The sequence below is a fragment of the Klebsiella sp. 2019SCSN059 genome (assembly GCF_021739525.1).
In the GTDB taxonomy this organism is placed as follows: domain Bacteria; phylum Pseudomonadota; class Gammaproteobacteria; order Enterobacterales; family Enterobacteriaceae; genus Klebsiella; species Klebsiella quasipneumoniae.
In genome coordinates this window covers 1-57,671 of record NZ_JAKKOM010000020.1, presented here as the reverse complement: position 1 = coordinate 57,671, position 57,671 = coordinate 1, and the positions used below count along the sequence as shown (strand labels likewise).

The 57,671-nt window shown below is 56.0% G+C and carries 53 protein-coding genes (1 of these 53 running past the window's edge); 20 read left to right on the top strand and 33 right to left on the bottom strand.

Annotated elements, in window-relative coordinates:
- From L2I46_RS19075 to dnaA, 6 genes are all read right to left on the bottom strand, one after another.
- Positions 1-627, bottom strand: the 5' portion of a protein-coding gene (locus L2I46_RS19075; protein WP_023291454.1) for a hypothetical protein. Its footprint begins 456 nt before the window's first position; the window shows 627 of its 1,083 coding nt (coding positions 1-627); it begins with the start codon at positions 625-627; its stop codon lies off the left edge, out of view.
- 150 nt (positions 628-777) lie between these two features.
- Positions 778-1,590 carry a sugar-phosphatase gene (yidA, locus tag L2I46_RS19070; RefSeq protein ID WP_023291455.1) on the bottom strand — a complete coding sequence of 271 codons (813 nt, stop codon included), beginning with the start codon at positions 1,588-1,590 and terminating at the stop codon, positions 778-780.
- Between the two features lie 200 nt (positions 1,591-1,790).
- On the bottom strand, positions 1,791-4,205 hold the full coding sequence (gyrB, locus tag L2I46_RS19065; RefSeq protein ID WP_004202281.1) for a DNA topoisomerase (ATP-hydrolyzing) subunit B: 2,415 nt from the start codon (positions 4,203-4,205) through the stop codon (positions 1,791-1,793).
- 28 nt (positions 4,206-4,233) lie between these two features.
- On the bottom strand, positions 4,234-5,307 hold the full coding sequence (gene recF / locus L2I46_RS19060) for a DNA replication/repair protein RecF (RefSeq protein WP_032454434.1): 1,074 nt from the start codon (positions 5,305-5,307) through the stop codon (positions 4,234-4,236).
- Between the two features lie 147 nt (positions 5,308-5,454).
- Positions 5,455-6,555, bottom strand: coding sequence for a DNA polymerase III subunit beta (gene dnaN / locus L2I46_RS19055; protein WP_085551800.1), 1,101 nt, complete (start codon positions 6,553-6,555; stop codon positions 5,455-5,457).
- Positions 6,556-6,559: 4 nt separating this feature from the next.
- Positions 6,560-7,963, bottom strand: coding sequence for a chromosomal replication initiator protein DnaA (dnaA, locus tag L2I46_RS19050; protein WP_017899658.1), 1,404 nt, complete (start codon positions 7,961-7,963; stop codon positions 6,560-6,562).
- Positions 7,964-8,584: 621 nt separating this feature from the next.
- On the opposite strand from dnaA, the gene rpmH reads away from it, so the two are divergent.
- The 10 genes from rpmH (at position 8,585) to L2I46_RS19000 (ending at position 16,695) form a co-directional block, all read left to right on the top strand.
- The gene (rpmH, locus tag L2I46_RS19045) at positions 8,585-8,725 is read left to right on the top strand and encodes a 50S ribosomal protein L34 (protein ID WP_000831330.1); all 141 of its coding nucleotides are present in this window, start codon (positions 8,585-8,587) and stop codon (positions 8,723-8,725) included.
- Between the two features lie 15 nt (positions 8,726-8,740).
- Positions 8,741-9,100: a ribonuclease P protein component gene (gene rnpA, locus L2I46_RS19040; RefSeq protein WP_004151535.1), complete on the top strand. Its 360-nt coding sequence runs from the start codon at positions 8,741-8,743 to the stop codon at positions 9,098-9,100.
- A complete protein-coding gene (gene yidD / locus L2I46_RS19035; protein ID WP_004151536.1) occupies positions 9,064-9,321 on the top strand; it encodes a membrane protein insertion efficiency factor YidD in 258 nt (85 codons plus the stop codon). The genes rnpA and yidD overlap by 37 nt, the downstream gene beginning before the upstream one ends.
- A 2-nt stretch (positions 9,322-9,323) precedes the next feature.
- Complete coding sequence (yidC, locus tag L2I46_RS19030; RefSeq protein WP_023291460.1) at positions 9,324-10,970, top strand: membrane protein insertase YidC; 1,647 nt, start codon at positions 9,324-9,326, stop codon at positions 10,968-10,970.
- 122 nt (positions 10,971-11,092) lie between these two features.
- Complete coding sequence (mnmE, locus tag L2I46_RS19025) at positions 11,093-12,457, top strand: tRNA uridine-5-carboxymethylaminomethyl(34) synthesis GTPase MnmE (protein ID WP_023291461.1); 1,365 nt, start codon at positions 11,093-11,095, stop codon at positions 12,455-12,457.
- Between the two features lie 118 nt (positions 12,458-12,575).
- Positions 12,576-12,995, top strand: a complete 420-nt coding sequence (locus L2I46_RS19020) for a GNAT family N-acetyltransferase (protein WP_023291462.1) — start codon at positions 12,576-12,578, stop codon at positions 12,993-12,995.
- Between the two features lie 99 nt (positions 12,996-13,094).
- Positions 13,095-14,279: an MFS transporter gene (locus L2I46_RS19015; RefSeq protein ID WP_065805541.1), complete on the top strand. Its 1,185-nt coding sequence runs from the start codon at positions 13,095-13,097 to the stop codon at positions 14,277-14,279.
- The gene (gene yidZ / locus L2I46_RS19010) at positions 14,248-15,207 is read left to right on the top strand and encodes an HTH-type transcriptional regulator YidZ (RefSeq protein WP_004202291.1); all 960 of its coding nucleotides are present in this window, start codon (positions 14,248-14,250) and stop codon (positions 15,205-15,207) included. Before L2I46_RS19015 ends, yidZ begins: the two co-directional genes overlap by 32 nt.
- Before the next feature lie 309 nt (positions 15,208-15,516).
- The gene (locus L2I46_RS19005; RefSeq protein ID WP_072096716.1) at positions 15,517-16,092 is read left to right on the top strand and encodes a 4'-phosphopantetheinyl transferase family protein; all 576 of its coding nucleotides are present in this window, start codon (positions 15,517-15,519) and stop codon (positions 16,090-16,092) included.
- Positions 16,093-16,128: 36 nt separating this feature from the next.
- On the top strand, positions 16,129-16,695 hold the full coding sequence (locus L2I46_RS19000) for an NADPH-dependent FMN reductase (protein WP_023291465.1): 567 nt from the start codon (positions 16,129-16,131) through the stop codon (positions 16,693-16,695).
- A 45-nt stretch (positions 16,696-16,740) separates the two neighbouring features.
- Here L2I46_RS19000 and L2I46_RS18995 read toward each other — a convergent pair whose 3' ends face one another.
- On the bottom strand, positions 16,741-18,078 hold the full coding sequence (locus tag L2I46_RS18995) for an NCS2 family permease (RefSeq protein ID WP_023291466.1): 1,338 nt from the start codon (positions 18,076-18,078) through the stop codon (positions 16,741-16,743).
- Between the two features lie 169 nt (positions 18,079-18,247).
- Here L2I46_RS18995 and yieH point away from each other — a divergent pair, with 169 nt between their 5' ends.
- Positions 18,248-18,913: a 6-phosphogluconate phosphatase gene (gene yieH, locus L2I46_RS18990; protein WP_236948144.1), complete on the top strand. Its 666-nt coding sequence runs from the start codon at positions 18,248-18,250 to the stop codon at positions 18,911-18,913.
- Positions 18,914-19,089: 176 nt separating this feature from the next.
- Here the strand turns inward: yieH and L2I46_RS18985 are convergent, their stop codons facing one another.
- The 9 genes from L2I46_RS18985 to glmU all read right to left on the bottom strand — a co-directional run bounded on the left by L2I46_RS18985 (position 19,090) and on the right by glmU (position 30,739).
- On the bottom strand, positions 19,090-20,256 hold the full coding sequence (locus tag L2I46_RS18985) for an esterase (protein ID WP_236948143.1): 1,167 nt from the start codon (positions 20,254-20,256) through the stop codon (positions 19,090-19,092).
- A 38-nt stretch (positions 20,257-20,294) separates the two neighbouring features.
- A complete protein-coding gene (locus L2I46_RS18980; RefSeq protein ID WP_236948142.1) occupies positions 20,295-21,926 on the bottom strand; it encodes a carbohydrate porin in 1,632 nt (543 codons plus the stop codon).
- A gap of 475 nt (positions 21,927-22,401) precedes the next feature.
- Entirely contained in the window at positions 22,402-23,127 is a 726-nt protein-coding gene (gene phoU / locus L2I46_RS18975; protein ID WP_004145007.1) for a phosphate signaling complex protein PhoU, read from the bottom strand.
- Between the two features lie 50 nt (positions 23,128-23,177).
- Positions 23,178-23,951, bottom strand: coding sequence for a phosphate ABC transporter ATP-binding protein PstB (gene pstB / locus L2I46_RS18970; protein ID WP_004145006.1), 774 nt, complete (start codon positions 23,949-23,951; stop codon positions 23,178-23,180).
- 46 nt (positions 23,952-23,997) lie between these two features.
- Positions 23,998-24,888 (bottom strand): phosphate ABC transporter permease PstA, encoded by an 891-nt coding sequence (gene pstA / locus L2I46_RS18965; protein ID WP_023291470.1) that lies wholly within the window; start codon positions 24,886-24,888, stop codon positions 23,998-24,000.
- Positions 24,888-25,847, bottom strand: coding sequence for a phosphate ABC transporter permease PstC (gene pstC, locus L2I46_RS18960; protein ID WP_004145004.1), 960 nt, complete (start codon positions 25,845-25,847; stop codon positions 24,888-24,890). Before pstC ends, pstA begins: the two co-directional genes overlap by 1 nt.
- Before the next feature lie 127 nt (positions 25,848-25,974).
- On the bottom strand, positions 25,975-27,015 hold the full coding sequence (gene pstS, locus L2I46_RS18955; RefSeq protein ID WP_023291471.1) for a phosphate ABC transporter substrate-binding protein PstS: 1,041 nt from the start codon (positions 27,013-27,015) through the stop codon (positions 25,975-25,977).
- A gap of 339 nt (positions 27,016-27,354) precedes the next feature.
- Positions 27,355-29,184 carry a glutamine--fructose-6-phosphate transaminase (isomerizing) gene (gene glmS, locus L2I46_RS18950; protein ID WP_023291472.1) on the bottom strand — a complete coding sequence of 610 codons (1,830 nt, stop codon included), beginning with the start codon at positions 29,182-29,184 and terminating at the stop codon, positions 27,355-27,357.
- A 184-nt stretch (positions 29,185-29,368) separates the two neighbouring features.
- Positions 29,369-30,739, bottom strand: a complete 1,371-nt coding sequence (gene glmU, locus L2I46_RS18945; RefSeq protein WP_023291473.1) for a bifunctional UDP-N-acetylglucosamine diphosphorylase/glucosamine-1-phosphate N-acetyltransferase GlmU — start codon at positions 30,737-30,739, stop codon at positions 29,369-29,371.
- 187 nt (positions 30,740-30,926) lie between these two features.
- On the opposite strand from glmU, the gene L2I46_RS18940 reads away from it, so the two are divergent.
- Positions 30,927-31,064: a hypothetical protein gene (locus L2I46_RS18940; RefSeq protein ID WP_236948141.1), complete on the top strand. Its 138-nt coding sequence runs from the start codon at positions 30,927-30,929 to the stop codon at positions 31,062-31,064.
- A gap of 370 nt (positions 31,065-31,434) precedes the next feature.
- Here L2I46_RS18940 and L2I46_RS18935 read toward each other — a convergent pair whose 3' ends face one another.
- From L2I46_RS18935 to asnC, 13 genes are all read right to left on the bottom strand, one after another.
- Entirely contained in the window at positions 31,435-31,854 is a 420-nt protein-coding gene (locus L2I46_RS18935; protein ID WP_004107274.1) for a F0F1 ATP synthase subunit epsilon, read from the bottom strand.
- Positions 31,855-31,874: 20 nt separating this feature from the next.
- The gene (gene atpD, locus L2I46_RS18930) at positions 31,875-33,257 is read right to left on the bottom strand and encodes a F0F1 ATP synthase subunit beta (protein WP_023291474.1); all 1,383 of its coding nucleotides are present in this window, start codon (positions 33,255-33,257) and stop codon (positions 31,875-31,877) included.
- A 26-nt stretch (positions 33,258-33,283) separates the two neighbouring features.
- A complete protein-coding gene (gene atpG / locus L2I46_RS18925; RefSeq protein WP_004144996.1) occupies positions 33,284-34,147 on the bottom strand; it encodes a F0F1 ATP synthase subunit gamma in 864 nt (287 codons plus the stop codon).
- A 50-nt stretch (positions 34,148-34,197) separates the two neighbouring features.
- Positions 34,198-35,739: a F0F1 ATP synthase subunit alpha gene (gene atpA / locus L2I46_RS18920; RefSeq protein WP_004144995.1), complete on the bottom strand. Its 1,542-nt coding sequence runs from the start codon at positions 35,737-35,739 to the stop codon at positions 34,198-34,200.
- A gap of 12 nt (positions 35,740-35,751) precedes the next feature.
- Positions 35,752-36,285, bottom strand: a complete 534-nt coding sequence (gene atpH / locus L2I46_RS18915; RefSeq protein ID WP_004202307.1) for a F0F1 ATP synthase subunit delta — start codon at positions 36,283-36,285, stop codon at positions 35,752-35,754.
- A 14-nt stretch (positions 36,286-36,299) separates the two neighbouring features.
- Complete coding sequence (atpF, locus tag L2I46_RS18910) at positions 36,300-36,770, bottom strand: F0F1 ATP synthase subunit B (protein WP_004107293.1); 471 nt, start codon at positions 36,768-36,770, stop codon at positions 36,300-36,302.
- A gap of 50 nt (positions 36,771-36,820) precedes the next feature.
- Positions 36,821-37,060, bottom strand: coding sequence for a F0F1 ATP synthase subunit C (gene atpE / locus L2I46_RS18905; protein WP_000429386.1), 240 nt, complete (start codon positions 37,058-37,060; stop codon positions 36,821-36,823).
- Positions 37,061-37,108: 48 nt separating this feature from the next.
- Positions 37,109-37,924, bottom strand: a complete 816-nt coding sequence (gene atpB, locus L2I46_RS18900; protein ID WP_023291475.1) for a F0F1 ATP synthase subunit A — start codon at positions 37,922-37,924, stop codon at positions 37,109-37,111.
- Positions 37,925-37,932: 8 nt separating this feature from the next.
- Complete coding sequence (atpI, locus tag L2I46_RS18895) at positions 37,933-38,313, bottom strand: F0F1 ATP synthase subunit I (protein WP_004202310.1); 381 nt, start codon at positions 38,311-38,313, stop codon at positions 37,933-37,935.
- Positions 38,314-38,929: 616 nt separating this feature from the next.
- On the bottom strand, positions 38,930-39,553 hold the full coding sequence (rsmG, locus tag L2I46_RS18890; RefSeq protein ID WP_032429030.1) for a 16S rRNA (guanine(527)-N(7))-methyltransferase RsmG: 624 nt from the start codon (positions 39,551-39,553) through the stop codon (positions 38,930-38,932).
- Between the two features lie 115 nt (positions 39,554-39,668).
- Positions 39,669-41,558, bottom strand: coding sequence for a tRNA uridine-5-carboxymethylaminomethyl(34) synthesis enzyme MnmG (gene mnmG, locus L2I46_RS18885; protein WP_023291477.1), 1,890 nt, complete (start codon positions 41,556-41,558; stop codon positions 39,669-39,671).
- Positions 41,559-41,939: 381 nt separating this feature from the next.
- Positions 41,940-42,380 carry an FMN-binding protein MioC gene (gene mioC / locus L2I46_RS18880; RefSeq protein ID WP_017899651.1) on the bottom strand — a complete coding sequence of 147 codons (441 nt, stop codon included), beginning with the start codon at positions 42,378-42,380 and terminating at the stop codon, positions 41,940-41,942.
- A gap of 99 nt (positions 42,381-42,479) precedes the next feature.
- Entirely contained in the window at positions 42,480-42,938 is a 459-nt protein-coding gene (gene asnC / locus L2I46_RS18875) for a transcriptional regulator AsnC (RefSeq protein WP_002882510.1), read from the bottom strand.
- Positions 42,939-43,089: 151 nt separating this feature from the next.
- Between asnC and asnA the strand changes: the two genes are divergently transcribed.
- Positions 43,090-44,082 carry an aspartate--ammonia ligase gene (gene asnA / locus L2I46_RS18870; RefSeq protein WP_236948140.1) on the top strand — a complete coding sequence of 331 codons (993 nt, stop codon included), beginning with the start codon at positions 43,090-43,092 and terminating at the stop codon, positions 44,080-44,082.
- A gap of 3 nt (positions 44,083-44,085) precedes the next feature.
- Here the strand turns inward: asnA and viaA are convergent, their stop codons facing one another.
- Together viaA and ravA are read right to left on the bottom strand one after the other, a co-directional pair.
- Positions 44,086-45,534 carry an ATPase RavA stimulator ViaA gene (gene viaA / locus L2I46_RS18865; RefSeq protein WP_032454444.1) on the bottom strand — a complete coding sequence of 483 codons (1,449 nt, stop codon included), beginning with the start codon at positions 45,532-45,534 and terminating at the stop codon, positions 44,086-44,088.
- Entirely contained in the window at positions 45,531-47,030 is a 1,500-nt protein-coding gene (ravA, locus tag L2I46_RS18860) for an ATPase RavA (RefSeq protein WP_072421439.1), read from the bottom strand. The genes viaA and ravA overlap by 4 nt, the downstream gene beginning before the upstream one ends.
- A gap of 217 nt (positions 47,031-47,247) precedes the next feature.
- Between ravA and kup the strand changes: the two genes are divergently transcribed.
- The 7 genes from kup (at position 47,248) to rbsR (ending at position 55,155) form a co-directional block, all read left to right on the top strand.
- Positions 47,248-49,116: a low affinity potassium transporter Kup gene (gene kup / locus L2I46_RS18855; protein WP_004202319.1), complete on the top strand. Its 1,869-nt coding sequence runs from the start codon at positions 47,248-47,250 to the stop codon at positions 49,114-49,116.
- 185 nt (positions 49,117-49,301) lie between these two features.
- A complete protein-coding gene (gene rbsD, locus L2I46_RS18850) occupies positions 49,302-49,721 on the top strand; it encodes a D-ribose pyranase (RefSeq protein WP_004202320.1) in 420 nt (139 codons plus the stop codon).
- Positions 49,722-49,731: 10 nt separating this feature from the next.
- Positions 49,732-51,237, top strand: coding sequence for a ribose ABC transporter ATP-binding protein RbsA (gene rbsA / locus L2I46_RS18845; protein WP_023291483.1), 1,506 nt, complete (start codon positions 49,732-49,734; stop codon positions 51,235-51,237).
- A 5-nt stretch (positions 51,238-51,242) separates the two neighbouring features.
- Positions 51,243-52,208: a ribose ABC transporter permease gene (gene rbsC, locus L2I46_RS18840; RefSeq protein WP_004202322.1), complete on the top strand. Its 966-nt coding sequence runs from the start codon at positions 51,243-51,245 to the stop codon at positions 52,206-52,208.
- A 27-nt stretch (positions 52,209-52,235) separates the two neighbouring features.
- The gene (gene rbsB / locus L2I46_RS18835; protein WP_004202323.1) at positions 52,236-53,126 is read left to right on the top strand and encodes a ribose ABC transporter substrate-binding protein RbsB; all 891 of its coding nucleotides are present in this window, start codon (positions 52,236-52,238) and stop codon (positions 53,124-53,126) included.
- A gap of 103 nt (positions 53,127-53,229) precedes the next feature.
- On the top strand, positions 53,230-54,159 hold the full coding sequence (gene rbsK, locus L2I46_RS18830; RefSeq protein ID WP_023291484.1) for a ribokinase: 930 nt from the start codon (positions 53,230-53,232) through the stop codon (positions 54,157-54,159).
- A 3-nt stretch (positions 54,160-54,162) separates the two neighbouring features.
- The gene (rbsR, locus tag L2I46_RS18825) at positions 54,163-55,155 is read left to right on the top strand and encodes a ribose operon transcriptional repressor RbsR (RefSeq protein WP_086076398.1); all 993 of its coding nucleotides are present in this window, start codon (positions 54,163-54,165) and stop codon (positions 55,153-55,155) included.
- Here rbsR and mdtD read toward each other — a convergent pair.
- Positions 55,152-56,549, bottom strand: a complete 1,398-nt coding sequence (gene mdtD / locus L2I46_RS18820) for a multidrug transporter subunit MdtD (RefSeq protein ID WP_023291486.1) — start codon at positions 56,547-56,549, stop codon at positions 55,152-55,154. The two genes, rbsR and mdtD, sit on opposite strands and share 4 nt — an antisense overlap.
- Before the next feature lie 12 nt (positions 56,550-56,561).
- A complete protein-coding gene (locus L2I46_RS18815; RefSeq protein ID WP_023291487.1) occupies positions 56,562-57,263 on the bottom strand; it encodes a FadR/GntR family transcriptional regulator in 702 nt (233 codons plus the stop codon).
- Positions 57,264-57,671 lie beyond the last annotated feature (408 nt).

The following is a 57,671-nucleotide window of genomic DNA, read 5'->3' as shown; positions in this document are numbered from 1 at the left end:
ATAGGTGGTGCCTTTAAAATCGAGGCGAAAGTCGAGGTCCTGCATCCCCGGCATCGGCACCACTTTGCCGTTCGGCCCCTTCAGCCCGACGGCAATCTGCGAAATGGAGTGCCCCTCGGTGTGTCCGACGAGACCATAAACATTCATAAACGGCAGCAGCCAGGCATCCAGCTTGAGCGTCTCGGTTTTGCTGCTTTCCCGCGTATTACCGACGCCAATCTGGAAGGCGTTGTCCAGCGAGACCGGCCCATTTCCGAAAATGTGCTTCACGGCGCGTTTGCAAACAGGATCCTTACCGCAATCGATATTGCGTCCGTCCAGCGACAGGCCGGTGAAGCTAATGCTGTCGACATTAATATTCTGCCGCATATCCATATAGTTAATGCTGACGCCAAACGGCAGCGGCAGGACGTAGCCACGCTTTCTGGCCTCGTCGCCTAGCAAAGGGAGTAGCGAAGACGATGCTGTCGCCGCAGGCTGGCGACTTTCTGGCGCCGGCAGATCCGCGGGCTCGGCGCCGTGATAGGCATACGCTGGTTCGAGCGGCGTCGTTGGTTCCGCGGCCGCGCAAATCTGAACAGAGGCGAATGGCAGCGTAACCAACATCAAATAATGGCGTTTATTCATGAAAAATCTGATGTTAGTTCTGAATTGCAAAAAAAGAGGGCGGGTAGCTTATAGAATCCCCTGTGCGGAATAAGGGATTTAAATGCGGATTAACATCTGTTCATGAAAAAAGAGAAGACAGGCCCGACGAACGCCGGACCTGAAGGAAGCTTACGCTAAAACGTATTTTTCAATAGCGAAGGCGACGCCATCATCGAGGTTCGATTTGGTAATGAAGTTCGCCGCTTCTTTGACCGCCGGAATGGCGTTATCCATCGCCACGCCGACGCCGGCAAATTCAATCATCGCGATATCATTTTCCTGATCGCCTATCGCCATAATCTCTTCCGGTTTGATACCCAGCGCATCGGCCAGCGACTTCACGCCGGTGCCTTTATTGACGCGTTTATCCAGTATTTCGAGGAAGTAAGGCGCGCTTTTCAGCACGGTGTACTTTTCTTTCACTTCCGCCGGGATACGGGCGATGGCCTTGTCGAGGATCGCCGGCTCATCGATCATCATTACCTTCAGCAGCTGGATCTCAGGGTCCATCTTTTCTGCTTCGCAGAACACCAGCGGGATGGTCGCCACATAGGATTCATGCACCGTGTAGTAGCTGATATCGCGATTCGCGGTATACAGCGTATTGCGATCGAGCGCGTGGAAGTGGGAGCCGACTTCGCGGGAGAGCTGTTCGAGGAAGCGATAGTCGTCATAGCTCAGCGCGGTTTGTGCGACGGTGCTGCCGTCCCCGGCTTTCTGCACCAGCGCGCCATTGTAGGTGATGCAGTAATCACCCGGCTGTTCCATATGCAGCTCTTTCAGATAGCTGTGGACACCCGCGTAAGGGCGGCCGGTGGTCAGCACCACGTTCACCCCTTTTTCACGGGCGGCGGCAATGGCGTTTTTAACGGCGGGAGAGATAGTGTGATCGGGCAGCAGCAGCGTGCCGTCCATATCAATTGCAATCAGTTTAATAGCCATAGGATCCCCGGGTAAGATGAGTCTTCCCTCATGCTAACGCGATTCCGCTCAAAAAACAGTAAAAGTGTCGGCCAGAAAGGGGGATGGAACCGCAGCAGAGGATTCCCCTTTTACTGGCAAAGAAAAGCCCGGTCGCGCTATGCGACCGGGCTCAGACATTCCGTTACCCCGGTCAAACTCGCGCCGGGGGAACACACGGCTTAGATATCGATATTCGCCGCTTTCAGGGCGTTCTCTTCGATAAACGCGCGACGCGGTTCAACGGCATCACCCATCAGGGTAGTGAACAGCTGGTCGGCGGCAATCGCGTCCTTGACGGTCACGCGCAGCATACGGCGGCTGTCCGGATCCATGGTGGTTTCCCACAGCTGATCCGGGTTCATCTCGCCCAGACCTTTATAGCGCTGGATAGAGAGGCCGCGACGGGACTCTTTCACCAGCCAGTCCAGAGCCTGCTCAAAGCTGGCTACCGGCTGACGGCGTTCGCCGCGCTCGATGTAAGCATCTTCTTCCATCAGGCCGCGCAGTTTCTCGCCCAGGGTACAGATACGGCGATATTCCGGCCCCATAATGAACTCATTATCCAGCGGATAGTCGGTATCCACGCCGTGGGTACGAACGCGAATAACCGGTTCAAAATGCTGCAGCTCTTTGTTCTCATGGAGATCAAATTTCCACTGGCTGCCGTGCTGCTCTTTCTCATTCAGCTCGGAGACCAGTGTGTTCACCCAGCGGGTCACCTTCTGTTCGTCCGCCAGATCGGCCTCGGTCAGGGTCGGCTGATAGATAAGCTCTTTCAGCAGCGCTTTCGGGAAGCGGCGCTCCATGCGGCCAATCATTTTCTGGGTGGCGTTAAACTCAGCAACCAGTTTTTCCAGCGGTTCGCCCGCCAGCGCTGGCGCATTGGCGTTGGTATGCAGGGTGGCGCCGTCGAGGGCGATGGCAATCTGATACTGATCCATCGCTTCGTCGTCTTTAATATACTGTTCCTGCTTGCCTTTCTTCACTTTGTACAGCGGCGGCTGAGCAATATAGACATGGCCGCGCTCGACGATCTCCGGCATCTGACGATAGAAGAAGGTCAACAGCAGGGTACGAATGTGCGAGCCGTCGACGTCCGCATCGGTCATGATGATGATGCTGTGATAGCGCAGTTTGTCCGGGTTGTACTCATCGCGGCCGATGCCGCAGCCCAGAGCGGTGATCAGCGTGGCCACTTCCTGGGAAGAGAGCATCTTGTCGAAGCGGGCTTTCTCAACGTTGAGGATTTTGCCCTTCAGCGGCAGGATCGCCTGATTCTTGCGGTTACGCCCCTGCTTCGCAGAGCCGCCCGCGGAGTCCCCTTCCACCAGGTACAGTTCGGAGAGCGCCGGGTCGCGTTCCTGGCAGTCCGCCAGTTTGCCCGGCAGGCCAGCCAGATCCAGCGCGCCTTTACGGCGGGTCATCTCACGGGCACGACGCGCGGCTTCGCGCGCGCGCGCGGCGTCAATAATTTTGCCGACCACGATTTTCGCATCGGACGGATTTTCCAGCAGGTATTCGCTCAGCAGTTCGTTCATCTGCTGCTCAACCGCCGATTTCACCTCGGAGGAGACCAGCTTGTCTTTGGTCTGCGAGGAGAACTTCGGATCCGGCACTTTCACCGATACCACGGCAATCAGGCCTTCACGGGCGTCGTCGCCGGTGGCGCTGACTTTCGCTTTTTTGCTGTAGCCCTCTTTGTCCATGTAGGCGTTGAGGGTACGGGTCATCGCCGCGCGGAAGCCGGCAAGGTGAGTCCCCCCGTCACGCTGCGGAATGTTGTTGGTAAAGCAGTAAATATTTTCCTGGAAGCCGTCGTTCCACTGCAGGGCCACTTCCACGCCGATACCGTCTTTTTCAGTAGAGAAATAGAAGATATTCGGGTGGATCGGCGTTTTGTTCTTGTTGAGATACTCAACGAACGCCTTGATGCCGCCTTCGTAGTGGAAATGATCTTCTTTGCCGTCGCGCTTATCGCGCAGGCGGATAGAGACTCCGGAGTTCAGGAACGACAGTTCGCGCAGGCGTTTCGCCAGGATATCGTATTCAAACTCGGTGACGTTGGTGAAGGTTTCCAGGCTCGGCCAGAAACGCACCATGGTGCCGGTTTTGTCGGTCTCGCCGGTCACGGCCAGCGGCGCCTGCGGCACACCGTGCTCATACATCTGCTTGTGCACTTTGTTATCGCGCTGGATAACCAGCTCCAGCTTCTGCGACAAGGCGTTAACCACCGAGACGCCTACGCCGTGCAGACCGCCGGAGACTTTATAGGAGTTATCATCGAATTTACCGCCAGCGTGCAGGACGGTCATGATAACTTCCGCTGCGGAGACGCCCTCTTCCGGGTGAATGCCGGTCGGGATGCCGCGGCCGTCATCCTGGACGGAGACGGAGTTATCGCTGTGGATGGTCACCACGATATCTTTGCAGTAACCCGCGAGCGCTTCGTCGATAGCGTTATCCACAACCTCGAATACCATGTGGTGCAGACCGGTGCCGTCATCCGTGTCGCCGATATACATACCCGGGCGCTTACGCACCGCATCCAGCCCTTTCAGGACTTTGATACTGGAGGAGTCATAAGAATTCGACATCAACGTTTCTCGCTCATTTAATCTTGGGTTAATCCGTTATTTTACCTTTTTCCACGCGGAACATCTTCGAATTTTTGTCCGACATGTCCATAACGTGCTCAGCGCTGATGGCGCTGACGAAAACCTGCGACTGCGTCGCTTTCAGGCGACTGGATAACAGACCGCGGCGGGCATCATCGAGTTCCGAGGCAAAATCATCTATCAGGTACAGGCAGCGCCGCCCGCTGACGCGGGTGAGGAACTCGCCCTGCGCCAGACGCAGGGCGCACATCAGCAGCTTAAGCTGCCCGCGCGACAAGGTATCTTCCACCGGCGCCCCGTCGGCGCGAATACGGAAATCCGCTTTATGCGGGCCGTGGGCGGTATAGGTTAACATTCTGTCACGCTCGAAATTCCGCTCCAGCACTTCAGCGTAGTCGGTCTCTTTTTCCCAGCCGCGCTGGAAGGAGAAAGAGAGCGAGAATTCCGGTAAAAATTGCTGACAGGTATCCGCCATGTCTTCGACGATAGCGGCGCTGTATTCGGCACGCCAGCGGCTGATCTGCTCCGCCAGCGGGATTAATTCCAGATCCCATGGCCGCAGCTGGGCATAACGGCTGACCTGACGCAGCGCGGCGTTGCGCTGCTTGACCAGGCGCTTCAGGTTGCTCCAGGCGGTGAAGAATCCGGCTTCGTTATGAAAGCATCCCCAGTCAAGGAATGCTCTTCTGTATTTGGGGCCGCCGTTGAGTAAAGTAAACCCCTCCGGCGTAATCAGCTGCATCGGCATCAGGTGCGCCAGCTCCGCCACTTTGTGGCCGTCGGTGCCGTCGATACGCACCTTGCTGTCGCCCTGTTTGTCTTTGGTCAGGCCGATGGCGGTTTCCCGCTCTTCGCCCTGCAGACGGCCATGCAGAACAAAGGCCTCCTGCTCGTGGCGGATCACCCGGCCAATTTGCAAACTGCGAAACGCCCGGCCATGGCCAAGCGTGTAGATGGCTTCCAGCACGCTGGTTTTGCCGCTGCCGTTCGCGCCAACCAGGAAGTTAAAGCCGGGAGATAAAGCGAGATCCGCATGTTCAATATTGCGGAAGTCTTTGATTAGCAGTCGGGATAGCGACATATCAGCTCATCATCATTCAAGGGGCGTGGGTGTCGCAGCCAGTTCGTCTACCGCCAGCGCGCAGAAAGCGGAGCGTACACGAAGTACGTGAGCATTTCGAGCACTGCCGGAAGACGAAATGGCAAGTAAACCAGCCCCTTTACGATTCTACAGCCGCATTGGCATAACAACGTAGGCTGCGGATTGAGAAGCCGCATCCTCAATCTGCACGCTCGACACCGAATCCGTCAGCAGAATGCGCACATTCTCGCACTTCAGCGCGTTCAGCACATCCAGCACGTAGCTAACGTTGAAGCCAATCTCCATTTCCGTGCCGGCGTAGGTCACGTCCAGAATCTCTTCCGCTTCTTCCTGCTCCGGGTTATTGGCGGTGATTTTCAGCTGATTTTCGCTAACGTACAGCCGCACGCCGCGGAATTTCTCATTGGAGAGAATCGCCGCGCGGGCAAAAGCCTGCTTCAGAATATCGCAGCCCGCTTCGAGGTGTTTATCCGGATTTTTCGGCAATACGCGGCGATAATCCGGGAAACGGCCATCAACCAGCTTCGAAGTGAAGATAAAATCGCCGACATGGGCGCGGATATTATTGCTGCCGATCTGCACGCGCAGCGGCGTATCACCGCCGTCGAGCATCCGCATCAGCTCAATCACCCCTTTACGCGGCACGATCACCGAATGGTTCGGCAGCGACGCTTCCAGCGGCATCGAACAGACCGCCAGACGGTGGCCGTCGGTAGCGACGGTGCGCAGTTCGCTGCCTTCGGTTTCGAACAGCATACCGTTTAAGTAGTAACGAACATCCTGGTGCGCCATCGAGAACTGGGTCGCTTCGATCAGACGCTTCATGGTCGCCTGCGGCAGGGTAAATTCCACCTCGCTCTGCCAGTCGTCAAGATTCGGGAAGTCGGCAGCGGGCAGGGTCGACAGCGAGAAGCGGCTGCGGCCGGAACGCACCAGCATGCGCTCGCCTTCCAGCTGCACCGCGATCTCCGCGCCTTCCGGCAGGCCGCGGCAGATATCAAAGAATTTACGCGCCGGAACGGTGGTGGCGCCCGCTTCGTGCGGCTGAACCAGCGCCACGCGCGCCACCATCTCCATTTCAAGATCGGTACCGGTCAGCGACAGCGCGCCGTCCGCGACCTGAAGCAGCAGGTTACCGAGAATGGGCAGCGTCGGACGACCACCTAACGGACCGCTCACCTGTTGCAGCGGTTTTAATAAATGTTCACGTTCTACGGTAAATTTCATAGCGTCACGAGGATAATGTTCTGATTAAATTGGAAAAATCTTCTTTAATGTCGTGGCTTTCTTCACGCAGCTGCTCAATCTTGCGGCAGGCGTGCAGCACGGTGGTATGGTCGCGGCCGCCAAACGCATCGCCGATTTCCGGCAGGCTGTGGTTGGTCAGCTCTTTGGCCAGCGCCATCGCCATCTGGCGAGGACGCGCCACCGAACGGGAGCGGCGTTTGGACAGCAGGTCCGCTACCTTAATCTTGTAGTACTCCGCCACCGTCTTTTGAATATTGTCGATGGTGACCAGTTTTTCCTGCAGCGCCAGCAGATCGCGCAGCGCTTCGCGCACGAAATCGATAGTGATCGCCCGGCCGGTGAAGTTGGCGTTGGCGATAACGCGGTTCAGCGCCCCCTCCAGTTCACGCACGTTTGAGCGCAGGCGCTTGGCAATAAAGAACGCCACTTCGCCCGGCAGGCGGATGTCGTTCTCATCGGCTTTTTTCATCAGGATCGCGACGCGGGTTTCCAGCTCCGGCGGCTCGATCGCCACCGTCAGCCCCCAGCCGAAGCGGGATTTCAGACGATCTTCAACGCCGTTGATCTCTTTGGGATAACGATCCGAAGTCAAAATGATCTGCTGATTACCTTCCAGCAAGGCATTGAAGGTGTGGAAAAACTCTTCCTGGGATCGCTCTTTATTAGCGAAGAACTGAATGTCATCGATCAGCAGGGCGTCAACGGATCGGTAGTAGCGCTTAAACTCTTCGATGGCGTTGTTCTGCAGCGCTTTAACCATGTCCTGAACGAAACGCTCCGAGTGCATATAGACCACTTTGGCGTTCGGTTTACGCGCCACGATACCGTTCCCCACCGCGTGCAGCAGGTGGGTTTTACCCAGACCCGTTCCGCCGTAGAGGAACAGGGGGTTATAGGCGCCGCCCGGGTTATCCGCCACCTGACGCGCCGCCGCGCGGGCCAGCTGGTTAGATTTACCTTCGACGAAGTTATCAAACGTGTGTTTCACGTTAACGTTAGAACGGTAGGTCGGCTCCGCCGGCGCCGGGACATTATCCCAGCCAGGGCGCACGATCGTCGGCGCCACGCGCGCGGTCTGCACCTGCGCCGCCGGGATAGTCGCTGCGGCCGGGCTTACCGCCCCTTTCTGCAGCGAGCTGGCGGGCTTAGCGCCCACCTCAAAACGCAGCTGCGGGGCGTCCGCACCGCAAAAATCATTGAGGAGTCCATTGATATTATTGAGGTATTTGTCCCTTACCCAGTCGAGCACAAAACGGTTTGGCGCATACAGTGCCAGCGTGTTATCGCTCAGTTCCGCCTGCAATGGGCGGATCCACATGCTGAATTCTGTGGCTGGTAACTCATCCTGCAATCGGGCAAGACACTGCTGCCAAAGCGAAAGTGACACGGCGGACTCCACTCGAACATAAAATCGATATCAAAGAAAAACTGAAACAATCGTGATTGTTGGCACACGTCGACAAGACCCTGCATTAGCCGAAAAGCCCCTGCACAAAAGGGGTGACGTGCGAACCGCTATCTGCGGTTATTTCCCGCTGCGGATCCGTGGATCGCGATCGGGACCGGGGATCATAGCCTAAACTGAGAAAGAGATCTTGTGTTTCTCAACAGATTCTTCCCGATTTATCCACAGGAAGGATCGAAACCGGGTAAGTGTAATCGATCCTGGGAAGAGTGAAGCACGATTTCCGCCGCATATTGGAAAAATTAATGAGCTATGCCGCTTTTGGGCGGAAACGATCTAACAAAGATCCTTCAGGATCCTTGCGCTTTACTGGCCAGGCCGTATAATCCCCCACCCGGCGCGTAATGCCCGTTTTCGTCACGCGTCTCAGCTTATTTTTTGTGCGACGAGGTGCGAGAAATAAGGAAAGAGAATTGACTCCGGAGTGTACAATTATTACAATCCGGCCTCTTTAATCACCCACGCTGAGGCGTAAGTCGTTCGAAGTTCGTTCGGGTCTACGCAAAAGTCAGTGAATTTATTCAAGTTTAGGTAGAAATCGCCATGAAACGCACTTTTCAACCGTCTGTACTGAAGCGCAACCGTTCTCACGGCTTCCGTGCTCGTATGGCTACTAAAAATGGTCGTCAGGTTCTGGCACGTCGTCGTGCTAAAGGCCGCGCTCGTCTGACCGTTTCCAAGTAATAAAGCTAACCCTGCGTGGTTAAGCTCGCATTTCCCAGGGAGTTACGCTTGTTAACTCCCAGTCATTTCACTTTCGTCTTCCAGCAGCCACAACGGGCTGGCACGCCGCAAATCACCATCCTCGGCCGCCTGAATTCGCTGGGGCATCCCCGCATCGGTCTCACCGTCGCCAAGAAAAACGTGAAACGCGCACATGAACGCAATCGGATTAAACGTCTGACGCGTGAAAGTTTTCGTTTGCGTCAACATGAACTCCCGCCAATGGATTTCGTGGTGGTGGCGAAAAGAGGGGTTGCCGACCTCGATAACCGTGCTCTCTCGGAAGCGTTGGAAAAATTATGGCGCCGCCATTGTCGCCTGGCTCGCGGGTCCTGATCGGCCTGATTCGAGTTTATCAGCGCCTGATTAGTCCGCTACTCGGGCCGCATTGCCGTTTCACCCCAACCTGTTCTCAATACGGAATTGAGGCCTTACGCAGGTTTGGAGTGATAAAAGGCAGTTGGTTGACGATGAAACGCGTATTAAAATGCCACCCTTTACACCCTGGTGGTGACGATCCCGTCCCGCCTGGACCATTTGATACCAGAGAACACTAACGATGGATTCGCAACGCAATCTTCTTATCATCGCTTTGTTGTTCGTGTCTTTCATGATCTGGCAAGCCTGGGAGCAGGACAAAAATCCGCAACCCCAGCAGCAGACCACGCAGACTACGACCACAGCAGCGGGTAGCGCCGCCGACCAGGGCGTACCGGCCAGTGGCCAGGGGAAACTGATTACGGTTAAAACTGATGTGCTTGATCTGACCATCAACACCCGCGGTGGTGATGTTGAGCAAGCGCTGCTTCCGGCTTACCCGAAAGCGCTGAAATCGACTGAACCGTTCCAGTTACTGGAAACTACGCCACAGTTTATCTACCAGGCGCAGAGCGGCTTAACCGGTCGTGACGGCCCGGATAACCCGGCTAACGGCCCGCGTCCGCTGTATAACGCTGATAAAGATGCGTATGTACTGGCTGATGGCCAGAACGAAATCGTTATTCCGCTGACCTATACCGACAAAGCCGGCAACGTCTTCACCAAGACCTTCACCCTGAAACGCGGTGATTATGCCGTGAACGTGGGTTATAGCGTGCAGAACGCCAGCGAGAAACCGCTGGAAGTCTCGACCTTCGGTCAGCTGAAGCAGACCGCCGCGCTGCCGTCCAGTCGCGATACGCAGACCGGCGGCCTGTCCACGATGCATACTTTCCGTGGCGCAGCGTTCTCCACCGCGGATTCGAAATACGAAAAATACAAATTCGATACCATCCTGGACAATGAAAACCTGAACGTCAGCACCAAAAACGGTTGGGTTGCCATGCTGCAGCAGTACTTCACCACCGCGTGGGTGCCGCAGAATAACGGGACGAATAACTTCTACACCGCCAACCTCGGCAACGGCATTGTCGCTATCGGCTATAAATCTCAGCCGGTACTGGTGCAGCCTGGTCAAACCGACAAACTGCAGAGCACGCTGTGGGTCGGCCCGGCGATTCAGGACAAAATGGCTGCCGTCGCGCCGCACCTGGATCTGACCGTCGACTACGGCTGGCTGTGGTTCATCTCCCAACCGCTGTTCAAGCTGCTGAAATTCATTCACGGCTTCCTCGGCAACTGGGGCTTCTCGATTATCGTCATCACCTTTATCGTTCGTGGCATCATGTACCCGCTGACCAAAGCGCAGTACACCTCCATGGCGAAGATGCGTATGCTGCAGCCGAAAATTCAGGCCATGCGCGAGCGTCTGGGCGACGATAAACAACGTCAAAGCCAGGAGATGATGGCGCTGTATAAAGCGGAAAAAGTGAACCCGCTGGGCGGCTGCTTCCCGCTGATTATCCAGATGCCAATCTTCCTTGCGCTGTACTACATGCTGAGCGCCTCGGTAGAACTGCGTCATGCGCCGTTTATCCTGTGGATCCACGATCTGTCTGCGCAAGACCCGTACTACATCCTGCCGATCATCATGGGCGCGACGATGTTCTTCATCCAGAAGATGTCGCCGACCACCGTGACCGACCCGATGCAGCAGAAGATCATGACCTTTATGCCGGTCATCTTCACGGTGTTCTTCCTGTGGTTCCCGTCTGGCCTGGTGGTGTACTACATCGTCAGCAACCTGGTGACCATTATCCAGCAGCAGCTGATTTACCGTGGTCTGGAGAAGCGTGGCCTGCATAGCCGCGAGAAGAAGAAATCCTGATACTCTTCATTCTTCAAGCCAACGCATCTGCGACCTGGATAATTTAGAGTAGTTACGGTAACGTTAATGCCAGAGAAGGCGGTCAATGGACCGCCTTTTTTACATCTACATAGAGAGTCACCATGAGCCATAACGACACTATCGTCGCCCAGGCAACCCCACCGGGACGCGGGGGTGTGGGCATCCTGCGTATCTCCGGCCTCAAAGCGCGCGACGTCGCGCAGGCGGTACTCGGCAAGCTGCCGAAGCCGCGCTATGCCGACTACCTGCCGTTCAACGACGTTGACGGTACGCCGCTGGATCAGGGGATTGCGCTGTGGTTCCCCGGGCCGAACTCCTTTACCGGGGAAGATGTGCTTGAGCTGCAGGGCCACGGCGGCCCGGTCATTCTTGACCTGCTGCTCAAACGTATTCTGACCCTGCCGGGCCTGCGCATCGCCAGACCGGGCGAATTCTCCGAGCGCGCGTTCCTTAACGACAAGCTCGACCTGGCGCAGGCAGAGGCCATCGCCGATCTTATCGACGCCAGCTCAGAACAGGCGGCGCGCTCGGCGCTGAACTCGCTGCAGGGGGCGTTCTCCGCGCGGGTGAACCACCTTGTGGAAGCGCTCACTCACCTGCGCATCTACGTGGAAGCGGCGATTGATTTTCCGGATGAAGAAATTGATTTCCTCTCCGACGGCAAAATTGAAGCCCAGCTGAACGAGGTGATGGTCGACCTCGACGCCGTCCGCGCCGAAGCCCGTCAGGGCAGTCTGCTGCGCGAAGGGATGAAAGTGGTGATCGCCGGGCGGCCAAATGCCGGTAAATCAAGCCTGCTGAACGCCCTGGCGGGCCGCGAAGCGGCGATCGTCACCGACATTGCGGGCACCACCCGCGATGTGCTGCGCGAGCATATCCATATCGACGGCATGCCCCTGCATATCATTGATACCGCGGGCCTGCGCGACGCCAATGACGAAGTGGAGCGTATCGGCATCGAGCGCGCCTGGCAGGAGATTGCGCAGGCTGACCGGGTGCTGTTTATGGTCGATGGCACCACCACCAGCGCCGTTGACCCGGCGGAGATCTGGCCAGATTTTATCGAGCGCCTGCCCGCTAAACTGCCGATTACCGTGGTGCGCAATAAAGCCGATGTTACCGGCGAAGCGCTGGGTATCAGCGAAGTAAATGGCCACTCACTGATCCGCCTGTCGGCACGCACCGGCGAAGGCGTCGAGGTGCTGCGTAATCACCTCAAGCAGAGCATGGGCTTCGATACCAATATGGAAGGCGGCTTCCTCGCCCGCCGTCGCCATCTGCAGGCGCTGGAAGAGGCGGCGAACCATCTGCAGCAGGGCAAAGCCCAGCTGCTGGGCGCCTGGGCCGGCGAGCTGCTGGCGGAAGAGCTGCGTCTCGCGCAGCAGGCGCTGAGCGAGATCACCGGGGAGTTCACCTCCGACGACCTGCTGGGCCGCATCTTCTCCAGCTTCTGTATCGGCAAATAACGTTTAGTCCGTAAACGTTCACTCACCCGCATTAGCGCCGCGTTAATGCGGGTTTTTTCTTGCCCTTTGCGGCGCAACGTTCTCTACTTTTATCTCCCCCTAACCACGAGACTAAAGCATGACCGTTGAATATACCGTGATCGAGAAGGTGCCCTCCGCCGAAGCGTTTTGCCACCTGCGGGTGGTAGCGGGCATGTCGCCGCGCCCCGTAGAAGGCGCCAGAGCCGGGCTGCCGCAAAGCTGTTATGGCGTACATATCCTCTGGCAGGAGACGCCGATCGCCATGGGGCGCATCGTCGGCGACGGCGCGATTAATTTCGACATTGTCGACGTCGCCGTCGATCCGGCTCACCAGGGGAAGGGCCTTGGCCGGCTGGTGATGGAGAAACTGGTCGCCTGGCTGGATGCGAACGCCTTTGACGGCGCCTACGTTACGCTGGTGGCGGATGTTCCGGAGCTGTACGCGAAGTTTGGCTTCGAAAGCGTTCGGCCGGAAAGCGAAGGGATGGCCCGCGTCTGGCGACGCCGGGGCCGCTAGTTCGCGTTTCCTGCCAGGAAAATAGCGTTGTCCAAATGGCAACTCGTCTTGCGGAGCGTATCTCACTATGCTGAACGCCATTCACATCGCGAGGATCTCATGACACGCTTTCTTCTCTGCAGCTTTGCCCTGGTTCTGCTCTATCCCTCCGGCATCGATATGTATCTCGTCGGCCTGCCGCGTATTGCTCAGGATCTGGGAGCCAGCGAGGCGCAATTACATATCGCCTTCTCGGTCTATCTGGCCGGAATGGCCTCCGCGATGCTGTTTGCTGGCCGTATCGCCGACCGCTCGGGGCGCAAGCCTGTCGCCATTGTGGGCGCGGCGATCTTTGTTATCGCCTCCCTGCTCTGCGCGCAGGCGCACACCAGCAGCCACTTCCTTACCGGACGCTTTATCCAGGGAATCGGCGCCGGCTGCTGCTACGTGGTGGCTTTCGCTATTCTGCGCGATACGCTGGACGACCGTCGGCGGGCCAAAGTGCTGTCGTTGCTCAACGGCATTACCTGCATCATCCCCGTTCTGGCGCCGGTGCTCGGCCACCTGATCATGCTGAAATTCCCGTGGCAGAGTCTGTTCTACACCATGATCGGCATGGGGGTAACGGTGGGTTTACTGGCGGTATTTATCCTGCGCGAGACGCGTCCGACGGAGCCTCCGCAGACGGCTATGCCGCAGCATGGCGCGGATGAATCGCTGTTGAATCGCTTTTTCCTCAGCCGCATTCTCATCACCACCCTCAGCGTAACGGCGATCCTCACCTACGTGAACGTCTCGCCGGTACTGATGATGGAGGAGATGGGGTTCGATCGCGGCACCTATTCCATGACGATGGCGCTGATGGCGATGGTCAGCATGGCGGTCTCCTTCTCGACGCCGTTCGCCCTGTCGCTGTTTAAACCGCGCACCCTGATGATAACCTCGCAGCTGCTGTTCCTGGCGGCAGGCGTGGCGCTGAGCCTCGCCACCCACCAGGCCGTCACCCTGGTCGGGCTGGGCATGATTTGCGCCGGCTTCTCCGTCGGCTTCGGCGTCGCGATGAGCCAGGCCCTGGGGCCATTCACGCTGCGCGCCGGTGTCGCCAGCTCGGCCCTCGGCATCGCGCAGGTGTGCGGTTCGTCGCTGTGGATATGGCTCGCCGCTATCATCGGACTCAGCGCAATGAATATGCTGATCGGGATACTCATTGCCTGTAGCATAGTGAGTCTTGTTCTGCTACTGGTCGCTACCCCACCGCGGGTTGCGCAACACGATGAAGAAGCCGCTTTCGAGTCTCGATCTTAATTTACTCCTCTGCCTGCAGCTCCTGACCCAGGAGCTCAGCGTTACCCGTACGGCGAAGCGGATGAACGTTTCGCCCTCGGCGGTGAGCAAGTCGCTGGCCAAACTGCGCGCCTGGTTTGACGATCCGCTGTTTGTCAAAACGCCGCTGGGCCTGGCGCCCACGCCGCTGGTCAGCAGCATGGAGCAGGATCTGGCGGACTGGATGCAGATGGGCAACCAGATCCTCGATAAACCGCACCACACCATGCCGAGCGGCCTCAAGTTCGAGCTGGCGGCGGAAACGCCGCTGCTGATGATCCTGTTTAACACCCTCTCCCAGCGCATCTATCAGCGCTATCCGCAGGCATTGATTCGTTTGCGCAACTGGGACTACGACTCCCTAGACGCCATCATTCGCGGCGAGGTGGATATCGGCTTCTGCGGGCGCGAAAGCCATCCGCAGTCGCGAGAGCTGCTAAGCCTGCTGCCGTGGTATATCGATTTTGATGTGCTGTTCACCGACCTGCCGCAGGTCTGGCTGCGCGCCGATCATCCGGCACTCAGGGAGGAGTGGGATCTGGCGGCATTCTTACGCTATCCGCATATCACCATCTGCTGGGAACAACGCGATACCTGGGCGCTGGACGACGTGCTGCAGGAGCTGGGGCATAAACGTAACGTGGCGCTGACCGTGCCGGGGTTTGAGCAATCCCTCTTTATGGCGGCCCAGCCGCAGCACACCATGCTGGCCACCGCGCCGCGCTACTGCCAGCACTATAATCAGCAGCACCAGCTACCGCTGGTCTCCCGACCGCTGCCGCTGGAGCCGCAGCATCTGGAAAAGCTTCGCGTCCCCTTCACCTTGCTATGGCATAAACGCAACAGCTACAACCCGAAGCTTGTCTGGCTTAGAGATACGCTGAAAGCGCTCTATTCCGGTACGCTGTAAGCCTTGTTTCGTGCCCATAGCACCTTATTTGCGCAAGAATTTGTAAAATTCAAACAAATTCCCTTTTCAAGGGGGGATTTCGGCATTAAAACCTGTTAATACCAGGCGATAATAGCGCCCGCCGTTTTATTCAGACCATTACTCACGGAGCGACGTATGGCAACGCATTTTGCACGAGGGATACTCAGTACCGGGGAGCCGCTATCGACACGTTTGTCAGCGGCCTGTCATCAATCCGCACGTCGGCTCCCTGAATACCGGCAAGCCCGCTTTCGCGCTTCGCGGTCGCTGCTCGCCGAACTGCTGTTTATGCTTTACGGCATCAGCGAGCTGCCTGAAATCGTTAACGAAGCCAATGGCAGACCGGTTTTTAGCGATCGTCACCTTCCCCGCTTCTCTATCTCTTATACTGGCAATATCGTTGGCGTGGCGCTGACCACCGAGGGGGATTGCGGCCTCGACATGGAGCTGCAGCGCGCCGTTCGCAGCCACGACGCCGACCGGCAAAATTTCAGTAACAATGAGAATCTGTGGATTAACATTCAGCATGACCCGGACGAAGCGCGCAGCCAGCTGGTGGCGCTGCGCCGCAGCGTGCTGAAGCTGACCGGTGAGACATCAACGCAGCTGCAGCTGCTGCCTGGCTCCGGCCGCCTGCGTACCGCCGGCAGCCTGCCGATCGAAGCCGTCTGTGACGCCGAATCGCTGCTGGTGTGGTCGATTGCCGCTACCCCGAATATCGGCCCGCTGAAGGTCTGGGAGTATGATGCTAAGGGAGGCGACTGGCACAGCCTGGCGGACGCTCAGCGCCGCGCACGCGAACCCTCAGCCCGCCTGATGCGCTTTACCAGTCTGCCCACGGAAAAAACCTTATCCCTCAATTGACCGGTCTTGCCGGCAACATGATCCAAAGGAGCAATCATGTCAGATACCTTGAAAGTGGTTACGCTACTCGGCAGCCTGCGTAAAGGGTCGTTTAATGGAATGGTCGCGCGTACCCTGCCCGGCATCGCGCCGGCGGGTATGCACATCTCCGCGCTGCCGTCGATCGGCGATATTCCGCTGTACGATGCTGATATTCAGGAGGAAGAGGGATTCCCGCAGAGCGTGCAGGAGATTGCGCAGCAGATCCGCGAGGCGGATGGCGTGGTGATTGTCACCCCCGAGTATAACTATTCCGTGCCTGGCGGCCTGAAAAACGCCATCGACTGGCTTTCACGCCTGCCCGAGCAGCCGCTGTCCGGCAAGCCGGTGCTGATTCAAACCAGCTCTATGGGTGCCATCGGCGGCGCGCGCTGCCAGTATCATCTGCGGCAGATTCTGGTGTTCCTCGATGCGATGGTGATGAATAAACCGGAATTTATGGGTGGCGTGATCCAGAACAAAGTGGATCCGCAGTCGGGTGAAGTGGTCGATCAGAGCACCCTCGACCATCTGCGCGGCCAGCTGACTGCCTTTGGCGACTATATTCAGCGGGTTAAAGCATAAAAAAAGCCCGGCAGCGATGCCGGGCTTTTTCATCATACGTGCGGATTAATGTGCATCGATAAAGACAATCTTCAGCACAAACAGCAGCGAGACGATAATGACGCAAGGGCTGAGGTCGCGCAGACGGCCGGTGCCAATTTTCATCACGCAGTAGGAGATAAAGCCCAGGGCAATGCCTTCGGTGATCGAGAAGCTAAACGGCATCATCACCGCGGTGATAAACGCCGGTACCGCTTCCGTCAGGTCATCCCACTTCACGCGCGCCAGGCTTGAGGTCATCAGCACACCGACGTAAATCAGCGCGCCAGCTGCCGCATAGGCCGGAACCATCCCCGCCAGCGGAGAGAGGAAGATAACCAGCAGGAACAGGATACCGACGACCACGGCGGTCAGGCCTGTGCGCCCGCCCACGGAAACGCCGGAGGAGGATTCGATATACGCTGTTACCGACGAGGTGCCGATGAAGGAGCCTGCCACCGACGAGACGCTATCGACAAACAGCGCCTGCTTCATGCGCGGGAATTTACCGTTGGCGTCCGCCAGACCCGCTTTATCCGTCACGCCGATCAGCGTCCCGGAGGAGTCAAACAGGTTGACCAGCATAAAGGAGAAGATCACCCCGGCCAGGCCCAGATTCAGGGAGCCCGCCAGATCGACATGACCGATCACCGAAGTCACGCTCGGCGGCGCCGAGACGATTCCGGTGTAGTGTACATCACCCAGCATCCAGCCCAGCAGGGTGGTCACCACGATAGAGACCAGAACCGCGGCATGAATGTTGCGCGACGCCAGAATCGCGATGATAAAGAAGCCCAGCACGCCCAGCAGCACGCTGTGGGAGGTCAGATGACCAATGCTGACCAGCGTTTCCGGGTTTGCGACGATAACCCCGGCGTTCTTCAGGCCCATCATACCGATAAACAGACCGATACCGCTGGTGATGCCCACGCGCAGGCTCAGCGGAATATTGGCGATCATCCAGTAGCGTACGCGGAAGATCGTCAGCAGCAGCAGGCCGACGGCGCCCCAGAAAATCGCGCCCATCCCGACCTGCCACGGCAGGCCCATCGCCTGCACCACCACAAAGGCGAAAAAGGCGTTCAGGCCCATCGCCGGCGCCAGGGCGACCGGCAGGTTCGCGAACAGCCCCATCAGGATACTGCCGAAAGCGGCAATCAGACAGGTGGTCACAAACACGGCGCTGGTATCCATGCCCGCTACGCCAAGAATTTGTGGGTTAACAAAAACGATATACACCATCGTCAGGAACGTGGTGAAACCGGCGATGGCTTCCGTGCGCACCGTGGTGCCGTGCTCGCGCAGTTTAAATACGCGCTCCAGCAGACCCTGGCCAGAAGACTGGCTGGTTTGTTGTTGACTCATTATCGGTTTCCGAACGTAAGGAGGGAAAATTCGACGCTATCCTATACCAAATTACAGCACCAGGCGCGGTTGTATGGTAATTTTTTTCATTTATTTTGCTTATACGGCAACGATTGCGTCGCGGCATTGGACATGACGAAAACGTTAAACTTGTTAATATGGAATGGCTATGACTCAACCAGAAGCAGTATTTTTTGACTGTGACGGCACGCTGGTCGACAGCGAGGTGATTTGCTCCCGCGCCTACGTGCACATGTTCCAGGAATTTGGCATTACGCTGGAGCTGGCAGAGATTTTTAAGCGCTTCAAAGGCGTAAAACTGTACGAAATAATCGACACCATCAACGCCGAGCATGGCGTTAACCTGCAAAAGGCCACTCTGGAGCCGATTTACCGTGCGGAAGTCGCCCGCCTGTTTGATAGCGAACTGGAGGTGATTGCCGGAGCCCAGGCGCTGCTGGATGCGGTAAGCGTCCCGATGTGCGTGGTTTCCAATGGCCCGGTCAGTAAGATGCAACACTCTCTCGGCCGCACCGGCCTGCTGCGCCATTTCGCTGACCGGTTGTACAGCGGCTACGATATTCAGCGCTGGAAACCCGATCCGGCGCTGATGTTCCATGCCGCAAAGGCGATGAGCGTTAACGTTGAGAACTGCATTCTGGTTGATGATTCCAGGGCAGGTGCACAATCGGGAATAGCCGCCGGCATGGAGGTGTTCTACTTCTGCGCCGATCCGCACAACCCGCCCATCGCTCATCCCAACGTGACGACCTTTACCGATCTGGCTGCGCTGCCGGCATTGTGGAAAGCGCGCGGTTGGGATATCACTCGCTAGCCCCCGGCGTCGCCCAGCCGGGCGACGGTTGGCAGCAAAGGTAGCCCGGTAGCGCTATGATCTAGCCCAGAACAGGACGGCTGGCGACCGGCTATCTCTCCATCATCTTGGGACACAATCACTTTCATCTTGTCTTTCTTCACTCGCGGAAAGCGGGGGCTAAACGCCCCCACCGGCTATTTAAACAGTTTTTGCACAAACTCCGCGTAGGCCGGGCGCCAGACGTCCATTTCATGGTTCAGGCCGGGATAGGCGTGATAGTCAAAGTTGATCTTCTGTTTTTCCAGTTCGCTTTTCAGACCCGCGATGTCTTTGCCGGTTACGGAATCTTTTTCCCCGACGACCACGGTAAAGTTACGCAGCTGTTTATTGATCGCCTCAGGATGTTTCAGTTGCGCTTCCACACCGGCATTCGGCACCGTGGTGGTCGTGACGCCGCTAAACGTGGCGAGCCAGCCAAAGCTCTCCAGATGATTCATCCCGGAAACCAGCGCCTGATACCCGCCCTGAGAGAGGCCAGCCAGCGCCCGACCGTCGGCATCTTTACGCACGTTAAACCGGGCATCGATCAGCGGAATGATGTCCTGCATCAGCTCCTTATCCGCCGCCTGCGCATTCAGCGGATAGAAGGTTTTGCGTCGCTCCTGCGGCGGGAAGTTTTCCGCGATGGCTTCCGGGGTATCGGTTTCGGTATCCGGGACCACCACCAGCATAGGCTTGATCTTGCCCTCCGCCAGCAGGTTATCCATGATTTGCGGAATACGCCCCTGATCGATGGCCGACAGCCCGCTGTCGCCAAAGCCATGATAGAAATAGAGCACCGGCAGCGGCTCGCCGCTGCCGCTATAGTCCGGCGGCGTCCAGACATAGAGCCGCCGTTCCGCATTCAGCGCCTTCGAGTGATAGGTAAGGGTGCGCAGATCGCCGTGCGCGACCGGGCGATCGTCAAGAATACTGCCGGGAACCAGAATCAGGCTGGTGTTCACCTGACGCTGCGGCTTCTGATAGCGGCTGCCGGTATCCACCGAGCGGAAGCCGTCCACATCAAAATAGTATTCATAGAGATTGGGTTTCATTGGCTCGCTTTTCCATGTCCAGACCCCGTGGTCCGCTTTGGCCATGTCGTGCGAGACAAAGGTGTCCGGCGTGGCGCCTGTCACCACCGAAACCCGCCGGGCATCAGGGGCAAACAGGCGGTAAGTGATACTCTTATCCGCGTTAACCTGAGTGATAAAGTGGCTCACCGGCAGGGAGGGCTCGGGCATCGCTGGCAACGGTGCCGCCTGAATGGTGAACGCCGCGCCCGCCAGCGCGAGGGCGAAATAAATGGCATGTCGTTTCATCGTTATTCCTCTTACGTTGTGTCCGTTCTGTTATCGTCTCACCACCAGATTTCCGCCTGCGCCCCTACGGCAAACTGATCGTTTTTACCGTCTTCAAAAATGTGGGTGGTGTTATTCGCGGCCTTATCCAGGTCGATATCCTTCGCTTTAATATAGGTGGCATAGAAGCGAATTTCCGGGCGCGAGGTCAGCATACTGGTATTAACTTTGAAGGTATGGAACAGCGTGGTCTTATAGCCGGACTCGTTATATTTCTTGCCGGTCACATCTTTGTTTTGCTGCCTGAAGTACCCCAGTTCGACGCCGGTCTGGTTATATTTATTCCAGATATAGGCCGGCCGCAGGACCGTACGGATGGATTCAAAATCGGAGTGGGCCCCGGTCTCGTAGCTGTAAACGTCGTTGCCAAAGGAGTAAACGATGGCATTCGCCATAATAATGTCATCGCGTAAATAGGTTTCCCCTTGCGAGGTTAAGCGCACGGCGGTGCCATTGGTATGGTCGCCATAATAGCGACCGTTAAAGGTGGTATAGGGGCTGGATCCGGCATAGCGCGAGAAGCTGCTGGCAATGGAGTTATTCGCCAGCAACAAAGAAAATTCGTTAAAGCCGCCGTGAGCAAATTTTTGCGTTAACGAGGTGCCGGCCATCCAGGTATCTTTCCATGGATAATAGCCTTCATTGCCCTCTTTATATTTCTCAGAAGAACTTTGGTTGGCGGCGACATAGCGTCCACTGACCATCAGACTGGCTTTATCCCACAACGGGATCTCTTTGTAACGGATATCGAGGGTATTGGTGTTAATTTGCTGCTTATTGCTTAAAGAACGATCGTAGTCATCAACATCCTCCCGGACCAGCGCGATATTGAATTTCCCGGCGCCTACCTGCCAGTTTTCCAGCCCCACGCCAGCCGCCGCATCGGTTCTCTGCGTTTTCCAGTCCAGCATCTGGATCTCGATTTTTGGCGCACCGTGTTTGCCGACCCAGAAATCGGCTTCCGGGGCAAACGGCAGGAATCCTTTGGTGTTAACGTACATATCCGAGAACTGGATGTAGTTTTCGCCGCCGGCATTGTCACCAAACCAGCCAGTGGAATACTGCTGGCCAACGTTCCCGTCGAGCATCACGATGGCGTCGACGCGTTTATCACCTTCCTGAAACACCCGCTGCTTCAGCTGCAGATCGAACCAGCCGGAATATTCATTGCCCAGACGGCCAAGCGAGCCAATGGCCCACGACTTTGGCGAGCCATGCGAGGCGGTTCCCCAGCCCGAGCGGAAGTAGCCGTTATAGCTAAAGCCAATTTCATCTTTGACGAACTTGCTAAAGTCTTTCAGCGTCATCGCGCCGTAGGCTGGCGCGCCGTCTGTGGCAGGTTGTTGATTTTTGACCAGTACCGCATCCGGTTTCACTGCTGCTTTCGGTCCTGCCGCCGCCGCGACGGTGCGCGTCTGGCTCTCTGCAGGCGAAGACCATGTGGCCCAAATCTGGTCTCTTTTTCTCTCCTGGTCCTGATATTTTTTGAGCTCTTTTTGCGTATCGCTAAGCGCTTTTTCCAGCAACTCAAGCCGTTGCTCTACCGTCAACTGGCTCGCGAACAGCGTGGTTGAATAACAAAGCGGCGCCAGCAATACCATCGCCGAAGCGATCCTGGTTTTTCTAAACATAATATTCCCTTATATAAATGTTGGCATAAATAAATACGACAGCGACAAGCGTCGCGCGGGTTCTAATAGCTGTATCCATACCGCTTAAGGGCGCGAGGGCTGTTATTTTTGCGGTGAGAAAAAAGCAAAAAAACCCGAAGAAGACGATCTGCCTAAACAGATAATCCTCTTCAGGTTTTGCCCGCGCATCGCGGTAGCAACCCTTATTAATTCATTCTTAGCGCGCATAAAAAAACCTGATATCGCCGCCGTGGGGGGGCAATATCAGGTTTTGCCTGCTGTCGCAGTAACAATCCGTTTAAAACATTCTGAGCTTGCGCGCTCAGTCAGTGGATACTGATTGTTACGCGATAAAATGAAGAACTCAAACGGGCAGCCTGTTAATTGTGACGATAATCGCAGCAATATCGCTGCCGCTGGAGGAATCATATCTAATTCTGATAAATCCATTTATCAGAATTAAACAAAATGATTATTACTCTTTCGGATCTTTTCCGGCGAGCAGTTTATCCAGTTCATCGCCGCCCACATGACGGAAATCCTGGCCTTTGACGAAGTAGAAAATATATTCGCAAATATTCTGGCAGCGGTCGCCGATACGTTCGATGGAGCGCGCGCAGAACAGCGCCGTCAGAACGCTGGGGATAGTGCGCGAGTCTTCCATCATGTAGGTCATCAGCTGACGCACGATGCCTTCATACTCCTGGTCGACTTTCTTGTCTTCGCGATAGATACGTACCGCCTCGTCGAGATCCATACGCGCGAAGGCATCCAGCACGTCATGCAGCATCTGCACCGTATGGCGGCCCAGCGATTCGAGGCTCACCAGCAGCGGCTGGTGCTGCTGGGAAAACTTCTCCAGCGCGGTACGGCAGATTTTATCCGCCACGTCGCCAATGCGTTCCAGCTCAGCGATGGTCTTGATGATCGCCATCACCAGGCGCAGGTCGCTGGCGGTCGGCTGGCGCTTGGCGATGATGCGCACGCAGGCTTCATCGATCGCCACTTCCATCATGTTGACCTGCTTGTCGCCGTCAATCACGCGTTTCGCCAGATCGCTGTCCTGGTTATGCATGGCGGTGATCGCATCAGAAAGCTGTTGCTCCACCAGCCCACCCATGGTCATCACCTGGGTGCGGATATACTCCAGTTCAGCGTTGAACTGGCCGGAAATATGTTTGTTAAGATTTAGGTTGTCCATGGTGTCTCCTGATTGCCCAACTGGTGAGAGCCTGAAAGCACAAGGGCAAATCAACCGTAGCGGCCAGTAATATAATCTTCAGTTTGTTTCTTCGCGGGCTTGGTGAACAGGTCATCCGTGTTGCTGAACTCAATCAGCTCGCCAAGATACATAAATGCCGTATGGTCGGAGCAACGCGCAGCCTGCTGCATGTTGTGAGTCACGATAACGACGGTGTAATCCTGCTTCAGCTCGGTAATCAGCTCCTCGATACGCCCGGTAGAGATCGGGTCCAGCGCTGAGCAAGGTTCATCAAGCAGCAGGACTTCCGGGCGGATCGCGATACCGCGGGCGATGCACAGGCGCTGCTGCTGACCGCCGGAGAGAGAATACCCGCTCTGGTGCAGTTTATCTTTGGTTTCATTCCATAATGCGGCTTTGGTCAACGCCCACTGCACGCGCTCATCCATATCGGCACGGGACAGCTTTTCAAACAGGCGCACGCCGAAAGCGATGTTGTCGTAAATGGACATCGGGAACGGCGTTGGCTTCTGGAATACCATGCCAACCTTGGCACGCAGCAGGGCGATATCCTGGGTGTTGGTCAGAATGTTGTCGCCATCCAGCAGGATCTCGCCTTCCGCGCGCTGCTCCGGATACAGTTCAAACATTTTGTTGAACGTACGCAGCAGGGTGGATTTACCACAGCCTGACGGACCGATAAACGCCGTCACCTGGTTTTTGGTGATATCCAGGTTGATGTTCTTCAGGGCATGGAATTTACCGTAGTAGAAGTTCAGGTTGCGAACTGAAATCTTACCCGGGGCTGTATTCACCATACTCATCTCAATCTCTTCCTCATTCAGCGCAGCTGTCGCTGCGCCGCAAAAATTAACCGTGTTTCTTCTTGGCGAAGATAACGCGCGCCAGAATGTTCAGCAGCAAGACGCACAGGGTGATAATCAATACCCCGGCCCATGCCAGTTGCTGCCACTCCGCAAACGGACTCATGGCAAATTTGAAAATGGTCACCGGCAGGTTGGCAATCGGCTGCATCATGTCGGTGCTCCAGAACTGGTTGGACAGCGCGGTAAACAGCAGGGGCGCCGTTTCCCCGGCGATACGGGCGATAGCCAGCAGGATCCCGGTCATAATCCCCGAGACGGACGCTTTCAGGGTGATCGCCGAGATCATCTTCCACTTCGGCGTACCCAGCGCATAGGCCGCTTCACGCAGGCTATCCGGCACCAGTTTCAGCATGTTTTCGGTGGTACGAATAACGATAGGCACCTGCAGCAGCGCCAGGGCGATCACCCCCGCCCAGCCGGAGAAGTGCTGCATCTGCGCCACCACGATGGTGTAGACGAACAGACCAACCACGATAGACGGCGCGGAAAGCAGAATATCGTTAATAAAACGGATAATTTCCGCCAGCACCGACTTGCGGCCATACTCCGCCAGATAAATTCCAGCGAGGATACCCAGCGGCGTACCAAAGATAGTCGCCCACAGGATCAGCAGGCCGCTGCCGGCGAGGGCGTTGGCCAGACCGCCGCCCGCGGTATTCGGCGGCGGCGTCATTTCGGTAAACAGCGCCAGGCTCATGCCGTCGAAGCCGCGGGTTATCGTCGCCATCAGGATCCAGATAAGCCAGAACAAACCAAACGCCATGGTGGCCATCGACAGCGCCAGGGCGATACGGTTCTTCATGCGGCGTTTAGCCTGCATCTTGCGGCGAGACTCCGCCAGCTCGGCGGTGCTTTGCATTTCAATGGTCGCCATTAGCGTGCTCCCTCATTCTTCGCGAGGCGCATAATCATAAACTTCGACGCCGCCAGAACGATAAAGGTGATAACGAACAGGATCAGACCCAGTTCCATCAGCGCCGCCACGTGCAGACCGGTTTCGGCTTCGGCGAATTCGTTGGCCAGCGCGGAGGTAATGCTGTTCCCCGGCATATACAGCGATATGCTGTCGAGCTGGTAGGTGTTACCGATGATAAAGGTGACCGCCATGGTTTCACCCAGCGCACGGCCCAGACCGAGCATCACGCCGCCGATCACCCCGTTCTTGGTGAATGGTAAAACGATGCGCCAGATCACTTCCCAGGTGGTGCAGCCGATGCCATAGGCCGACTCTTTCATCATCACCGGCGTCTGTTCGAAAACATCACGCATTACCGCGGCGATATAAGGGATGATCATGATGGCCAGAATAACGCCAGCGGCGAGAATACCGATACCAAACGCCGGGCCAGCAAACAGCGCGCCGACGAACGGAATAGTCGACAGGACGTTACCGACAGGCTCCTGGAAGTAAGTCGCAAACAGCGGGGCGAAAATAAACAGGCCCCACATGCCATACACGATACTCGGGATCGCGGCCAGCAGCTCAATCGCAATGCCCAGCGGACGCTTGAGCCAGGCGGGGGACAGTTCCGTCAGAAACAGCGCGATGCCGAAGCTCACCGGTACGGCGATCAGCAGCGCGATAAAGGAGGTCACCAGGGTCCCGTAAATCGGCACCAGCGCGCCGAAGATTTCGTTGGGCGCATCCCACTCTTTGGTCCACAAAAAGGCAAAGCCAAACTTTTGAATGCTCGGCCAGGAAGAGATGATCAGGGAAACGATGATGCCGCCCAGCATCAATAGCACAATCAGCGCAGCCAGTTTTACCAGCGCACTGAAAATCATGTCACCCTTTTTCCCCGGAGGGGTAAATGCAGGCTTGGTTGCAGCCATAGATTACTCTTTACGTATTAAAGCTTGTTCGAATAAATGCCCGGTGGCGTTCGCTTCCGGGCCTACAGTCTGAACCGTAGGGCGGGCAGCGCTGAACGCCCCCGCCATCTTCGTCAAAAATCTACTGTTAGTACAGCGCTTTACCGCTGCTGTCTTTGACGTTGGTTTTCCATGCCGCACGAACCTGCTCAACCACGCTTTCCGGCAGCGATGCGTAATCCAGCGCATTCGCTTCTTTCCCGCCGTTTTTATACGCCCAGTCGAAGAACTTCAGCACTTCAGCGGTCTGCTCAGGCTTGTTAGTCGCCTTATGCACCAGAATGAAGGTGGTTGAGGTGATCGGCCATGCATTTTCACCCTTCTGGTTAGTCAGGTCCTGAGCGAAAGACTTGCTCCAGTCAACGCCTTTTGCGGCGTTAGCGAAGTTGTCTTCAGTCGGGCTAACCGGTTTGCCATCGGCAGAGACCAGTTTGGTGTACGCCAGATTGTTTTGTTTGGCGTAAGCGTATTCGACGTAACCAATCGAGCCCGGCAGACGCTGAACAAAGGCGGCGATACCGTCGTTGCCTTTACCGCCAAGACCGGTTGGCCAGTTAACGGTAGAGCCTGCGCCGATTTTCGATTTCCACTCTTCATTCACTTTGGACAGGTAGCTGGTGAAGACGAAGGAGGTACCGGAACCATCGGCGCGGCGAACCACGGCGATATTCTGCGACGGCAGCTTCAGACCCGGGTTGAGTTTAGCGATCGCTTCGTCATCCCATTTTTTAATTTTACCCAGATAGATATCGCCGAGGGTTTTGCCATCCAGCACCAGCTCGCCGGATTTCACGCCAGGCAGGTTAACCGCCAGCACCACGCCGCCGATCACGGTCGGGAACTGGAACAGACCTTCCTGGGTCAGTTTGTCATCAGCCAGCGGAGCATCAGAAGCACCGAAATCAACGGTGTTGGCAATAATCTGCTTAACGCCACCAGAGGAACCAATACCCTGGTAGTTCACTTTATTGCCGGTTTCTTTCTGATAGGTGTCAGCCCATTTGGCATACACCGGCGCAGGAAAAGTTGCACCTGCGCCAGTCAGGCTTGCTGCTGCGAAAGCAGAGAAAGCGCTCATCGATAAGGTCGCGGCGACAACTGTTGCGACGGTGGTACGCATAACGTTCATAATGTCTCCTGCTGGGATTCGTAAATCATTGTTTCGAGGCTATGGTGAGCAAAATAGGTCAAAGAGGTGACAGTAAAATGTACGAATTATGACAGTTTTATGACAGGCCGGGAGAAGGGATTTTTCGTCAAATAATACACTTATAACTCAAAGGGTTACCTGCAAGCATGACCATACAATGACGGAATAATTTTCTTTTTATGACAGCCAAATCGCAGTGCAAAACGATCGTTTGTCGTCTATCGCCATCCCACATATTGCGCACAAGATCGGCGAAAAACAGCAGGTGAAAATAAAAAAGGGCCACCGCCGGCAGCCCTTTGCAAAAGAGGTAATACGTTACTCAACCGTGACCGATTTCGCCAGGTTACGCGGCTGATCAACGTCTGTGCCTTTGATCAGCGCAACGTGATAAGCCAGCAGCTGCAGCGGCACGGTGTAGAAGATGGGGGCGATGGTCTCTTCGACATGCGGCATCTCAATGATGTGCATGTTGTCGCTGCCGTTGAAGCCGGCGTCACCGTCGGCGAAGACGTACAGCTCACCGCCGCGGGCGCGAACTTCTTCGATGTTGGATTTCAGTTTTTCCAGCAGCTCGTTGTTCGGCGCCACCACGATCACCGGCATTTCCGCATCAATCAGCGCCAGCGGGCCGTGCTTCAGCTCGCCCGCCGCGTAGGCTTCCGCGTGAATGTAGGAGATCTCTTTCAGCTTCAGCGCCCCTTCCATGGCGATCGGATACTGATCGCCGCGGCCGAGGAACAGCGCATGGTGCTTATCAGAGAAACGCTCTGCCAGCTGCTCAATACGCTTGTCCTGAGAGAGCATCTGCTCGATACGACTCGGCAGCGCCTGCAGGCCGTGGACGATATCATGCTCAATGGACGCATCCTGACCTTTCAATCGCGCCAGTTTCGCCACCAGCATCAGCAGCACCGTCAGCTGAGTGGTAAAGGCCTTGGTCGAGGCCACGCCAATTTCCGTTCCGGCTTTGGTCATCAGCGCCAGATCGGATTCGCGCACCAGCGACGAGCCCGGCACGTTGCAGATGGCCAGCGAGCCGAGATAGCCCAGCTCTTTCGACAATCGCAGCGCCGCCAGCGTATCGGCAGTTTCACCGGACTGGGAAAGGGTGATCATCAGGCTGTTACGACGCACCGCGGACTTGCGATAGCGGAATTCGGAGGCGATTTCCACATCGCACGGCACGCCGGCTAACGCTTCAAACCAGTAGCGGGAGACCATCCCGGAGTTATAGGAAGTCCCGCAGGCAACAATCTGAATATGTTCGACCTGAGCCAGCATTTCATTGGCGTTCGGCCCCAGCTCGCTGAGATCGACTTCGCCGTGGCTGATACGCCCGGTCAGGGTGTTCTTAATCGCGTTCGGCTGTTCGAAAATCTCTTTCTGCATATAGTGGCGATAGATACCTTTATCGCCGGCGTCATACTGCAGATTGGATTCGATCTCCTGCCGCTTCACTTGCGCAGCGGATTTATCGAAAATCACCACCGAGCGACGAGTCACTTCCGCAATATCGCCCTCTTCGAGGAAGATAAAGCGGCGGGTAACCGGCAGCAGCGCCAGCTGGTCGGAGGCGATAAAGTTTTCACCCATGCCCAGACCGATAACCAGTGGGCTACCGGAGCGGGCCGCCAGCAGAGTTCCCGGGTCGCGGGTATCCATGATGACGGTGCCGTAGGCGCCGCGCAGCTGCGGGATGGCGCGCAGCACGGCTTCACGTAAGGTACCACCTTGTTCCAGCTCCCAGTGCACCAGATGGGCGATAACTTCGGTATCGGTCTCAGTGACGAAGACATAGCCGCGAGACTGCAGCAGTGCGCGCAGCGGCTCGTGGTTTTCGATGATCCCGTTATGGACCACCACAATGTGTTCAGAAACATGCGGATGCGCATTGCTCTCAGACGGTTCGCCGTGCGTCGCCCAACGAGTATGGGCGATCCCGGTACCACCGTGTAACGGTTGCTCTTCGACCGCCTGAGCCAGCATCTGTACCTTACCCAGGCGACGCACGCGGGTCATATGACCTTCGCTGTCGACTACCGCCAGACCGGCAGAGTCATAGCCACGGTATTCCAGACGACGTAAACCTTCGAGAAGGATTTCAGCAATATCACGCTGCGCGACTGCGCCAACAATTCCACACATAGTTAAATTTCCTGATAATGGCGATATGCCATGCGTTGTCGCTGACCTGTATTTGCCCGTTTTCCGGGCGCCCCGAGCCTTGTAGAGAGTGGGGTTATTGTTATGGTACTGCCTGCGGACGGGGATCTATATTGACCCTCTCATCCTGGTTCGCCGGGCGTTTTACCCCCGGCGACAATCCTGTTTATTTTTTCTTCACCGGACGCTGCCAGCCCTGTTTGTGGACCTGCGGTACGCGGCTCAACACCAGTTCGTTATCGGCGATATTGCGTGTGACGGTGGTGCCGGCGGCGATCGTGACGCCATTGCCTACCGTGACCGGGGCCACCAGCTGGGTATCCGAGCCGACAAAGACATCATCGCCAATAATCGTTTTATGTTTATTCGCGCCATCATAGTTGCAGGTGATGGTGCCCGCGCCGATATTGACGTTATCACCGATCTCCGCATCGCCCAGATAGGTCAGATGACCCGCCTTGGAGCCTTTGCCGAGACGCGCCTTTTTCATTTCCACGAAGTTGCCAACGTGGGCGCCTTCCAGCAGTTCGGCGCCCGGGCGCAGACGGGCAAATGGGCCGATGGTGCAGGCCGCCTGCAGCCGGGCATCTTCCACCACGCTGTAGGGGCTGATTTCGCAATCATCGCCGATAGTGCTGTTTTTAATCACACAGCCGGCGCCGATTTTCACGCGATCGCCCAGCACGACGCGGCCTTGCAGAATAACGTTAGTATCGATCTCCACATCGCGCCCGTGCTGCAGCGTACCGCGCAGATCGAAACGCGCCGGATCGCGCAACATCACCCCCGCCAGCAGCAGCTTTTCCGCTTGCTCAGCCTGGTAGACGCGCTCCAGGCGCGCAAGCTGCAGGCGATTGTTGACGCCTTCGACTTCGCTCAGGCGCTGGGGATGCACGGCAACGATCTCGTGACCTTCCTGATGCGCCATGGCGATGATATCGGTGATGTAGTATTCGCCCTGGGCGTTGTTATTGGTGAGCTTCGCCAGCCAGCGCTTGAGATCTGCTCCGCCGGCGATCAGGATCCCGGTGTTAATTTCCTGAATCTGGCGCTGCGCCTCGCTGGCATCTTTGTGCTCAACGATGCCTGTCACCTGGCCATTCTCACGGGTAATGCGGCCATAGCCGGTTGGATCATCCAGCTTCACCGTCAGCAGACCAATCCCGCCCTGCGGTTTCGCGGCGCGCAGGCGCTGTAGCGTCTCGACGGAGATCAGCGGCACGTCGCCGTAGAGCATCAGGATGTCTTCATCATCATTGAAGAACGGCGCCGCCTGCTGCATGGCGTGCCCGGTTCCTAGCTGCTCGGCCTGCAGCACCCAGTTCAGGTTGTCTTCATGCAGCGTCTGACGCAGCAGATCGCCGCCGTGGCCGTACACCAGGTGTACCGCACATGCGCCTAAATCGTTAGCGGCATCAATGACATGCTGCACCATTGGCTTCCCGGCCAGGGTATGCAGCACCTTAGGAAGATCGGAATACATGCGGGTCCCTTTGCCTGCGGCAAGGATAACCACGCTCATCGCACTATTTGACATACTCATCCTGACGGTAGTTAGAACGAAAAGTAAAAGCCTTTCACGTTGAAATTTCTACATATTTTTCATCATAAAACGAGACGTGGAGAAAACGTCCAGGCTCACGGCTATACACCATTTTATGACGCTATTTTTAACCACTGCAAATCAGTTTAACGCTGAAAAAGGAGGGTAGGGAGGATAATCATTGACTATCTCACTGCTTTTGCTGTTTTTTCGTCACCTGAATAAAGCCGCTGCGGAAAGCGGTTTCAGCACCCATAGCGGGAAGAACCAGGATAATCGTCGCCAGTCGCTGGCGGGGGGAGGGCGGCAAAGTGATTGATGTAGTGATTAAAAACGAAAGGCCACCGTCAGGTGACCTTCTTTGCCCGGTTTCACATCGCCAGTGTTGTCGTTTTGATGGGCGATACGTCGTGTCAGCGGGGGAGATAGCGCGGAGCTTAGAAGCTCAGGACGCTAAATTTAGCGATGATTTTATGGAACAGTTTCATGATGAATTCCTGACGCAGGTGCAATTTGATAACGCTATTTTATGTGACACACATCACATAAAACAGAGTCTACGCTTCATCATTTAACTAATCAATAACAATTAAGGGTGAACTCTGTTTTCACTTCATCTGCTCGTCAGCAGCTGGCCATAAAAAAAGCCAGCCTGGAAACCAGACTGGCTTTTTACGTTCAAGCCGGTGTTACATCGCTTTTTTGGTCAACTCGATAACGCGCAGTTTAGCGATCGCTTTGGCCAGTTCCGCGGACGCCTGAGCGTAATCCACGTCACCATGAGAGCTCTTAATGTGCTCTTCAGCCTTACGTTTCGCTTCCAGGGCTCGCGCTTCGTCGAGATCCTGGCCACGAATTGCGGTATCCGCCAGGACGGTCGTGCTACCCGGCTGCACTTCAAGAATGCCGCCTGACAGGTAGATAAATTCTTCGTGACCGTGCTGCTTAACGATGCGAATCATACCAGGCTTAATGGCGGTGAGCAGCGGCGCGTGCCCCGGGTAAATACCCAGTTCACCTTCGCTACCCGTTACCTGGATTTTCTCGACCAGACCAGAGAACATTTGTTTCTCTGCGCTGACGACGTCCAGGTGGTAAGTCATTGCCATATCACCCTCCGATTAAGGCGTTAAAGTTTTTTGGCTTTTTCCACGGCTTCGTCGATAGAACCGACCATGTAGAACGCCTGCTCCGGCAGGTGATCGTATTCGCCTTCCATGATGCCTTTAAAGCCACGGATGGTGTCTTTCAGGGAGACGTATTTGCCCGGAGAACCGGTAAATACTTCTGCCACGAAGAACGGCTGGGACAGGAAGCGCTGGATCTTACGTGCGCGAGCTACCACCAGTTTATCTTCTTCAGACAGTTCATCCATACCCAGGATGGCGATAATGTCTTTCAGTTCCTGATAACGCTGCAGAATGGACTGAACGCCACGAGCGGTGTCGTAGTGCTCCTGACCAACAACCAGCGGATCCAGCTGACGGCTGGTGGAGTCCAGCGGGTCAACGGCCGGGTAGATACCCAGGGATGCGATCTGACGGCTCAGTACTACGGTTGCATCTAAGTGAGCAAAGGTAGTGGCTGGGGATGGGTCAGTTAAGTCATCCGCCGGTACGTATACCGCCTGTACGGAAGTGATAGAGCCGGTTTTGGTGGAGGTGATACGTTCCTGCAGAACGCCCATCTCTTCCGCCAGGGTCGGCTGGTAACCTACCGCTGAAGGCATACGACCCAGCAGTGCGGATACTTCCGTACCGGCCAGGGTGTAACGATAGATGTTATCGACGAACAGCAGAACGTCACGACCTTCGTCACGGAACTTCTCAGCCATGGTCAGGCCGGTCAGCGCAACGCGCAGACGGTTTCCCGGCGGCTCGTTCATCTGGCCATACACCAGGGATACTTTGTCGATAACGTTGGAGTCGGTCATTTCGTGGTAGAAGTCGTTACCCTCACGAGTACGTTCACCTACGCCCGCAAACACGGAGTAACCGGAGTGCTCGATCGCGATGTTACGGATCAGCTCCATCATGTTTACGGTTTTACCTACACCCGCGCCACCGAACAGACCGACTTTACCGCCCTTCGCGAACGGACACATCAGGTCGATAACTTTGATGCCGGTTTCCAGCAGTTCCTGAGAGCTGGACAGCTCTTCATAAGACGGTGCTGCGCGGTGGATAGCCCAACGCTCTTCTTCGCCGATGTCGCCTTTCATGTCGACCGGTTGACCCAGTACGTTCATGATACGACCCAGCGTAGCTTTACCAACCGGGACTTCGATCGGGTGCTCGAGGTCTTTTACATCCAGACCGCGGCGCAGACCATCGGAAGAACCCATGGCGATGGTACGTACGATACCGCCGCCCAGCTGCTGCTGAACTTCCAGCACCAGAACTTCATTACCATTCTGTACCTCAAGGGCTTCGTACACGCGTGGTACGGCATCCTGAGGGAACTCGACGTCGACCACGGCGCCGATTACCTGGACAATCTTTCCAGTAGCCATCTTAAATCCTCTACGAAATAACCTGGTTAAACCGCGGCGGCCCCCGAGACGATCTCGGTGAGTTCCTGAGTAATGCTGGCCTGACGAGCTTTGTTGTATACCAACTGCAGCTCTTTAATCAGGCTGCCGCCATTATCGGTCGCGGCTTTCATCGCCACCATACGGGCGGCCTGCTCGCTGGCCAGGTTTTCAACCACGCCCTGATAAACCTGAGACTCGACGTAGCGGCGCAGGAGGGTATCCAGCAGCGCTTTCGGATCGGGCTCATACAGGTAATCCCAGGATTTACGTTTCAGATCAGCGTCTTCTGATGCCGGTAACGGCAGCAGCTGAGTGATCGTCGGAACCTGAGACATGGTGTTAATAAATTTGTTGCTGACAACGTACAGCTTGTCCAGACGGCCTTCATCATAGGCCTGCAACATCACTTTTACCGGGCCGATCAGTTCGGACAGGGATGGGTTATCCCCCATACCGGTCACCTGTGCAACGACGTTGCCGCCAACGGAGTTAAAGAAAGAGACGCCCTTAGAGCCGATCATTGCGAGGTCGCACTGAACGCCTTTATCGGACCATGCTTTCATTTCCGCCAGCAGTTTCTTGAACAGGTTAATGTTCAAGCCGCCGCACAAACCACGGTCGGTCGACACCACCAGGTAGCCCACGCGCTTAACGTCGCGTTCTTCCAGGTAAGGGTGCTTATATTCCAGATTACCGTTCGCAAGGTGACCAATCACTTTGCGCATAGTATCTGCGTAAGGACGGCTGGCCGCCATGCGCTCCTGCGATTTACGCATTTTGGAAGCGGCGACCATCTCCATCGCTTTAGTGATCTTTTGCGTGTTCTGGACGCTTGCGATCTTACTACGTATCTCTTTTGCGCCGGCCATGAGCTTCTCCTCAATGCCTTGCGGCCTGCCCTAAGACAGACCGCCAGACGTTACCAGGACTGGGTTGCTTTGAAGGAATCGAGGATGCCTTTCAGCTTGCCTTCGATTTCGTCGTTATAGCCACCGGACTGGTTAATCTCTTGCATCAGCGGAGCGTGATCACGGTCGACGTAAGCCAGCAGAGCGGCTTCGAAGCTACCGATTTTCGCCAGTTCTACATCAGCCAGATAACCACGTTCTGCTGCGAACAGAACCAGAGACTGCTGCGCGACGGACATCGGCGCATACTGTTTCTGTTTCAGCAGTTCGGTCACTTTCTGACCGTGGTCCAGCTGTTTGCGGGTTGCATCGTCAAGGTCGGATGCAAACTGGGAGAACGCCGCCAGTTCACGATACTGCGCCAGCGCGGTACGGATACCACCGGACAGTTTCTTCATGATCTTGGTCTGCGCTGCACCACCCACACGGGATACCGAGATACCCGGGTTAACCGCAGGACGAATACCGGCGTTGAACAGGTTGGTTTCCAGGAAGATCTGACCATCGGTAATGGAGATTACGTTGGTCGGAACGAACGCGGAAACGTCACCCGCCTGGGTTTCGATAATCGGCAGCGCGGTCAGAGAACCGGTTTTCCCTTTCACTTCACCTTTGGTGAAGGCTTCAACGTATTCGGCGTTAACACGCGCAGCACGCTCCAGCAGACGAGAGTGGAGGTAGAATACGTCGCCCGGGAACGCTTCACGTCCTGGCGGACGACGGAGCAGCAGGGAGATCTGACGATAAGCAACAGCCTGTTTAGACAGGTCATCGTAAACGATCAGCGCATCTTCACCGCGGTCGCGGAAGTATTCGCCCATTGCGCAACCTGCGTATGGCGCCAGGTATTGCAGTGCAGCAGATTCGGATGCAGTCGCTACCACCACGATGGTGTTAGCCAGCGCGCCGTGCTCTTCCAGTTTACGCACCACGTTAGAGATGGTGGACGCTTTCTGGCCGATAGCAACATAGACGCACTTGATGCCGGAATCACGCTGGTTGATGATGGCATCGATAGCCAGCGCAGTTTTACCGGTCTGACGGTCGCCGATGATCAGTTCACGCTGACCACGACCGATTGGGATCATGGCGTCAACGGATTTATAACCGGTCTGTACCGGCTGATCGACGGACTGACGTTCGATTACGCCCGGCGCGATCGCTTCAACGGCGGAGAAACCGTCGTTTTCCAGCGGACCTTTACCATCAATTGGCGCGCCCAGGGTGTTAACCACGCGGCCCAGCAGGCCACGGCCAACCGGAACTTCCAGGATACGGCCAGTACATTTCACCTTCATGCCTTCGGCGAGGTCAGCGTACGGACCCATCACCACCGCACCAACGGAGTCGCGCTCCAGGTTCAGTGCGATAGCGTAACGGTTACCCGGCAGGGAGATCATCTCACCCTGCATACATTCGGCAAGGCCGTGGATGCGGATAACACCGTCACTTACAGAAACAATAGTACCTTCGTTATGAGCTTCGCTCACAACATTGAACTGAGCAATGCGCTGCTTGATCAGTTCGCTGATTTCGGTGGAATTCAGTTGCATGCTCCAGTCCCCTTAAGACTGCAAGACGTCTGCAAGGCGATCAAGACGGCCGCGTACGCTGCCATCAATGACCATATCACCCGCACGGATGATAATACCTGCCATAACAGACTTATCGATTTTGCAATTCAGCTTAACTTTGCGTGACAGACGTTTTTCCATCGCGCTGACGATCCTGGCAAGCTGTTCATCACTCAGTTGGTTGGCAGATATGACTTCTACCTCTGCGATGGCCTCACTGGCCGCGCGCAGGTGAATGAATTGCTCAAGAACGTCCGGGAGCACCTTCAGACGATTATTTTCCGCCATCACCTTAATCAGGTTCTGGCCGTTTTCGTCAAGTTGCTCGCCGCAGATAGCGATAAACGCTTCTGAGAGCGTTTCCGGCGCCAAAGCACCGGAGAGAAGCTCTGCCATTTGGTCGTTTTTGGTCACTTCGGCGGCAAACGCCAGCATATCCTGCCAGCGTTCAACACTGTTGTGTTCGACGGCAAAGTCAAAAGCTGCTTTGGCGTAGGGGCGAGCTACCGTTACAAATTCAGACATCAGCCCCTCCCTCCTTACAGTTCAGCGACAAGTTTATCCACGATGTCGCTGTTAGCAGCTTCATCCACGGAACGTTCGATGATCTTCTCGGCGCCAGCAACAGCCAGGATAGCGACCTGCTTACGCAGCTCCTCGCGTGCACGTTTACGCTCAGCATCAATTTCAGCCTGCGCTTGTGCAACGATTTTGGTGCGTTCCTGTTCTGCTTCAGCTTTAGCTTCGTCCAGAATCTGAGAGCGGCGCTTGTTCGCCTGCTCAATGATTACCTGGGCTTCCGCTTTCGCTTTTTTCAGCTGGTCGGTCGCGTTGGCCTGTGCAAGGTCCAAATCTTTCTTAGCGCGTTCTGCAGAAGCTAAACCGTCAGAAATCTCTTTCTGGCGTTTTTCGATGGCAGCCATTAAAGGCGGCCATACGTACTTCATGCAGAACCATACGAAGATAACAAACGCGATGGCCTGGCCGAGGATTGTTGCGTTCATGTTCACAGCACAATACCTCTTTAATTAACTCTGTGGCTTAGGTTTCTAACAACTTACTACGCGACGGCGAACATCACGTACAGACCCAGACCTACAGCGATCATCGGGATAGCATCCACCAGACCCATAACGATAAAGAACTGAGTACGCAGCAGAGGGATCAGATCCGGCTGACGCGCTGCGCCTTCCAGGAATTTACCTCCGAGGATGCCGATACCGATCGCAGCACCGATTGCCGCCAGACCCATCATCACAGCGGCAGCCATGTACAGCAGATCCATATTCAGGTTTTCCATGACAGTCTCCAGTTTGTTTCAGTTAAAACGTAGTAGTGTTGGTAAAAATCAATGCTCTTCAGACGCCATCGACAGATAGACAATCGTCAGAACCATGAAGATGAAGGCTTGCAGCGTAATAATCAGGATGTGGAAAATGGCCCAAGGCACATTCAGAACCCACTGTGACCACCACGGCAACAGACCAGCAATCAGAATGAAAATCAGCTCACCGGCATACATGTTGCCGAACAGTCGCAGACCGAGAGAGACCGGTTTGGACAGCAGGCTTACCCCTTCAAGGATTAAGTTGACAGGAATGAACGCCCAGTGATTGAACGGCTGCATGGTCAGTTCTTTAACGAACCCACCTACGCCTTTCATTTTGATGCTGTAGAAAATAATCAGGATGAACACGCCAAGCGCCATCGACAGGGTGATGTTCACGTCAGCAGACGGAACCACGCGCAGTGCAGGCAGGCCGAAAATGTGTTCGCCGATATAAGGAAGCAGGTCGATTGGCAGCAGGTCCATCAGGTTCATCAGGAAGACCCAGACGAACACGGTCAGCGCCAGCGGCGCGATAACCTTGCTCTTGCCATGGTACATGTCTTTGACGCTGCCATGGACGAAGCCGATGATCATTTCGATGAAGGTCTGGAATTTCCCTGGTACGCCGCTGGTCGCTTTCTTAGCAACGCTACGGAACATGGCCAGGAACAGCAGACCGAGAACCACCGAGAAGAACATGGAGTCAATGTTGAGCGTCCAGAAGGTGGCCGGGGGGTTGTGCGGATCCACCAGCGAGAAAGTACGCAGATCAATCTGAAGGTTGTTCAGATGGTGACCTATGTATTCCTGCGGCGTCATATTTTCTGAAGCCATGATGCCTTTTACCCTTTGTTGTTGATTACAGCTGGCGCCAGAACTTGTACCACCAGCACCAAAACCCACGTCACGATCAGTGGCAAAAATACCACTTTTAAAACGGCCAGCGCCACCGCCAGGAGGGCGAAGGTCAGCAACACCTTGAAGGCTTCACCGAAGGCGAAGGTCCAGGCCACACGGCCTTTTGCTGGTGTATGCGCCTGATGACGCCAGGCAAAAATCATAAACATCAGGTTTGGCAAAACCACTGCCAAACCGCCGCATACCGCGGAAATGCCCCAGAAGGGGTCTTTGAGGCTAAACAGCAGTCCACTTGCCATTACTGCCAGTAACTGAATAAACAGAAGCTTGCGAGCAACGTTTCGACTCAAGAGCGACACTGACATCACGTTTTTACTCCTGCTCCCTTTGAGGTATGTCGCGTGTCGTATAAAACGTCCTTTAAGACGAAGAGTCAAGCATCAAAAAGCGGACAAATTATACGGTGACGCCCCGTGATTTCAAACAATAAGTAGCAAAATAGTGAATAAATGTTTAATTATTTTCCAACGGACAACTTTCCGTGCATTTCAGCGTTCTGTGAGCGGTCATACAAAACTGCAAATAACGTGGAAACACGGCAATTAAAGCGTGCATTAGATCACATAATAAACATTTCAAGCGCCCTTTAATGAATCAAGGACATAAAACACTATTTTTCATGTTTTTGATATTCAAGATAAAAAGTGAGGACATTATCTAAAACAACCCCACATACAATAAAAACCTTTTATTGACATTTATAATAAAAATTTAACATCACGATGCTGATCATCATTGTCGATTTTTAGCACCCTGATATTTTCAAAGTTGACTATTTTGTCAGTGAATCACTTACGCTAAGTTAACCGCAAGAAAAACCATAGTAAAAACATGGTTAAATGCAGCCCGATAATATCAGGAGGTGACCTTTATTTTTGTAACATTCATGGGCCACATTTTTTCCACATTTTTTGATAAAAATTAACTCGCTTTTGGCGTAATCACCACCAGGTGCCGCTCCCCTTCCAGCTGAGGAACATGCAGCTCAATGACCTCGGCTATGGCATACCCTTCCGGCAGGTTTTCCATTTCGTCTTTTTGCGCTAACCCTTTGAGCGCATAGAAGTGACCGTTCGCGGCCGGCAAATGATGGCACCAGCTCACCATATCATTAAGCGACGCGAAGGCGCGGCTTATCACGCCATCAAACGGCGGCTCGGCCGGGAAAGCTTCCACGCGGCTCTGCACCGGGGTGATGTTATCCAGCTTCAGTTCATGCTGCACCTGACGCAGGAAGCGCACGCGTTTGCCAAGGCTGTCCAGCAGGGTGAAATGCGACTCCGGGCGCACGATAGCCAACGGGATCCCCGGCAGCCCCGGTCCCGTACCGACATCGATAAAGCGCGAGCCCTGCAGATAAGGCGCGACGATGATGCTGTCGAGGATATGACGCACCAGCATCTCATTTGGATCGCGAACGGAGGTCAGGTTATAGGCTTTGTTCCACTTATCGAGCAGCCCGACGTAAGCCACCAGCTGATTTTTCTGGTGATCGGTGAGCGAAATACCCGCTTCATCCAGCAGACGAGAAAGTTTGTTGAGCACGGTAAGTACCTTCAAAAAATAATGAGCCCGGAGGCGCTAACGCTTACCGGGCCAGGAATGATAAAGGCGAACGCTGATTATGCAAGTGGGAAATCAGCGCGGCAGGCTGCCGCAATCAGGCGCTGCGACGCAGCATCCCCTGCTTTTTCAACCAAACCAGCAAAATAGAGATCGCCGCCGGGGTGATCCCGGAAATACGTGACGCCTGCCCTATCGACGACGGTTTATGGTCGTTTAGTTTAGCGATCACTTCATTAGACAGTCCGGTGACCTGACGGTAGTCGAGCGTCGCCGGTAACAAGGTATTCTCGTTGCGCTGCTGTTTCTCGATCTCATCCTGCTGGCGCGCGATATAGCCTTCATACTTCACCTGGATCTCAACCTGCTCAGCCGCCTGCCGATCTTCCAGCCCCGGCGCGAACGGCGAGAGCTGAACCAGCTGCTCGTAGGTCATTTCCGGGCGACGCAGCAGATCTTCACCGCTGGCTTCGCGCGACAGCGGCGCGGTCAGGTGAGCGTTCACTTCGGTAGCGCTCTCAGCCTGCGGGTTCACCCAGGTCGATTTCAGGCGCTGGCGTTCGCGCTCAATGCTTTCCAGCTTCTCGTTGTAACGCGCCCAGCGTTCATCATCCACCAGACCCAGCTCACGCCCCTGCTCAGTCAGACGCAGGTCGGCGTTGTCTTCGCGCAGCATCAGACGATATTCAGCACGAGAGGTAAACATGCGGTACGGTTCTTTGGTACCCAGAGTACACAGGTCATCCACCAGCACGCCGAGGTAGGCCTGATCGCGACGCGGCGCCCAGCCCTCTTTTTCCGCCGAGAAGCGAGCAGCGTTAAGACCGGCCAGCAGACCCTGAGCCGCCGCTTCTTCATAACCGGTAGTGCCGTTGATCTGACCGGCGAAGAACAGACCCTGAATGAATTTGCTCTCGAGCGTCGGTTTCAGATCGCGCGGGTCGAAGAAGTCGTACTCAATAGCGTAGCCAGGACGGACGATCCGCGCATTTTCCATCCCCTGCATGGAGCGGACGATTTGCATTTGCACATCGAACGGCAGGCTGGTGGAGATGCCGTTCGGATAAATTTCGTTTGAGGTCAGGCCTTCCGGTTCGAGGAAGATCTGATGCTGGTTGCGATCGGCAAAGCGCATGACTTTGTCTTCGATCGACGGGCAGTAGCGTGGACCGATCCCTTCGATCACCCCGGCGTACATGGGGCTGCGATCGAGGTTATTGCGGATCACGTCATGGGTTTTCTCGTTAGTGTGGGTGATGTAGCACGGCACCTGACGCGGATGCTGATCGGCAGATCCCATAAACGAGAAGACCGGCATCGGGTTATCGCCATGCTGTTGAGCCAACACGCTGAAATCGATGGTGCGCGCGTCAATGCGCGGCGGGGTCCCGGTTTTCAGTCGGCTTACGCGCAGCGGCAGTTCACGCAGACGACGAGACAGCGGGATCGACGGCGGATCGCCGGCGCGTCCGCCGCTGTAGTTATCCAGACCAATATGGATTTTGCCGTCAAGGAAGGTTCCGACGGTCAGCACCACCGCTTTGGCACGGAATTTGAGGCCCATCTGGGTGACTGCGCCTACGACGCGATCGTTTTCGACAATCAGATCTTCCACTGCCTGCTGGAAGATCATCAAATTCGGCTGGTTCTCCAGCGCAGTGCGTACCGCCTGACGGTACAGCACGCGGTCAGCCTGGGCGCGAGTGGCGCGCACCGCGGGGCCTTTGCTGGCGTTTAGTATCCTAAACTGGATGCCTGCCTGATCGATCGCTTTGGCCATCAGGCCGCCGAGCGCGTCCACTTCTTTTACCAGGTGTCCTTTCCCAATGCCGCCAATCGCCGGGTTGCAGCTCATCTGCCCCAGCGTGTCGATATTGTGTGTCAAAAGCAGGGTCTGTTGACCCATACGCGCTGCGGCCATTGCGGCCTCAGTGCCTGCGTGACCCCCGCCAATGATAATGACGTCAAAAGGATCCTGATAAAACATGGTGGTCTGCCTCGCATAACGCGGTTTGAAAATGGATTGAAGCCCGGGCCGTGGATTCTACTCGGCTTTGGTCTTTTGAGAAAGACTCCGGGATCCTGAGTATTAAAAAGAAGATCTTTATATAGAGATCTGTTCTATTGTGATCTCTTATTAGGATCGACTCTCTTTGTGGATAAGTCGGATCCGCGAAGTAAGATCAAAAGCTTAAGAAGGATCACTCTCTGTGAATGATCGGTGATCCTGGTCCGTATAAGCTGGGATCAGAATGAAGGGTTATGCACAGCTCAAAAACCGTACTGCGGTTATTCTTTGGATAACTACCGGTTGATCCAAGCTTTTAAGCATGGTTATCCACAGAAGAACGGACGATCTTTACAAATCTCAGAGCAAATTTTTCCAGGATCCCAGCCAAATTTCCGCCGGATCCTCTGGAATTTCATGTTCCAGCACGTTGATCTTCAGGGTCTCGCCGATCTGTTTTGCCCCGCAGGCCTTCAGCGCCGCTTCTAATTTATCGATCGCGCCGCAAAAAGTGTCGTATTCGCGGCTGCCGATCCCGATGGCGCCAAAGCGCACGGCGGAAAGATCGGCCTGCTGCGCCAGCAGCGCGTCATAGAAGGGAACCAGGTTGTCGGGAATGTCGCCGGCGCCATGGGTGGAAGAGATAACTAACCAGATCCCCTGCGCCTGCAGATCGTCCACCAGCGGGCCGTGCTGGATTTCAGTGCTGTAGCCTGCTTCTTCCAGCTTTTCCGCCAGATGCTCCGCTACGTATTCCGCACTGCCCAGGGTGCTGCCGCTGATAAGTGTAATGTCTGCCATAGATCGCCGATCGCCCGCTCAACTGTTCAGAGTGGCGTATTGTACGCTGTGAGCGAGCTGGGATCTACCTGTGGAAAAATGTGGGATTAAAAAAAACGATCAGGGCTTAATGGTGCGCATGATCGGGTTCTGCAGCACGATCAGGGTCTCGGTGGACTGAATTTCATCAATTGTTTGGATCTTGTTGATAAGTACCTGCTGCAGGGCATCGATGGATTTACACATCACCTTAATAAAGATGCTGTAGTGGCCGGTGGTGTAGTAAGCCTCGGTGACCTCCTCCAGGCTTTCCAGGCGGGCGAGGGCGGAGGGATAGTCTTTGGCGCTCTTGAGAATAATGCCGATGAAGCAGCCGACGTCATAGCCCAGCTGTTTGGGGCTGACGTCAATGCGCGCGCCGGTAATGATGCCCGCCTGTTTCATCTTTTCGACGCGTACATGAATAGTGCCGGGGCTGACGCTGAACTGTTTGGCCAGTTCGGCATAGGCGGTACGGGCGTTGGCCATTAGCGCATCGAGAATGCCGCGGTCCAGATTGTCGATCTGATAATTTTCCATATCTTTTTCTTATGAAGTTTGAGGGTTCTTACTATTTTAGCGCCATATTTTGATGAATTAAAAGTCGATGAGCCTTTTTATTGATTGATTATTGTGTTGGTGGCCTGTTTTGTTGCTTAATCAATGGCAACAGGACGCAGGAGTCATAAAAATGAAAACCGCATATATCGCAAAACAACGCCAGATCAGTTTCGTTAAATCCCACTTTTCCCGTCAGCTGGAAGAGAAGCTTGGCCTGATTGAAGTCCAGGCGCCAATCTTAAGCCGCGTGGGCGATGGGACGCAGGATAACTTGTCCGGCTGTGAGAAAGCGGTTCAGGTGAAAGTGAAAACACTGCCCGACGCCCAGTTCGAAGTGGTGCATTCGCTGGCGAAGTGGAAGCGTCAAACCCTGGGACAACACGACTTCAGCGCGGGCGAAGGGCTGTACACGCACATGAAGGCCCTTCGCCCCGATGAAGACCGTCTGACGCCGATCCATTCCGTCTATGTCGACCAGTGGGACTGGGAGCGGGTGATGGGGGATGAAGAGCGCCACGTCGGCACGCTGAAGGCGACCGTCGAAGCTATTTACGCCGGGATCAAAGCCACCGAGCTGGCGGTCAGCCAGGAATTTGGCCTGACGCCGTTCCTGCCGGAACAGATCCACTTTGTTCACAGCCAGGCGCTGCTGAGTCGCTATCCGGATCTTGATGCCAAGGGCCGCGAGCGAGCGATTGCCAAAGAGCTGGGCGCCGTCTTCTTAATCGGCATCGGCGGCAAACTCTCTGATGGCAAGCGCCATGATGTACGTGCGCCGGACTATGATGACTGGAGCACTGAGGTTTCTGAAGGCTTTGCCGGACTGAACGGCGATATCCTGGTGTGGAACCCCATGCTGGAAGATGCGTTCGAGATCTCCTCAATGGGGATCCGCGTTGACGCCGCGGCGCTGAAACGCCAGCTGGCGCTGACCGGCGATGAAGATCGCCTGAAACTGGAGTGGCACCAGGCGCTGCTGCGCGGCGAGATGCCGCAGACTATCGGCGGCGGCATTGGCCAGTCTCGCCTGACGATGCTGTTGCTGCAGCTCGACCATATCGGCCAGGTGCAGTGCGGCGTATGGCCGGCACAGGTTCGCGAAAGCGTTTCCGCGCTGCTGTAACGATTAGCGCCGCCAGCGTCGCAGCAGGCGGCTACGCAACCCGGTATCAAAGCGCCAGATATGATCGAAGATGCGCATGATGCCGGGTTTGCCGTGTACCGACATCGCCACCGCGTGAAAACGGTGCTGATGCTTTCGCTGTAACTCCCCCACCTGAGCAATCACCTCATCCGGCAATCGCTGGGCAATAAAGTCGGAGATCACCACGGCATCCGCATCCACCCACTGCGGGTTTTGCAGACGTTCAATAATGGCGCGAAAACAGCTGGCCAGATCGGTGCCGCCGCGAAAGCGCTGGCTCAGAAAGCGGATCGCCTGCTCCAGGCCGCCCTCGCAGGTCAGTTCGTAGTGCACCACTTCGCTGGAGAACAGCATAATAAAGCAGCGGCGGTTATCCGCTAGCGCGACGCGCATCAGGGCCAGACAAAAGGCTTTGGCGCACTGCTCGTTAAAACCGCCCATCGATCCTGACGTATCGACGCAGACAATAAAGGGCCCGCGCGGCTGTTCATCAAAATCCTGCCGCGTCACCGGGCGTTCGGTGATTTTTTCGCGCCAGGCGTCGCCGTGCAGCCGGTAGGTCAGGAGCTGTTTCTCCACCAGCTTGCGATAAAATTCAAATTCCAGCTCCGTGATGCCGAGCGTCGCCAGCTCCGGCGGCAGCAGGCGCAGAATGTCATCGCTCTGCTGGAGGCCGTCGACCTGTTCCGGCACCGTCGCAGGTTCGCGCACCAGGCTACGGAAGGTCTCCATCGGCGCGTCTTTCTTCGGCACGGATTTCGCTTCCCGTGAGCGCCCCAGCTGTTCCGCCAGCTGCAGCAGCTCCGGCTGCTGGTTAAGAAAATCGCCATAGCGCACGATCAGCTGATAGTCGCCACGTTTGAGTTCGCCGGCGCTCATATCCCACAGGCGTCCGGCGGCGGTGTCATTCTCAGCCAGCACCGGATCGAGCTGACCGCTGAGCGTCATTCGTTCCTGGACCTCGCTGAGCAACTGATCGCGCTCCTCATCCAGCAGCTGCTGGTTAAGGCTGGTGGCTTGCACCACCAGGCTCAGGCGCCAGCGCTGTAAAAACAGCGTATGCAGCGCCGGGGTAAAGGTCGCATTGTCGTCCACCAGCTTCTGCGCCTGGGCGGCAAAAGGGGACTGGAGCTGGTGTAGCTTGCCGAGGATCTGCGGCAGCTGGACGATAAACTGCGAGGTAGAGAGCAGCTGAGCCTGCTGATAGGTTTGCACCTCGGCGTCCAGATCCGGCGGGACGTTAACCTCTTTTAAGCGGGCGCGAACGGCTTCCCGCCAGCGCGGAATATCCGCCGCGATGATGTTTTTCAGGCGGGGAAATTTCTCAAAGAAAACCGCCAGCTGCGGAGAGGCCAGCAGCGCCAGCAGCATCTCCTCGATCATTCCCTCTTCGCTGACTGCCAGCATGACATTCAGCATATCGAGCGTCATGGCTGCTTCGCCTGTTTAATCTGCGCGCCGACGTCCTGCAGGCTGGCTTCGATTCTTCCCAGCCACTCGACCGGGATAAACAGGCACTTCTGCTGCTCGCTGAAGCGGTTATGTTGCTGGTGCCACTCATCGTCCAGCGCCTCCAGCTGCTGGCGAATTTCCGCCGGCATGTTTTCCTGCGACGTGCTGCCGGGCAGCGAGAGGCGTGAGCCCTGCAGGCTGACGTCGCGAACAACCAGATGCTGGCTGGTGTCGACATCCATATTGAGCAGTTGGGCAAAGCCGATCCCGTTGAGCTTGCCGCGGATCTCGCCGCCCTTTTCCAGCCAGCTGGCTAACGCCTCGCGCTCAAAAGTAATGTGGATCACTTCCATATCGTGGAGTTTGAGCGGCTGCTGCAGCAGCAGGGTCAGGGTGGTCCCTTGGATCTCCGCCGGCAGCTCATAGTGCGGCTTGCGGCTAAACATGCCGCCAAGGCGGGTGACCTTTAGCGCCGTTTTGTCACTTTGCTGCTGTTGGATCTGAATGCGTCGCTGCACAATCGCCCCGAGCCGCGTCAGCATCGCCTGCTGCTGCCAGGCGTGGCAGGTCATCAGCGTTTCCAACTGCTGCGACATCAGGTTCATGCTCTCGACGTTGTGCCACAGACAATCTTTCAGCAGGATAAGATCTATCGGCGCGATGCTGTCGCGGCCGCTGAAGAAGGCGCTGGCCTGCAGCAGGCGAATAGCCTTTTTCCAGCGGCGATCCGAAACGTATGGCGCGTTTGGCAGGGCATCCAGCTGCTGGCGCAGCTGGAATATCAGCTCAAACACCGCGTCCGGCAGTTTGATATTGCCGATCTGCTGCTGCCATTGCGTAAACTCTTCATCGCTAACCTGCAGCGCGCTGGGCACCGGATTGCTGTTTTCATCCTGCTGGCTGACCAGCATCGAACGGAAATTACCTTTATCCTGTACTTTATCGAGCCACAGACGGATCAGCATGCGGTCATACAGCGCTTCCAGGCTGCTGTCGGCTTCGGGCAGTTCGTTCGAGGCGGCCACCAGCAGGCGCATCGGGATTTTCTCTTCGTGAGCGCCGTTGCGGAAGTGACGTTCGTTAATCGCCGTCAGCAGGGTGTTAAGGATAGCCGGACCCGCTTTCCATATTTCATCGAGGAACACGATTTCTGCTTCCGGCAGGTAGCCGGCGGTTAAACGCTCGTAGCGGCCTTCATCTTTCAGCGCCTGAATGGACAGCGGGCCAAAAACCTCTTCCGGGGTGGAAAAGCGGGTCATCAGGTATTCAAAAGCGCGCGCCTGCTGGAAGGCGAACTTGAGGCGGCGGGCAATCAGGCTTTTGGCAATCCCCGGCGGACCGAGCAAAAATACGCTCTCGCCGCTGAGCGCCGCCAGCAGGCACAGGCGTATCGCGTGGCTGCGTTCAAAGAGTCCTTTTTCGAGTGCCGCGCTGAGTCGGGAAATTCTTTCAGCCAGTAAATGTGTTTGAGCCATAATTGAGTTGCGTGCTTTGTCATGTATCGTTATTGGGACGAGTATAGATGTTAGAGCAGGGGCGGTAATAGCCTGAAGAATCGATTTATTTTTTTTGAGCCAGGTTAATATGGTGTCTGTTAGGGGTACGATTTCACAAATAATCGTGCATACTGTGCGCTTTTTGTGGGCCAAGGGACTAGGCACACATTTGTTTTATAAACGAAAAGACTAGTCTATGAGCACTGATAATAAACAATCGTTGCCGGCGTTAACGCTGGCGGCCATCGGCGTGGTGTACGGTGATATCGGTACCAGTCCACTGTATACCCTGCGTGAATGCCTGTCAGGTCAGTTTGGCTTTGGCGTTGAGCGCGATGCCGTTTTTGGCTTTTTGTCGCTGATTTTCTGGCTGTTAATCTTTACCGTATCGATTAAATACATCACCTTCGTGATGCGGGCGGATAACGCCGGGGAAGGCGGGATCTTAACGCTGATGTCGCTGGCCGGACGCAATACCTCGGCGCGGATGACCTCTGTGCTGGTGATCCTCGGCCTGATCGGCGGCAGTTTCTTCTATGGCGAAGTGGTGATTACCCCGGCGATTTCGGTGATGTCGGCGATAGAGGGGTTAGAAATTATCGCTCCGCAGCTCGATAGCTGGATTGTGCCGATCTCCATTATCGTGCTTACCCTGCTGTTTATGATCCAGAAGCACGGGACCGGGATGGTCGGCAAGCTGTTTGCGCCGATTATGCTGATCTGGTTCTTGCTGCTGGCGGTGCTTGGCGCGCGAAGCATTTACGCTAACCCGGAAGTTCTGCAGGCGCTAAACCCCTACTGGGCGGTGCACTTCTTCCTGCAGTACAAAACGGTTTCCTTTATTGCGCTTGGCGCGGTGGTGCTGTCGATTACCGGGGTGGAAGCGCTGTACGCCGATATGGGGCACTTCGGCAAACTGCCGATCCGTGTCGCCTGGTTCTCCGTCGTGCTGCCTTCGCTGGTGCTGAACTATTTTGGCCAGGGGGCATTGCTGCTTAAGCATCCGGAAGCGATTAAAAACCCGTTCTTCCTGCTGGCGCCGGAGTGGGCGCTGATCCCGATGCTGATTATCGCCACACTGGCGACGGTTATCGCCTCGCAGGCGGTGATCTCCGGGGTCTTCTCCTTAACCCGTCAGGCGGTGCGTCTGGGCTATCTGTCGCCGATGCGCATCATCCACACCTCGGAAATGGAGTCCGGCCAGATCTATATCCCGTTCATTAACTGGCTGCTGTATGTCTCGGTAGTGATCGTCATCGTCAGCTTCGAACATTCGTCTAACCTGGCGGCGGCGTACGGTATCGCGGTCACGGGGACCATGGTGCTGACCTCCATCCTGTCGGCAACGGTGGCGCGCAAAAACTGGCACTGGAATAAACTGTTCGTTGGGCTGATGCTGGTGGCCTTCCTGTGCATTGATGTTCCGCTGTTCTCGGCGAACCTCGATAAGATTGTCTCCGGCGGCTGGCTGCCGTTGTCCCTGGGTCTGGTGATGTTTACGGTGATGACCACCTGGAAGAGCGAGCGTTTCCGCCTGCTGCGTCGAATGCACGAGCACGGCAACTCGCTGGAAGCGATGATCTCTTCGCTGGAGAAATCGCCGCCGGTGCGCGTGCCGGGTACTGCGGTGTATATGTCCCGCGCCCTGAACGTGATCCCGTTTGCCCTGCTGCATAACCTGAAGCACAACAAGGTGCTGCATGAGCGAGTGATCCTCCTGACCCTGCGCACCGAAGACGCGCCTTACGTGCATAACGTTCGCCGGGTGCAGATTGAGCAGCTGTCGCCCTCGTTCTGGCGGGTGGTGGCCAGCTACGGCTGGCGGGAAACGCCAAATGTCGAAGAGGTGTTCCATCGCTGTGGCCTGGAAGGACTCAGCTGCCGGATGATGGAGACCTCGTTCTTTATGTCCCATGAGTCGCTGATTATCGGCAAACGACCGTGGTATCTGCGCCTGCGCGGCAAGCTTTATCTGCTGCTGCAGCGTAACGCCCTGCGCGCGCCGGATCAGTTTGAAATCCCGCCAAACCGGGTTATCGAGCTCGGTACTCAGGTCGAAATCTGATGTCAAAAAAGCCCTTCCGTTGCGAAGGGCTTTTTGTTTCTCACTCCGGCTGTCATCTCCTGTCGCTGTCTCGCGAAACGTTTCGATAGCGATCACATTTCTCTCTTCTGGTGATGGTTTTCTGCTCACGCATTGATAATAATTATTTTAGCGAAACGTTTCGCTAGTGGAGCAAAAGAGAAAAAATGAAAAAAGGCACCGTACTTAACGCTGATATTTCCGCGGTTATCTCCCGCCTGGGCCACACCGATACGCTGGTGGTCTGCGATGCCGGATTACCGGTTCCCCGCAGCAGCGCGCGCATCGATATGGCGTTGACCCAGGGCGTACCTTCATTTATGCAGGTTCTGGAAGTGGTGACGACGGAAATGCAGGTTGAAGCGGCTGTCATCGCGGAGGAAATTAAGACGCATAATCCGCAGCTCCACGCGACGTTGCTCAACCATCTTGAGCAGCTGCAGCAGCACCAGGGAAACACCATTGAAATTCGTTACACCAGTCATGAGCAGTTCAAAAAACAAACCGCAGACAGTCAGGCGGTAATTCGCAGCGGGGAGTGTTCCCCGTTTGCGAATATCATTCTCTGTGCCGGCGTCACCTTCTGAGATCGCCGTCATGGAAGCCTTATTGCAACTGAAAGGGATCGATAAAGCGTTCCCTGGCGTCAAGGCGCTCTCCGGCGCCTCGCTGAATGTCTACCCTGGCCGGGTGATGGCGCTGGTGGGTGAGAACGGCGCCGGTAAATCCACCATGATGAAAGTGCTGACCGGGATCTATACCCGTGATGCTGGCGCTTTATTGTGGTTGGGCAAAGAGACCACCTTTAGCGGCCCAAAATCTTCCCAGGAAGCCGGGATCGGCATTATCCATCAGGAGCTGAACCTGATCCCGCAGTTGACGATCGCCGAGAACATCTTCCTCGGCCGCGAATTCGTTAACCGCTTTGGCAAAATCGACTGGAAGCGGATGTATGCCGAAGCCGACAAGCTGCTGGCGAAGCTGAATCTCCGTTTTACCAGCCAGAAGCTGGTGGGCGATCTGTCGATTGGCGATCAGCAAATGGTGGAGATCGCCAAAGTGCTGAGCTTCGAGTCGAAGGTCATCATTATGGATGAACCGACCGACGCGCTGACCGATACCGAAACCGAATCGCTGTTCCGTGTGATCCGCGAACTGAAATCGCAGGGGCGCGGCATCGTCTACATCTCCCACCGCATGAAAGAGATCTTCGAGATTTGCGACGACGTGACCGTGTTCCGCGACGGGCAGTTTATTGCTGAACGCGAGGTCTCCTCGCTGGATGAAGACCGTCTGATTGAAATGATGGTTGGCCGGAAGCTGGAAGATCAGTATCCGCATCTGGCTAAGGCGCCGGGCGCGGTGCGCCTGAAAGTCGATAATCTCTGCGGCCCGGGCGTGGAAAACGTGACCTTTACCCTGCGCCAGGGGGAAATCCTCGGCGTCGCCGGGCTGATGGGCGCCGGGCGGACCGAGCTGATGAAAGTGTTGTATGGCGCGCTGCCGCGCAGCAGCGGCTCCGTGACGCTCGACGGTCACGAAGTGGTGACCCGTTCGCCGCAGGATGGTCTGGCGAACGGCATTGTCTATATCTCCGAAGACCGTAAGCGTGACGGCTTAGTGCTCGGGATGTCGGTAAAAGAAAACATGTCCCTGACCGCCCTGCGCTACTTCAGCCGGACGGGGGGGAGTCTCAAGCATAAAGATGAACAGCAGGCGGTCAGTGATTTCATCCGGCTGTTTAACGTGAAAACGCCGTCCATGGAGCAGGCGATCGGCCTGCTCTCCGGCGGCAACCAGCAAAAGGTCGCCATCGCCCGCGGGCTGATGACCCGGCCGAAGGTCCTGATCCTCGATGAGCCGACCCGTGGCGTCGACGTTGGGGCGAAGAAAGAGATCTACCAGCTTATCAATCAGTTCAAAGCTGATGGCCTGAGCATCATTCTGGTCTCCTCCGAGATGCCGGAAGTGTTGGGCATGAGCGATCGCATCATAGTGATGCATGAAGGGCATCTCGGCGGTGAATTCACACGCGAGCAGGCCACCCAGGAAGTATTGATGGCTGCCGCTGTGGGCAAGCTTAACCGTGTGAATCAGGAGTAAGAAAGATGACAACCCAGGCTGTTTCTGGTCGCCGTTATTTCACGAAAGCGTGGCTGATGGAGCAAAAATCGCTGATTGCCCTGCTGGTGCTGATCGCGGTGGTATCGACCATGAGCCCCAACTTTTTTACCGTCAATAACCTGTTCAATATTCTGCAGCAGACCTCCGTTAACGCCATTATGGCGGTAGGGATGACGCTGGTCATACTGACCTCGGGGATCGACCTGTCCGTCGGTTCCCTGCTGGCGCTCACCGGCGCGGTGGCGGCGTCGATCGTTGGCATTGAAGTGAATGCGCTGGTGGCGGTCGCTGCTGCCCTCGCATTAGGTGCGGCGATCGGCGCAGTCACCGGGGTGATTGTGGCGAAAGGCCGCGTGCAGGCTTTCATCGCCACCCTGGTGATGATGCTGCTGCTGCGCGGCGTGACCATGGTGTACACCAACGGCAGCCCGATCAATACCGGCTTTAGCGATAATGCCGATCTGTTCGGCTGGTTTGGTATCGGGCGTCCGCTGGGGATCCCGACGCCGGTATGGATCATGGCGATTGTCTTCCTGGCGGCCTGGTACATGCTGCACCATACTCGCCTGGGTCGTTATATCTACGCCCTTGGCGGTAATGAGGCGGCGACGCGCCTGTCCGGGATTAGCGTCAATAAAGTCAAAATTATCGTCTACGCGTTGTGCGGGATGCTGGCGTCGCTGGCCGGGATTATCGAAGTGGCGCGCCTCTCCTCCGCGCAGCCGACGGCCGGGACAGGCTATGAGCTGGACGCCATTGCGGCAGTCGTGCTCGGCGGCACCAGCCTGGCGGGCGGCAAAGGACGCATTGTCGGCACGCTGATTGGCGCGCTGATCCTTGGCTTCCTGAATAATGGTTTGAACCTTTTAGGCGTTTCTTCCTATTACCAGATGATCGTTAAAGCGGTGGTGATTTTGCTGGCGGTACTGGTAGATAACAAAAAGCAGTAACTGAGAACTCTACAGGACATCTTAACTATGAATATGAAAAAACTGGCGACCCTGGTCTCTGCTGTTGCGCTAAGTGCGACCGTTAGCGCGAACGCGATGGCCAAAGACACCATCGCTCTGGTTATCTCTACTCTCAACAATCCCTTCTTCGTGTCGCTGAAAGACGGCGCGCAAAAAGAAGCTGACAAACTGGGCTACAACCTGGTGGTGCTCGATTCCCAGAACAACCCGGCGAAAGAGCTGGCTAACGTTCAGGATTTAACGGTGCGCGGCGCGAAGCTGTTGCTGATCAACCCAACCGACTCTGATGCCGTCGGCAATGCCGTGAAGATGGCGAACCAGGCGAAAATCCCGGTCATCACCCTCGACCGTCAGGCGACAAAAGGCGATGTCGTGAGCCACATCGCCTCTGACAACGTGCAGGGCGGAAAAATGGCGGGCGATTACATTGCGAAAAAGCTGGGTGAAAGTGCGAAAGTCATTGAGCTGCAGGGCATTGCCGGGACTTCCGCGGCGCGTGAGCGCGGCGAAGGCTTCAAACAGGCCGTGGCGGCGCACAAGTTCAACGTCCTGGCCAGCCAGCCGGCCGATTTCGACCGTACCAAAGGGCTGAACGTGATGCAGAACCTGCTGACCGCCCATCCTGACGTCCAGGCGGTGTTCGCGCAGAATGATGAAATGGCGCTCGGCGCTCTGCGCGCGCTGCAGACCGCAGGCAAGTCCGATGTGATGGTGGTTGGATTTGACGGCACTCCGGATGGCGAAAAAGCAGTAAACAGTGGCAAACTGGCGGCGACCGTCGCACAGTTGCCGGAGCAGATCGGCGCGAAAGGCGTTGAGACTGCTGATAAGGTACTGAAGGGCGAAAAAGTGGAAGCTAACTACCCGGTTGAGCTGAAGCTGGTCGTTAAGCAGTAATATGCGATTCGGACTGGCAACGGTCCGAGGGACAATATAAAAAAAGAAAAGCAGGGCATGCGCCACCGGATCCCGGTGGCGCGCTTTCCCGGGAACAGAAACGATGAAAACTGCAGGCAAACTTGTCGTCCTTGGCAGCATCAATGCCGATCACATTCTCAACCTTGACGCTTTCCCGACGCCGGGTGAAACCGTCACCGGCAACCACTACCAGCTGGCGTTCGGTGGTAAAGGGGCCAACCAGGCGGTGGCCGCCGGGCGCAGCGGGGCGGATATCGCGTTTATCGCCTGCACCGGCGATGACGACATCGGTGAACGCATCCGTCGCCAGCTGGCGAGCGATAAAATCGATGTGGCGCCTGTGCGCGCGGTCGCCGGGGAAGCAACCGGCGTGGCGTTAATCTTCGTTAACGCCGAAGGTGAGAATGTCATCGGTATTCATGCCGGCGCCAATGCGGCCTTATCCGTCGCTCAGGTAGAGGCGGAAAAAGAGCGGATCGCCAGCGCGCAGGCGTTGTTGATGCAGCTCGAGTCGCCGCTGGAGAGCGTGCTGGCGGCGGCGAAAATCGCTCATCACCATCAGACCACCGTGGTGCTTAATCCCGCGCCAGCGCGTGAACTGTCCGATGAACTGCTGGCGCTGGTGGATATCATTACCCCCAACGAAACCGAAGCGGAAAAGCTGACGGGGATTCGCGTTGAGAGTGACGAGGATGCGGCAAAAGCCGCCGACGTGCTGCATGCCAAAGGCATTGGTACGGTGATGATCACTCTCGGCAGCCGCGGCGTCTGGCTCAGTGCCGAAGGCGAAAGCCGCCGGATCCCAGGGTTTCGCGTGCAGGCTATTGATACTATCGCGGCCGGCGACACTTTCAACGGCGCGCTGGTGACCGCGCTGCTGGAAGGGACCGCCCTGCCGGAGGCGATCCGCTTTGCGCATGCCGCGGCGGCGATTGCCGTGACTCGCAAAGGCGCGCAGCCTTCCGTGCCGTGGCGCACAGAGATTGATGAATTTTTAGCGCAACAGGGGTAATGCTTGGCTACGATGAAAGATGTGGCCCGCGTCGCGGGCGTTTCCACATCGACGGTGTCACACGTCATCAATAAGGACCGCTTTGTCAGCGAGGCGATTACCGCCAAAGTAGACGCTGCGATCAAAAGCCTCAACTACGCCCCCTCGGCGCTGGCGCGTAGCCTCAAGCTTAATCAAACCCGCACCATCGGCATGCTGATCACCGCCAGTACCAATCCGTTTTATTCCGAGCTGGTGCGGGGCGTGGAGCGCAGCTGCTTTGAGCGTGGTTATAGTCTCGTACTCTGTAATACGGAAGGTGATGAGCAGCGAATGAATCGTAATCTGGAGACGTTAATGCAAAAACGCGTCGATGGATTACTGCTGCTGTGCACTGAGACCCACCAACCCTCCCCGGAAATTATGCAGCGCTATCCATCGGTTCCGACGGTCATGATGGACTGGGCGCCGTTTGATGGCGATAGCGATCTGATTCAGGATAACTCGCTGCTCGGTGGCGATATGGCGACCCAGTATCTGATCGATCAAGGGTATTCACACATTGCCTGCATTGCCGGCCCGCTGGATAAAACCCCGGCGCGTCTGCGCCTTGAAGGTTACCATGCCGCGATGGCGCGCTGCGGTCTGCCCGTAGCCGAGGGATACGTGGTGACCAGTGATTTTGAGTTTGGCGGCGGATTTAGCGCGATGCAGCAGCTGCTGGCGTTGCCGCAGCGGCCGCAGGCGGTGTTTGTCGGTAACGACGCCATGGCGGTTGGCGCTTATCAGGCGTTATACCAAGCCGGGTTGCAGATCCCGCAGGATATGGCGCTGGTGGGTTACGATGATATTGAACTGGCTCGCTATATGACGCCGCCGTTAACCACCATTCACCAGCCGAAAGATGAGCTGGGGGAACTGGCCATCGACGTGCTGATCCATCGCATGGCCGACCCGCAGCAAAAACAGCAGCGCGTACAGTTAACCCCGGAGTTGGTGGTCCGCGGCTCCGCTTAGCGTTTGTGCCGCTCGCTAATCAGGTTGCGGCCATCCTTCGCTCTCAACAGCATAAACATCAGCGCCGACACGATGGTTATCACGCCCATGGTAATAAAGGTGTAGTGAAACTGCTCTACGGTGCTGGCGCTGTCAAAACCTTCATAGAAGCGCAGCACCGCAGCGCTGATGGCCACTCCGAGACTGATGGAAAGCTGCTGGGTGACTGCCAGCAGGCTATTGCCGCTGCTGGCATTGTCATCCGTCAAATCGGCCAGGGTAATGGTATTCATGGCGGTAAACTGCGTGGACATCGCCATCCCCAGCACGAACAGCGGCAGAAGCAGCATCCACAGCGGCATTTCTGGCGACTGCAGCGAGAACTGGGCAATCATAAGGCCAATAAACACGGTGATCCCCACCAGGGTCTTACGATAGCCAAACCAGCGCAGCACCTGGGTAACGGTAGATTTCGCAATAATCGAGCCGATAGCGGTGGGGGCGATCATACAGCCGGCGATAATGGCCGGATAGCCAAAGCCAACCTGCAGCATGAGCGGCATCAGAAAAGGTACGCAGCCGGTACCCAACCGCGTGGCAAGGTTTCCGGCAATGCCGACCGAGAACGTATGGGTTTTAAATAAAGAGAGCGAGATCAGCGGCGCAGGATGGCGGCGCGCGTGACGGACATAGGCCAGGAGCAGTATCAGACTGACGGCGATCACCGCCAGCGCCAGCCATGTCGCCACGATTTTTTCGCCAAACAGTTCAATACCGCTGGAAAATAACACCAGGCTTAAGCCAAATAACAGAAAACCGGTTATATCGAAGCGTCGGCGCGGCGTTGTGAAATTTGGCATATATTTACGGGCATACAGAATGCCGATCACGCCGATGGGAATGTTTATCAGGAAAATCCAATGCCAGCTGGCCCAGGTCACAAATACCCCGCCGAGAACCGGGCCCAGAATCGGTCCTACCAGTCCCGGCATGGTGACAAAGTTCAGTACCGGCAGCAGTTCGCTGCGCGGATAGGCGCGCAGGAGGGCTAGCCTCGCCACCGGCATCATCATCGCCCCGCCGACCCCCTGAATAACGCGAAAAATGACCAGCTCCGTTAATGAACTCGAGAGCGCGCAGGCGAGGGAGCCGAGAGTAAACAGGCTAACGGCGATGATAAAGACCCGGCGCGTGCCGAAGCGATCGGCCAGCCAGCCGCTGACCGGGATCAACATCGCCACCGTCAGCGTATAGCTGATGATGGCCGACTGCATCGCTAAGGGAGAACGATTAAGACTGTGGGCGATAGCCGGGAGGGCGGTGTTAAGAATGGTGGCATCCAGCGCCTGCATAAAGAAGGCCATCGCCGCGATCCACGGCAGGCCAGCCATGCTGCGCCCTTTTTTTCCGCTCATGCCAAATCCTTGTTATTGATTTACGTGGTGTGGGGCGTTCAGCAGCGCCTGGCAGGCGAGCAAGGCACCTGGCGCATCGCTATTGAGAATGGCATCGACGATCGCCTGGTGGAGATCGAGCTTCACGACTTCATTTTGCGTAATCGACGTGAAGTAGGTGTGGTAGACGGAATGAAATAAAGAGGCGAATGAGCTGAGGAAAGGATTGCCGCTCATTTCATAGATATGTTCATGCCAGGCCATATCGACGTCTATCCAGCGATCGCGCTGAAAATGACGTTTCAGGGCAATCATCTCTTCCATAAGGGTATTGAGCTGCGCTTTCTGTTCCGCGGTGCCGTGGGCGGCGGCGAGGAAACAGGCCTGTGGCTCCAGGCTGCTGCGCATGACGAGAAAGTGGCTCACCACCTCTTCGAAGTTATCTTCCGTGAGCCACCAGGAGAGTAGTTCCTTATCCAGGAAGTTCCAGCTGCTGCGCGGCATTACCCGGGTGCCAATGCGAGGGCGGGGCAGCAGCATGCCTTTTGCAGTCAGCGTCTTCACCGCTTCGCGGACGGCGGTACGACTCACGCCGAACTGCTCCCCTAACTCCATTTCGCCGGGAAGAATGCTTTCCGGCTGATATTCGCCAGTCAGTATCTTTTGGGCGAGCTTCTCGGCCAGTACCCAGGAGATGTTCTTTTGTGCCGCCAGTTGCTGTGCGCTTAAAGACATAAATGCCGTTCCTTTCTTTTCTCTACACTAACAGTATGCCACCAGGCGCCCCGTTTCGTCGGTTAAAACAGCAAAACGGCGGTTTTTTGCGACATTCCTCGCCGCATTGTTGAAAAAAGAGACGGTTGAAAAGTTTTTTTGCATTTCCCCTTGTCACCTCAGAATTACTCCCTATAATGCGCCTCCACTGACACGGAACAACGGCAAGCAAGCCGCCGGGTCAGCGGGGTTCCGGTGAGAACCTCGCAGAGAAAAGCGAAAATAAATGCTTGACTCTGCAGCGGGAAAGTGTAATATGCACACCCCGCGCCGCAGCGAAAAACGAAGCGGCACTGCTCTTTAACAATTTATCAGACAATCTGTGTGGGCACTCAAAGTGACATGGATTCTTAACGTCCTCGGACGAAA

Coding starts and splice junctions, on each gene's coding strand:
- yidA (WP_023291455.1), bottom strand. CDS start 1,590: ATGGCTATTAAACTGATTGCAATTGATATGGACGGCACGCTGCTGCTG.
- gyrB (WP_004202281.1), bottom strand. CDS start 4,205: ATGTCGAATTCTTATGACTCCTCCAGTATCAAAGTCCTGAAAGGGCTG.
- recF (WP_032454434.1), bottom strand. CDS start 5,307: ATGTCGCTATCCCGACTGCTAATCAAAGACTTCCGCAATATTGAACAT.
- dnaN (WP_085551800.1), bottom strand. CDS start 6,555: ATGAAATTTACCGTAGAACGTGAACATTTATTAAAACCGCTGCAACAG.
- rpmH (WP_000831330.1), top strand. CDS start 8,585: ATGAAACGCACTTTTCAACCGTCTGTACTGAAGCGCAACCGTTCTCAC.
- yidD (WP_004151536.1), top strand. CDS start 9,064: ATGGCGCCGCCATTGTCGCCTGGCTCGCGGGTCCTGATCGGCCTGATT.
- yidC (WP_023291460.1), top strand. CDS start 9,324: ATGGATTCGCAACGCAATCTTCTTATCATCGCTTTGTTGTTCGTGTCT.
- mnmE (WP_023291461.1), top strand. CDS start 11,093: ATGAGCCATAACGACACTATCGTCGCCCAGGCAACCCCACCGGGACGC.
- L2I46_RS19020 (WP_023291462.1), top strand. CDS start 12,576: ATGACCGTTGAATATACCGTGATCGAGAAGGTGCCCTCCGCCGAAGCG.
- L2I46_RS19015 (WP_065805541.1), top strand. CDS start 13,095: ATGACACGCTTTCTTCTCTGCAGCTTTGCCCTGGTTCTGCTCTATCCC.
- yidZ (WP_004202291.1), top strand. CDS start 14,248: ATGAAGAAGCCGCTTTCGAGTCTCGATCTTAATTTACTCCTCTGCCTG.
- L2I46_RS19005 (WP_072096716.1), top strand. CDS start 15,517: ATGCTTTACGGCATCAGCGAGCTGCCTGAAATCGTTAACGAAGCCAAT.
- L2I46_RS19000 (WP_023291465.1), top strand. CDS start 16,129: ATGTCAGATACCTTGAAAGTGGTTACGCTACTCGGCAGCCTGCGTAAA.
- L2I46_RS18995 (WP_023291466.1), bottom strand. CDS start 18,078: ATGAGTCAACAACAAACCAGCCAGTCTTCTGGCCAGGGTCTGCTGGAG.
- yieH (WP_236948144.1), top strand. CDS start 18,248: ATGACTCAACCAGAAGCAGTATTTTTTGACTGTGACGGCACGCTGGTC.
- L2I46_RS18985 (WP_236948143.1), bottom strand. CDS start 20,256: ATGAAACGACATGCCATTTATTTCGCCCTCGCGCTGGCGGGCGCGGCG.
- L2I46_RS18980 (WP_236948142.1), bottom strand. CDS start 21,926: ATGTTTAGAAAAACCAGGATCGCTTCGGCGATGGTATTGCTGGCGCCG.
- phoU (WP_004145007.1), bottom strand. CDS start 23,127: ATGGACAACCTAAATCTTAACAAACATATTTCCGGCCAGTTCAACGCT.
- pstB (WP_004145006.1), bottom strand. CDS start 23,951: ATGAGTATGGTGAATACAGCCCCGGGTAAGATTTCAGTTCGCAACCTG.
- pstA (WP_023291470.1), bottom strand. CDS start 24,888: ATGGCGACCATTGAAATGCAAAGCACCGCCGAGCTGGCGGAGTCTCGC.
- pstC (WP_004145004.1), bottom strand. CDS start 25,847: ATGGCTGCAACCAAGCCTGCATTTACCCCTCCGGGGAAAAAGGGTGAC.
- pstS (WP_023291471.1), bottom strand. CDS start 27,015: ATGAACGTTATGCGTACCACCGTCGCAACAGTTGTCGCCGCGACCTTA.
- glmS (WP_023291472.1), bottom strand. CDS start 29,184: ATGTGTGGAATTGTTGGCGCAGTCGCGCAGCGTGATATTGCTGAAATC.
- glmU (WP_023291473.1), bottom strand. CDS start 30,739: ATGTCAAATAGTGCGATGAGCGTGGTTATCCTTGCCGCAGGCAAAGGG.
- L2I46_RS18935 (WP_004107274.1), bottom strand. CDS start 31,854: ATGGCAATGACTTACCACCTGGACGTCGTCAGCGCAGAGAAACAAATG.
- atpD (WP_023291474.1), bottom strand. CDS start 33,257: ATGGCTACTGGAAAGATTGTCCAGGTAATCGGCGCCGTGGTCGACGTC.
- atpG (WP_004144996.1), bottom strand. CDS start 34,147: ATGGCCGGCGCAAAAGAGATACGTAGTAAGATCGCAAGCGTCCAGAAC.
- atpA (WP_004144995.1), bottom strand. CDS start 35,739: ATGCAACTGAATTCCACCGAAATCAGCGAACTGATCAAGCAGCGCATT.
- atpH (WP_004202307.1), bottom strand. CDS start 36,285: ATGTCTGAATTTGTAACGGTAGCTCGCCCCTACGCCAAAGCAGCTTTT.
- atpE (WP_000429386.1), bottom strand. CDS start 37,060: ATGGAAAACCTGAATATGGATCTGCTGTACATGGCTGCCGCTGTGATG.
- atpB (WP_023291475.1), bottom strand. CDS start 37,924: ATGGCTTCAGAAAATATGACGCCGCAGGAATACATAGGTCACCATCTG.
- atpI (WP_004202310.1), bottom strand. CDS start 38,313: ATGTCAGTGTCGCTCTTGAGTCGAAACGTTGCTCGCAAGCTTCTGTTT.
- mnmG (WP_023291477.1), bottom strand. CDS start 41,558: ATGTTTTATCAGGATCCTTTTGACGTCATTATCATTGGCGGGGGTCAC.
- mioC (WP_017899651.1), bottom strand. CDS start 42,380: ATGGCAGACATTACACTTATCAGCGGCAGCACCCTGGGCAGTGCGGAA.
- asnC (WP_002882510.1), bottom strand. CDS start 42,938: ATGGAAAATTATCAGATCGACAATCTGGACCGCGGCATTCTCGATGCG.
- asnA (WP_236948140.1), top strand. CDS start 43,090: ATGAAAACCGCATATATCGCAAAACAACGCCAGATCAGTTTCGTTAAA.
- viaA (WP_032454444.1), bottom strand. CDS start 45,534: ATGACGCTCGATATGCTGAATGTCATGCTGGCAGTCAGCGAAGAGGGA.
- ravA (WP_072421439.1), bottom strand. CDS start 47,030: ATGGCTCAAACACATTTACTGGCTGAAAGAATTTCCCGACTCAGCGCG.
- kup (WP_004202319.1), top strand. CDS start 47,248: ATGAGCACTGATAATAAACAATCGTTGCCGGCGTTAACGCTGGCGGCC.
- rbsD (WP_004202320.1), top strand. CDS start 49,302: ATGAAAAAAGGCACCGTACTTAACGCTGATATTTCCGCGGTTATCTCC.
- rbsA (WP_023291483.1), top strand. CDS start 49,732: ATGGAAGCCTTATTGCAACTGAAAGGGATCGATAAAGCGTTCCCTGGC.
- rbsC (WP_004202322.1), top strand. CDS start 51,243: ATGACAACCCAGGCTGTTTCTGGTCGCCGTTATTTCACGAAAGCGTGG.
- rbsB (WP_004202323.1), top strand. CDS start 52,236: ATGAATATGAAAAAACTGGCGACCCTGGTCTCTGCTGTTGCGCTAAGT.
- rbsK (WP_023291484.1), top strand. CDS start 53,230: ATGAAAACTGCAGGCAAACTTGTCGTCCTTGGCAGCATCAATGCCGAT.
- mdtD (WP_023291486.1), bottom strand. CDS start 56,549: ATGAGCGGAAAAAAAGGGCGCAGCATGGCTGGCCTGCCGTGGATCGCG.
- L2I46_RS18815 (WP_023291487.1), bottom strand. CDS start 57,263: ATGTCTTTAAGCGCACAGCAACTGGCGGCACAAAAGAACATCTCCTGG.